Here is a 55,018-nt window from a genome sequence, read left to right as displayed (position 1 = left end):
AGTACCCCTCCATCGCCCCGGCCTGGCGCCGCGCCTGGGCCGAGGTGATCCCGTTCTATGCCTTCACCGCCGCGATCCGGAAGATCATCTATACCACCAACGCCGTGGAGTCGCTGAACCGAGTGCTGCGGAAGACGCTGAAGACCAAGGGCTCCTTCCCGACCGAGGAGGCCGCAACCAAGCTGATCTTCCTCGCCATCCGCAACTTCGAAAAGGGTGGCCGCGCGGTCCGGGAATGGGTTGCGGCCCGCAATCAGCTGGCCATAATGTTCGCCGGGCGCTTCGACGCCTGAACGTATCTGAAAACCGCATGGGCCAGATCAGATACACAGAATTTCAGACACTCCCGTTCCTGGAGGTTTAGTACCGGTCGTTGATCCTCCGCCAACAGAAGAGCCTGCCGAGCCCGAAACCGATACCAGACCTCTGGATTCCCCATGAGCCGCATTGGCCCTTGCTGTGCATAGCGGAACGCCTCTGCGTTTTCGTACCACCCGACAAGGCAGAGAGCGTTATCCGCAGGGCGACGCGCGAGCCAATAGACCGTGACACCCTCGATACTTTCAGCGTCGGCATAGTCCTCACGGACATCGGCAAGACGTTCGATGCTCATGTTGACTGCCATGAAAGGGACATATCCATAGAAGAAACCATTCCTCGATCCGGACCTCAGGAAATTCTGAAAATCGTGAGAGATTCCCTCATAATTTTGTCGTGTGAAAAATGGCTCGTCAGCACTCTGATAGAACGGACGCCATGATATCAACGCTGCAATTGGGTAGGGCATGCAAATACTCCGCTTAGCCGATCAACGTCCCAACAGTGGATCAGGACAGAATTGCTGACTTCACCTCGACGTTATCCCCCCACCTCGCCAGATACCAAGCCATTTCCTGCCGTCCTCCGGCGCGGAACCGCACGACCAGCGATCCGTCCGAAAGGCGCTCGGTTTCCTGCCGCGGATGGAACACATAACTCGCGGCCTCGTCCGCGACTTCGGGCAGAAAGCGCCATTCGACGTCCTGCGGCTCTTCGCGCCAGATGCCAAAGCTTTCGGCCAGCCAGTCCTGCAGATCGAAGTCCTCGGGGCGCTCGAACACCTCGTCCTCGAGGTCGATCCGCTCGAACCCGGCCAGCGCGAACAGGCGCAGGTCGTCCTGGTATTCGCTCCAGGCCAGCAGATATTGCCGCCCTTCACCGAACAGCATGGCAATGGGGCCAAGGCGTGTGTTGCGCGAGAGCTTGCCGGAACCACGGGCACGATGGTCGGCCGAGATCATCACCCCGGCAAGGATGGCATTGCGCAGCTTGCGCAGGATTTCGGGATCGATGCGTTCGCGCGGGCCGGGGCGGAAGGCGACGCCATCCGCCATCAGTTGCGCTTCGAGATCGGCAGCGATGCGACGGCGGCGGTCCTCTCGAAACATCGCCTGCACCTTGGACAGCAGGCCTGCCAGCGTTTCTGCGGTGTCGAGGTCGCCCTCGCGCCGCGCGATGCTGGCGGCGCGGTGCCCGGCTGTCAGTTCGTCGACGGTGGGTTCCACCATCTTTCCCAGCGTGCCGGTTGGAAAGCGCCAGTATTTCTGGCCGTTCAGGCCCGGACGCTCCTCAAGTTGGGGAAAGGCGCGCAGCACGGCGTCGCGCATCCGCTCGGCCGTGCGCCGGGAGACGCCGAAGGTCTGTTCGATGTCGGCGATCGACACGCCTTCGGCCGAGCCCTGCATCATCACGGCCAGCCGCAGCAGATCCTCCTGACGGGAATAGCGCATGATGCCTCCTTTGCCCCTCGCTGCGACTTTGGCCGCTGCGAACGCGCTCGGTCAACGGCCAAAGCCGATGGGCCGGGCAGCGCCTTCCTTCGCCGCGGACTCGCGCCGCAGTTCGGTCAGGATCGTCGCGGTGTCGTCCTGACCAAGGGCACGGATCCGGCGGGCGACATTGGCGAAGTCGCCCGGGGCCAGACGCTCCAGCGCCGCGACGCCTGTCGGAACCGGCGCCGCGAAATGCGCGGCCCAGGCAAGCGGCAGCTGATCCGGGCGCAGCCAGTCGAACCGGATGCGGAAGGTGAAGCGCCGCTGCGTGGCCGGGTCGAGGTGTTCCGCCAGGTTGGTGGTGCAGACGAAGGGGAGCGGATGGCTCTCCATCCAGGTCAGCATCTCGTTGACCTGGCTCACCTCCCACTGACGGAAAGCGTTGCGCCGGTCGGCAAGCAGGCTGTCGGCCTCGTCGAAGATCAGTAGCGCCCCCTCGGCCCGAGCATCCGCAAAGGCGCGGGCAATCGCCTTTTCGGTGCCGCCGACCCACATCGACAGCAAGTCCGAGGCCCGCTTCTCGATGACCGGTAGGCCCAGTTGCCGCGCGAGGTGACGCGCCCATGCGCTCTTGCCCGTCCCGGCCGGGCCGTCGAGGCAGAAGGACAGCCGCAGCGGTTTGGGTGTCGTGGCCAGCCGCGCTTCCAGCAGGGTCAGGCTGGTATCGGTGTTGGCCAGTGCCGGAACCCACGGGGCCTTGGAGTGGTGGCGGGGCGGCGGCGCGACACCGCCATTGGTCACCTTGGCCGACGCCCCGAGAACCTGCTCGAAGGTGTCGATCCCGCCGCCGCAGGCCCGCGCGACCCGCATCGCGTCTGCCACCAGCGCCGGTGGCTGATCGTGGGATTCCGCGAGCGACGTGATCGCCGCGGCATCTTCGATTGCCACATGCCGATCCGCCAGGCGCTGCCAGATCCGTTTGCGGATTGGCCCTGCGGGCGGGCGCATCTCGGCCGAGAAGGCCATCCTGCGCAGAAAGGCCGGATCGCAGGTCTCGATCGAATTGGTCGTCCAGAGGGTCGGGACCGGATTGGTTTCCAGGAGCCGGTTGGCAAAGACTTTCGACGTCCGCTCCGGCCGGAAGAAGGGAAGAACGGGCCGACCTCCAAACAAATCTTCCATTTCATCCAGCAGCAGGACGGTGTCACGCCTCGACGCCAGCATCCGACCCGCGATGCCCAGTTCGGCCAGTCGCTCGCCCCGCGACGGTTCTTCGCCGCTGTCGTCCGCCTCGCCGACCGCGCGCAGGCTGGCGCCAAGTTCACGGGCCAGAACCTTGCAGAATTCGGTCTTGCCCGTCCCCGGCGGCCCGTAGAGCAGGATGTTCACCCCGCGCGTACCCTCGGCGAGGGCCTTCTGCAGGAGCTTGCGCATGATGGCTGCACTGTCGCCCAGCCCCGTGAAGTCGCCCCATTCCGCTTCGGGCGGCGGTGCGGGCGGGAACAGGAGCGCGACGAGTTCTTCGATGTTGCCGAAGTCGGCCATCAGCGCACCGGCGAGGCGATCCGATACCGTGTAGGGGATCGACTGGCGCGACCAGTTGCGCCCGTCGTTCTGCAAGAGCCCCGAAGTCCGCAGCCGACCATCTGGCCGAAGCGCCGCACGGACGGCAGTGTGATCGGCACCGGCGAACTGGGCGATCAGGAACGGCAGCGTCACGTCCTGCGTCTGGAGTGCCCGGTCGACCACATGCTCGAACATGTCGAAGCTGCGATAGCTGGCGAAGAACTCGAGGATCCGCGCCTCCACGTCGGTCAGGCCGAAGTGCTGCCCGAGGCGCGCCGCGTTGATCCGGACGAGGTTTTCCTCGCGTGGATCATCACCGCCACGCAGCTCCTCCAGAAGACCGCGTACTCTCCCCCACCAGGCCGCCCCTGGCCGGGTTCGCGGCCGTTCCGGGCATTCGACGTCGGTCAGGTATTCGATCCAGCCCGGCACCTCCTTGGCCACCTTGCTGCCGGGGCCGAAGCGATCGGCGAGGACCGCGACGAGTTCGAGTGCGAGATGTTTTTCCGTGGTCATCTTCTCTCTCCGTTGATGAAGAGAGGATGCAGTACGCGCACGTCAGAAACGGACGTATCGAACGGCGAAGCCCGGTGATGCCTGCCAATGCGGGCTTATGCGCGCCGTTGCGGTTTTTCTGGTGTCGTGTTGATGTAGCGTTGATGTAAACAGCAAACGACAAAAGCCGAGCGTTATGCTCGGCTATGAAGTCTTTGATCTTACGTGATTTTTTGGTTGCGGGGGCAGGATTTGAACACTATTTCGCGATGGCCCGGACAACCATTCCATCCCGCTCCACACGAACCCGTTGAGCCGCAATAGCACCACGAAAATCAGCTACGCGCACTGCTCCGCCGGATCCAGTCCGGGATTGCGCGGCAGCAACCCTCTGCCCTCCCATCAGGCTCCAAGCAGTTCCACACCCGGAAGCCGGGCTGCCTTCTGATCGAAAGTCACCAGATGCCGCGCTCCTATGCGCCGTGCCGCCGCTGCAATCATCAGATCGGCGAAACCGAAGCCCTGGTCGCGATAGGCATATAACGCCGTGCCGATATCATCGCTCGCTTCCAGTTCCAGTTCGGCCGCAGACAGAAGCCCCTCCAGCGCAGCAGCAATCTCGGCGCGGCTATAGCGATAGGCGCGCTCCAGCACCCAAACCAGTTCAACCACGACCTCCCGGCAGATAAAGCCAGGGCTTTCGATGGTCAGCTCAGCAAACAGGCGGGATGCTGCGGCACCTTGCTTCGGATCGTCCTGTGTCAGGAACCGGACCAGCACATTGGTGTCAATGGCGATCACACCCCACGCCCCTCGTCCGCTCCTGCTTCGGCAGTGACCTCCTCCATCGTCGCGAGCGTGACAGGATCAGACCCCCGCCGACGCAGCAGGCCCTCCAGATCGTTGACCGGTCGCGATTTCAACAGCCGCACCTCACCGTTCAGGATCACATACCGCACCCGATCACCCGGATGCAGCCCCAGGACCGCCCGTATATCGCGTGGCAGTGTTGTCTGACCTTTCGAGGTCACTGTCGATTCGTGCATGTCGAATCCTTACGTTTCAGAACATTTCCTTACTATAGTCGAGCCACGCACCTCCCGCAATGAACCAAACCCACACGACGCGCCCTCACCCATCACTGCGACATCGTCAAAACCGGCAACGAGAGTTGGCGCTTCAAGACCCGTGAATGACCGAGAACCCGCTGGCCCGATACGGCTGCGCTGTGTGAGGGCTACACCGCATCGGGCCAGCTACCCGGGCGCTCCAAGGGGGTCATTTTTGGATGCCGATAGGGGGTCACGATTGGCTGCCGATTGACACAACGGACAACTCAATGAGGTTTCGGATGTCTGTCACGCATCTCAACCAGGCCGAGCTGGCAGCTCGATGGAAGATAAGCCCGCGCACGCTGGAGCGCTGGCGTTGGACCGGTGAGGGCCCCGCCTTCATCAAGATCGGCGGCCGTGTCGTGTACCGGCTCGAGGATGTCGAGGCCTACGAGGCCAACCGGCACTGCTCGAGCACGGCCGACAAGCCCACCGTGAAGCTGGCGTGAGGGGGTGGCCATGACGATCCCCAACCGCATCCCCCTCGACGATCTGTCCTCCATGTCGATCGACGAGATCATTGCCCTTTCCGGTGAGCAACTGGCGCTCGCTGAAGACGAAGCCTGTGAGCGGCTGCGCGCCGCCAAGACCCTTTACGACTGGATCGTCGGGGCCATCGCGCTGAAGTACGGCGACGACGCGCTGGAGGCGCGCCGCGCGGAGGGCAAGGACACCGGTACGGTCAGGCTGCAGGACGGCCCGGTCACGGTGGTCGCGGAGCTGCCCAAGCGCGTCGACTGGGACCAGGCGATGCTCGCCGGTCTGGTCGAGCGCATCCGGGCCGATGGCGCCGATCCCACCGAGTACGTCGACATCGCGTTCAGCGTCCCCGAGCGGAAGTACACCGCCTGGCCCACGGACATCCGCCAGGAGTTCGAGCCCGCGCGCACGGTCCGGACGGCCAAGCCCAAGTTCCGGCTGCTGCTCGGCGAGGAGGTGCGCTGATGGCCATCTCGCTCGCATCCCTGCGCACCTCGACGGTGCTGAGCCCGCCGCGCGTGCTGATCCACGGCGTCGCCGGCATCGGCAAATCCACCTTCGCCGCGTCCGCCGACGCGCCGGTGTTCGTCCTCACCGAGGACGGTCTCGGCAAGCTCCAGGTGCCGCATTTCCCGCTGGCGACGAGCTACGCGGAGGTCGCCGAGGCGCTCGACGCCCTGCTCGACGAGGACCACCCCTATTCGACGGTGGTCGTCGACAGCGTGGACTGGCTGGAGCCGCTGATCTGGGCCGAGGCCTGCCGGCGCAACGGCTGGCAGTCGATCGAAAGCCCCGGCTTCGGCAAGGGCTACGCCGAGGCGCTGAACATCTGGCGCGAATACATCGACAGGCTGAACGCGCTCCGCGACCGCAAGGGCATGGCGGTCATCCAGATCGCCCACACCGACATCAAGCGCTTCGACAGCCCCGAGCACGAACCCTACGACCGGTACGTGATCAAGCTGCAGGCCCGCGCCTCCGCGCTGCTGCAGGAGCACTCGGACGTGGTGCTCTTCGCCAACTACCGGATCTCGGTCAGCAAGTCCGACGTCGGCTTCAACAAGAAGGTGACCCGGGCGCTCGGGTCCGGCGCGCGCGTGATGCACACCGAGGAGCGCCCCGCCTTCCTCGCCAAGAACCGCTACGGCCTGCCGGAAACGCTCCCGCTCGAGTGGTCGGAGTTCCTGGCCGCCATGCCCCAATCCGCCTGATTACGACTGAAAGGACAGCACGATGGCACGTTTCGACACCGCCTTTGACGCCGCCGGCATCGAGCCCACCACCGCCTACGAGATCCTGCCCGCGGGCAAGTACCGCGCCCAGATCGTCGAGAGCGAGATGCGCGTCACGAAGAACGGCATGGGGAAGTATCTCTGGCTGATGCTCGACATCCTCGAGGGGCCGCAGCAGGGCCGCAAGGTCTTCGACCAGCTGAACCTGGTGAACGCCAACCCGACCACGGTCGAGATCGCGCAGCGCACGCTGTCGGCGATCTGCCACGCCACGGGCAAACTGCAGGTGAACGACAGCGAGGAGCTGCACCTGATCCCGATGACGATCCAGGTCGGCGTGAAGCCCCCGAAGGACGGCTACGGCGAGCGTAACACGATCCGCTACCTGGTGCCGGAGGCCCCGGCGCAGGCGACCCCGCCGAAGCCCGCCGCCGCGCAGCCGGCTAGCGCGCCCGCGCAGTCGGCGCCCGCCCGCCCGGCCACCGCACCCTGGAACCGCAAGAGCTGACGCCCTCGGCCGCCGCAGGCTGAGACTCGGCTTGCGGCCAGGACATCGCCAGACCCGAGAGACCGACCATGACCAACATCACCGACGCGGCCTGCGTGGCCGCGAACGCCCCCGGCTTGCCCGACGACACCCGGCGCCTGATCGAGATCGAGGACGCCATCGCGAAGATCCGCACGCAGATCGCGACCGCGGATCTGGCGCGGCAGCGGACGGCCAAGCCGATCGACCCCGACTGGTTTCACCGCGCGCGCACGGCGCTGCGCCATCTCAATCGCGAGCGCGCCGAGATCGTCGCCCGTCAGGGCGGCCGCCGCCGGCGCGAACGGCTGAAGGACATGATCGTCGCCGTTCTGCGCGAACGCCATGACAGCGCCGCCTGGACCGCGGTGCTGGCGGAGGCGCGGGCGCGGCTCGAGCGGGATGAGGCATGCTGATGGCCGAGCTCCCCGAACCCCCGACGCCGACCCTGTCCGCGATCTACGCCTCGTTCGAGGCGCAGCAGGGCGACGGCTTTCGCGACCACCTCGGCGCCTCGCTGATCGGCAAGTCCTGCGCCCGCGCGCTCTGGTATGATTTCCGTTGGGCGACGCCCGCGCGGCACACCGGCCGCATCCTGCGGCTGTTCGAGACCGGCCAGCTGGAGGAGTCCCGGCTCGTCCGCGATCTGCGCGCCACCGGCGCCACGGTGCTGGAGGTCGATCCCGAGACCGGGCGGCAGTTCCGCGTCGAGGCCCATGGCGGTCACTTCGGCGGCTCGCTCGACGCCGTTGCACTCGGCCTGCTGGAAGCGCCGAAGACCTGGCACGTCGTCGAGTTCAAGACGCATTCCGCGAAGAGCTTCGCCGAGCTGATCGCCAAGGGCGTCGTGCTCGCCAAGCCCCAGCACGCCGCGCAGATGCAGGTGTACATGCACCTGACCGGCATCACGCGGGCGCTGTACGTCGCGGTCTGCAAGGACACCGACGCGCTGCACATCGAGCGCGTCCCGGCCGACCCCGAGATGGGCGAGCGCCTGCTGGAAAAGGCGCGGCGGATCATCTTCGCCCAGCATCCGCCCGAGCGGATCAGCGCGGATCCCGCCTGGTTCGAGTGCCGGTTCTGCGACCACCACGGGCTCTGCCACGGCGAGGACGCCGCGACCGTCACCTGCCGGACCTGCCTGCATTCCACGCCCATCGAAGGCGGCTGGCACTGCGCGCGCCACGACCGGTTGCTCGACCCTGCCGACCAGCGCCGCGCGTGCCCCCGGCACCTGTTCATCCCCGATCTCGTCCCCGGCGAGGTGAGCGACTCAGGCGAGGACTTCGTCTCCTACCGCATGCGCGACGGCTCGGCCTGGACCAACGACGCCCGCGAAGAGGAGGCCGCCGCATGCTGACCTTGCGCCCCTACCAGCAGGCCGCGATCACCTCGATCTACGGCTATTTCGAGAAGGAGAGCGGCAACCCGCTCGTCGTGATCCCCACGGCCGGCGGCAAGAGCCTCGTCATGGCCGCCTTCATCGACGGCGTGCTCAAGGCCTGGCCCGACCAGCGCGTGCTTGTCCTCACCCATGTCCGCGAGCTGATCGCGCAGAACCATGCCGAGATGCTGGGGCTCTGGCCCGAGGCGCCGGCGGGCATCTACTCGGCCGGGCTCGGCCGCCGCGACGCGCGGGCCCGGATCCTCTTCGCCGGCATCCAGTCGATCCATGACAAGGCGACGCGCATCGGCCATGCCGATCTGGTGCTGATCGACGAGGCCCATCTGATCCCCGGGCGGTCGAACACCATGTATCGCCGCTTTCTCAATGACCTGCAGGCGATCAACCCCGCGCTCAAGGTGATCGGTCTGACGGCGACGCCCTTCCGGCTCGACAGCGGCATGCTGCACGAGGGCGAGAACGCGCTCTTCACCGACATCGCCTACGAGGTGTCCGTCCGCGACCTGATCGATCAGGGTTATCTCTCCCCGCTCATCTCCAAGCAGACGAAGACCCGGCTCGACGTGACGGGCGTGGGATCGCGCGGCGGCGAGTTCATCGCGCGCGACCTCGAGGACGCGGTCGACCACGACGCCATCACGCGCGCGGCCGTGGCCGAGGTGTTCGCCCATGGCGAGACGCGCCGGTCCTGGCTCGCCTTCTGTTCCGGCGTGCGCCACGCCACCCATGTCGCCGAGGAGTTCCGCCGCCGCGAGGTGAGCTGCGCCACCATCTTCGGCAAGACCCCGAAGGACGAGCGCGACCGGATCATCGCCGCCTTCAAGCGCGGCGAGATCAGGGCGCTGGCCTCGATGGGCGTGCTGACGACGGGCTTCAACGCGCCGGCCGTGGACCTGATCGCCATGCTGCGGCCCACCAAGTCGGCCGGGCTCTACGTCCAGATGGCCGGTCGGGGCACACGGCTCGCCGAGGGCAAGGAGAACTGCCTCGTTCTCGATTTCGCGGGGAATGTCCGTCGGCATGGCCCCATCGATCTGGTGCGGCCGAAGCGGCCGGGCGGTCCGGGCGACGGGCCGCCGCCCACCAAGATCTGCCCCGAATGCGGGACCATCGTGGCCATCGCCGCGCTCGAATGCCCCGGCTGCGGCTTCGAGTTCCCGGGTCGCGAGGTGAAGCTCGAGCCGACCGCCTCGACGCTGGAGGTGCTGTCGACCGGCAAGCCGCAATGGGTCGGCGTCACCGACGTCACCTACAGCCGCCATGAGAAGCGCGGCGGGCGGGTCTCGCTCAAGGTCACCTACCGCTGCGGTCTCGCCTTCCACACGGAATGGGTCTGCTTCGAGCACGACGGCTATCCGCGCCGGAAGGCCGCGAGCTGGTGGCGCGAGCGGGCGCCCGAGCTGGACGTGCCCGCGTCCGTCGATGAGGCCCTCATCCTGGCGGACCGGCTGCGCCGCCCCACCGAGATCGCCGTCCGCCCCGCGGGCCGCTTCACCGAAATCACCGCCTACAGGTTCGCCCCATGCCTTACAGCCGTGCCGGGCTCTGCGCCGTCTGCCATCGAGAGCCCCGCGGCTGGGGCTGGTTCGACGCCCGCTTCCGCGTCTCCGACCCGCGGCGCGATACGAGCCGCAGAGACCTCTGCAGCCGGGTTTGCCAGGACATCTGCCACCGGAGGTCGGGCATGATCGATCCGACCCCCAATGAGACGGCGGCCATGGTCGAGGGCGGAAAGGCCGGCGGCGCCTATCTCGACAGCCTCGGCCGGACTGATCTCGCCCAACTCAGCGAGGAGGAGTGGGACACCTTCGTCGAGGTGATCGTCACCGGCTACTGCGACCACCTGCGTGACCTGGCGGCGAAGGACCGTGCACGACTCGACGGCATGATCCCGGAGGTGCCCTTCTGATGGCGGACACCTCGTGGATGGCGCGCGTCGGCGCGCGCCTCGTGACCAACGGCTACGCCATCCTGCCGATCGCGCCCGGCACCAAGAAACCCGGCCAATTCGCCCGCGCGGGCTGGCACGACTACCCGCAGTGGAATCGGCATGCGAGCCGCGCCACGACCGAGCTCGAGGTCGCGACCTGGTCCAGCTGGCCCGACTGCGGCGTCGGGATCGTCGGCGGTGCGGTCGCAGCACTCGACATCGACATCGCCGAGGATGGCGACCTGGCGCTCCGCATCGAGCGTCTCGCCCGCGAACAGCTGGGCGATACGCCGGCGCTCAGGATCGGAAAGCCGCCGAAGCGGCTGCTGGTCTATCGCACGCGAGAGCCCTTCGCCGGGATCCGGCGCGCGCCGCTCGAGATGCTCTGCCTCGGACAGCAGTTCGTGGCCTATGCCGAGCACCCCGACACCGGCCAGCCCTATGCCTGGCCGGACGAGGGGCTCGCTGATCTCGACATCGAGAGCCTGCCCGAAATCGACGCCGACCGGGCTGCGGCTTTTCTCGACGAGGCGCTGGCGCTGATCCCGCCCCAGATGCGCCCGAAGAACCTCGGCGCGAAGGGCGCAAACGGGGCCGGGCATCCGTGTCTGCCGGCCCACGCACAGGCCGGCACGCTGGCCGCGATCCGGAGCGCGCTCGCGTGGTTGCCGAACGCCGAGCTCGACTACGACAGCTGGATGCGCATCGGCATGGCGCTGAAGGGCGCGCTGGGCGAGGAGGGCGCGACGCTCTTCGCCGACTGGTCGGCGCAGGCGGCCAAGAACGAGCCGGCCGCGACGGCGAAGGCTTGGGCGAGCTTCAAGCCCGCGCGGATCGGCGCCGGCACGATCTATCACCTCGCCATGGAAAGGGGCTGGCGTCCCGACCCCGACCTCCTGCTTGACGGCAGTCAGAAGGTTTGCGCGGGCGACGAGCATCCCGCAGCCGGCCTCCTCGCGCGGCTCGCCCAGCCCGAAGCCCCGATGCCGATCCTCGCGCCTGTGCCGTCCTTCACGCTGACGATCCCAGGCGGGCTCGTGGGCGATCTCGCGCGCTACATGATCGACACGGCGCGCAGACCGCAGCCGCTTCTCGCGGTGGGCGCGAGCCTCTGCGCCCTCGGCGCGCTGATGGGGCGTCGCTACCGCACGACGACCGACCTGCGCACGAACCTCTACATCGTCGGCATCGCGGACAGCGGGTCGGGCAAGAACCACGCCCGCGAGGTCGTCAACGAGCTGTTCTTCGCGGCGGGGCTGGCGCACCACCTGGGCGGCAACAAGATCGCCTCGGGCGCGGGGCTCCTGACCGCGCTCCACCGTCAGCCGGCGATCCTGTTCCAGATCGACGAGTTCGGGATGTTCCTCTCGGCGGCTGCCGACCGCAAGCGCAGCCCGCGCCACATCACTGAGATCCTCGACAACATGACCGAGCTCTACACTGCGGCCAGCGGGATCTTCCTCGGCGCGGAATACGCCAACCGGGACGGCTCAAACGAGCGGCGCGACATCGTGCAGCCCTGCCTCTGCGTCTACGGCACGACGACGCCACTGCATTTTTGGGGGGCGCTGCAGGGCGCCAACGTGGTGGACGGCTCGCTTGCCCGGCTCATCATCCTGCCGAGTGAGGAGGACTATCCGGACGAGAACCGTAGCGCCGGGCTCCGAAGATCGCCCCGGCCGCTGATCGAGGGGCTGCAGCGCCTCGCTGAAGGCGGGGGCCGGGCCAGCGGCAACCTCGCCGGCCGGACCTCCGGCCCCGAGACCGCTGTCGATCCGATGACCGTGCCGATGGACGACGAGGCGCAGCGTCGCTTCGACGCGCTCCGCGACGAGATCACCGCCGAGCTCAGGGCCGCGGCCGGCACATTTCAGACGCCAATCCTCGCCCGGATCGCAGAAAACGCGGCCAAGGTCGCGCTCGTCCTGGCCGTGGGGCGGGATGCGGTCCATCCCGTCATCCGGCTCGAGGATGCTGTCTGGGCGATCAATTTCGTGCGCCATTTCGCCCGGCGCACCATCGACGCCGTCGAGCGCCATGTCGCCGACACCGAGACCGAGGCGCATCTGAAGCGGGTGCGCGAGATCATCCGCAAGGCCGGGTCGGCAGGCGTCACCAAGTCCGAGCTGACCCGCGCCTCGCAATGGCTCCGGGCGCGCGACCGCGATGACATCCTGCTCACGCTGGTCGAGAGCGGTGACATCGTCACGGTGGAGCAGGAGACCGGGGGTCGGAAGGCCATGCGCTTCCGGGCGCTGCGGTGAGGGCCGGGACGATGCTTCCTTCAACGGCCTCCATCCTTCATTTGAAGGAAGTACCCGCCCAAGCCTACGTCCTGGAACGGAAATCCGGCGCGGCGGACTTCTTTCAATATTTCACGCAGAGACCGTCGCGCGCGTGGATGGGGAGCGACGCCACACACATACCCCATGAAGTAACTGAAATATTGAAAGAAGAGATTTATCCTCATTCTGCCAATGGCTTGCGTCCCCACTTCCTTCAAGCGGACGGGGTGAAGCCATTGAAGGAAGCGCCGGGCGCTCCCGGCAACGACAACCTGACCCTGACCAGACCTCGCGATCCCGGCCCGGGCGCGCGTGCTGCCCTCACCAGGCAGCCGTGCCGCCCCGGCCTCTCACTCGAAGAGGAAGTCGTCATGGACCGCTCCCCACACATCGCCCCGGTGCCTCTCACGGCTGCCGGCAGTCTCAACCGCTGCATTCTCGCGCTGGATCTCGGCACCAGCACCGGCTGGGCATTGCGCGCGCCGGACGGGCTGCTCACCAGCGGAACTGCGAGCTTCAGGCCCGGCCGCTATGACGGCGGCGGCATGCGCTACCTGCGCTTCACCAACTGGCTCACCGAGATCGATCGCCTCTCGGGGCCGGTCGCCGCGATCTGGTTCGAAGAGGTGCGCCGCCACGCCGGAACCGATGCGGCCCATGTCTATGGCGGGCTGATGGCCACGCTCACGTCATGGGCGGAACTGCGGGGCGTGCCCTATGCCGGCGTCCCTGTCGGCACGATCAAGCGCCACGCCACGGGCAAGGGCAACGCGCCGAAGGAGGCGATGATCGCGTCCGCGCGGGCGCGCGGCTTCAGCCCCGCCGACGACAACGAGGCCGACGCCATCGGGCTCCTGCTCTGGGCGATCGACACGAACGGGGGTGTCGCATGAGGTGGCACCCCAAGGGCTACGGCGGCCATCGCCGGGATCCGGACCAGGTGAAACGCGAAGGCTGGCGCGAGCAGGGCCTGCTCGCCGTCTCGCTCGAGGACGCGCGTCTGACCTGGCCGGAGCGGGAACTCGTCCGACAGCTGGGCGAAAAGCTCTACGGGCCGCGCCCCTCCGACGAGGGAGGGCGCCATGGATAAGTGGACCCCGTCCCTCGTCGAGGCCCGTCTCGCTGAGGCGGCCTTCGTGCTCAAGCGCCTGCCCGAGCCGCGACGGCAGGGCTACTTCAGCACATGGCCCGAGATCGTCCACAGCTTCGCCGACAAGGTGGGCCAGGAGCCGAAGCCCATGCGGGTGCTGCCCTCGCCGCAGGCGATCAGCCGGATGGAGGAGACGCTGACCTGGACCGCCTGCCTCGACCCCGTTGATGGCAAGATCGTCTGGATGCGCGCCCATGGCGAGCGGTGGAAGACCATCTGCTGGACGGTCGGACTGCAACGCTCGGCCGCCAACCAGCACTGGCTTTACGGGCTCTGCGTCATCTCGCTGAAGCTCAACCGGCGTCGGTTCAATCGCAACCTGTCGAGGCGGAAGGTAATCGAGCTGGCCGGTGGCGCGTAACTCTGCGCCACAGAGGGGAAGGTGTGCGGCGGACAGTTTTCGACGGGACAGAAAACCGGTTCAGGGGCTAGGTTCGGGATAAGCTCGGGAGAGGCGCGCGCGGCGCGGTCCCGAACGAAACCATCCTTTCGTTGGCAGGTCTGTTGGAAAAGGAAAGGCGCTGATCCTTTCCTTGCGGGCCGCTGTCCGTCCCCGCCAAACCCCTCAGCCGACTTCGCGGTTCCTTCTGCGCGACATTCGTATGCTGGCGGGCGAAGCGCGGGATATCGCCAGCGACAGGGCCGGATTTTTGGGAAGCCACCCGAAAGCCGGAGCCACCCGCGCGCCGCGCAAACACCAATGAACGCTGGCCTTCCGAGCGGACACCGCTGGTAGCCGCTGGACCCCGTGTGGAGTCCGGCCCGGCATCCGGAGTCCGGAAAGCACCGGCATCCACCCGACCGAGGGACCTTGCCTGCCATGACGCTGAGCTTTGCCCCGGAGGCGATCGAGATGTGGCCGCTGTCGCGCCTCCAGCCCTACGCGAAGAACGCGAAGGCGCATGGCGCCGACCAGGTCGCGAAGATCGCCGCCAGCATGGCCGAGTTCGGCTGGACAGTGCCCTGTCTCGTCGCAGAAGACGGCGAACTGATCGCGGGCCACGGCCGGGTCCTGGCCGCGACGCAGCTGGGATTGACCGAGGCGCCGGTGATCGTGCTGGGTCACCTCGCCGAGGCGCAACGGCGGGCGTACCGCATCGCGGACAACAAGCTGACCGAACTCGGCACCTGGGACGAGGCGCTGCTGTCGGCGGAACTGAACGACCTGCTGGCCGAGGATTTCGATCTGTCGCTGGTCGGCTTTTCTGACGGCGAGTTGGACAAGCTCTTGGCCTTCGTGCCGGAGGGGGACGGTGAAGAAGGTGGCGCCGGAGGCTCCGTGCCGCCGGTGACCATCCCCGAACCGCCGCGTAACCCGGCCTCGCGGACCGGCGATCTCTGGATCCTCGGCGACCACCGGCTGCTCTGCGGCGACAGCACCAGCGCTGCCGATGTGCGCCGCCTGATGAACGGCGAGCGGGCGATCCTGTTCGCGACCGACCCGCCATACCTCGTCGACTACGACGGCTCGAACCACCCGACGCGCAACAAGGATTGGTCTGCGTCCTACGGCACGACCTGGGACGACAGTTCTCAGGGTGCGGAGCTCTACGACGGTTTCATCGCCGCCGCCGTGGCCGAGGCCATCACCGAGGACGCCGCCTGGTACTGCTGGCACGCCTCGCGCCGCCAGGCGATGCTGGAGGCCTGCTGGGAAAAGGCGGGCGCCTTCGTTCATCAGCAGATCATCTGGGTGAAGGACCGGGGCGTGCTGACCCGGTCGCATTACCTCTGGAAGCACGAGCCCTGCTTCATGGGCTGGCGCCGCCCAAACCGCCCGCCGAAGGTGGCCGAGCAGACGCTGCCTTCCACCTGGGAGATGCCGTCCTTCGCCAAGGACGACCGACCCGACCACCCGACGCCGAAACCGCTTGACGCCTTCGGCATCCCGATGCGTCAGCACGTCGCGCGCGGTGGGCTTTGCTACGAGCCGTTCTCGGGGTCCGGCTCGCAGATCATGGCGGGCGAAGCCAACGGCCGCCGCGTCTTCGCGATGGAGATCAGCCCGGCCTACGTCGATGTCGCCGTGGAACGTTGGCAGGCCGAGACCGGGATCGCTGCGATCCTCGATGGTGACGGACGGACCTTCGCCGAGGTGAAGGCCGAGCGGTTAGGAACAGCGCGAGCAGACGGCTAGACGTCTACCGGCGCTGCCAGATGAATAGTCAGCTCCGCGCAAGCCGGCGCGCCTGGGCCCGCATGTTCATGCGCCAGCGATAATCGCTCGGCGTACTAGGAAAGATCAGAAGACCCTTCGTGGTGTGCATGGCGAGGTGGCGGCTGCGGTGTTCGACGCACGCAACGTCAAGCCCGGCCTGTTCGCAAAGACGAAGGCATTCACGCTTGTACTTAGACATCGCCGTCCTCCTCGTCCTCTACGATATCACCAGCCTTCTTGGTCGGTTCGATCGACAGGAGATCGTCCAGGTCCAGGTTCTTGGTCGCTTCCTTGCGCTCGCGCTCGAGTTCAAGAAGCTTGTCGTGAGCGAAGGTGCGAGCGCGTTCCAAGCCGATCTCATCCTTAAGCTCCTGAATCCACGCACTGTCCTCCGGATCCATGGATTCGAGCTCATGATCGATCAGATGCTCGGTTTCACCCAAGAGTTCCCAGGCGCGAATACCGCCAGCAAACACCAAGGCTGCCTTCTTCGTCGGGATATCCCGAGCCAGAACCTCGCCAATGGTCACGCCGGCTTCATCAACCTTGAACCGCACGATCGAGTAGCGGTCGCCATCCTTGACCACCTTGGGACGAGTAGCGTCGCGCTTGGCGTCCTTGAGCTGCCGAAAATACTTGTTGGAGTAGTAGGCAGCCAACGTGGCGCGCTTGGCATAGTCCGGAAATGAACCGCTCTTCATCCAGCCGGCGACGGTGGACTCGCCAACACCCAGAAACTCGCCGAAAGCCTTCTGGCTGAGAAAGCCCTCCCGAACGAACTGGATCATCTCCTGCCCTCCAAGGGCCTCATCGGCGATCTTTGCGATTGCGCGGTATGAGCTGCCGGGCGCTTCGTCATCCGAACCCGCCATAAGCTCCTTGTGCTCTTCAAACCACTTCACAGGCCGATCCTCCAAGATTTTCGAAGTTTGATGCCACATGACTTCGTCTGGCGAACCCTATATGCGCCCGGGCTTCGATGTTGTCAAGGCCCGGCCTTCCGATTTCCGAAGTGCGGCGGGGAAGCGCTTCGTTTTCTGTCTGCTGATGGCGCAATCCATCAGAAAATGCCGTCACGCTGCGCTATGGGGTGCGAAAAGTGAACATGAGGGCAGGCCTTGGGCCTATTTCCGAACCCGCTGCCCGCTCGGCGTCACGTCAATCTCGAGCCATGTCGCTAGTGGAGGCCATCGCCAACGTCGCCGTGGGCTACGGCGTCGCGGTCGTGACACAGATCCTGATCTTCCCGGTCTTCGGGCTGCACACGACGCTGGCGCAGAACTTGAAGATGGGCGCGGTGTTCACCGTGGTGAGCATCGCGCGCTCCTTCGCCCTGCGGCGGCTGTTCGAGGCGATCCGGGCGCGCGGGGCACGATGAGATACCGCCGCCCCCTGCGGGACGGCGGCATCGGGACCGTCGTGTAGTGCAGCGTCAGTCGTCGGCGATCACGTAAACCCTGCCGCGCCCCTCGATCTTCTCGGAGGTGATCGTCAGGCCCAGCTTCTTCTTGAGCGCGCCGGACATGGCGCCTCTCACTGTGTGAGCTTGCCATCCCGTGGCTTCGACGATCTCGTCGATGGTCGCGCCGCCCTCGGCGCGGAGCATCTCGATCAGGGTCTCCTGCTTGGTGCCCTTCCGGCGCTGGACCGAGGCGGTCGGCGTTTCTGCCGGCGGCGTCTCATCCTGCTCGTCCGTGATGCCGAGGGTGCTGTAGGCCAGCGGGGTGGCGCGCAGCGTGATCGGGCCGCGCTCTTCGTCGTGCCGCCAGACCGTGTTGAGATCCGTCGGGGCGATTTCCTCGATCAGGCCCTGCTTCAGGAGGCTCTTGCAGACGTTGCCGACGGCGCCGCCCTTGAGGCTGGCGGTGACGGGGAAGACTGCCCCGTCCTCGCGCGCGCAGGCGGTGGACAGGATGACGGCTTGGGCGTCGGAAAGCTGAATCTGGGTCATCTGGGGTCTCCGTATTCGGGCCCGCGACATGCGGCGCCTTCTACGACCCCGAGCCGCGCAGGGCGCGCGGCGGGAGTTCCGGCGGTGCCGGAGATCAGCGGGCGTGTTCGCCTTCGCCGAAGGCGCTGTCGGTGATGCGCTTCAGGAGGCTGGCGTAGTGTTCGAGAGTGCCAACCATGGCCCAGCCCGCCTCGTCGGGGGCGCAGTTGAAATGGTCGTCGCTGAGCGCCTGCAGGCGGGCGAGCATCTGGTCGATCTCGGCCTTCTTGCCGATGAAGGCGTTCAGCGCGGCTTCCTTGTTCCGGCGCGCCTTCTCGGCGCGGAGTTCGTGGCGCGGGGTGGTGATCGGGTTCAGGCGGGTGGTCATCGTGGTGGCTCCGTAGTGAGTTGCATCGTCCTTCTGGAGACACGTTCCCTCTGTCCGCGAGGCTTATCAACTCTATAAGCGCTTGATTCTGAATGATAATCGGAGCTTTCGATGCAGGGCATGAGCGAGCGCCAGTACGCCGCGCATGTCGGGCTGTCGCGGGGCGCGATCCAGAAAGCGAAGACCGCCGAACGGCTGGTTCTCTATCCCGACGGCAGCATCAACGCGGCTGCCAGCGATGCCCGGCGTGCCGAGACGACGGACCCGTCGAAAACCCGCAAGCCGCCAGCGCCGAAGCTGAAGCCAGTCCCCGAGGCGGCGGTGGCCGCTGTCGGCGACACGCTGCGCGAACAGGGACTGGCGGTCCCCGCCGTCGGGGGCGGCACGACCTTCCTGCAGGCCAAGACGGCGAACGAGGTGCTGAAGGCACAGGAACGGCGCATCCGGCTCCAGAAGCTGAAGGGGGAGTTGATCGAGCGGGCCCGCGCGCTGGCGCTGGTGTTCCGGCTGGCGCGGGAGGAACGGGACGCATGGGTGAACTGGCCCGCGCGCGCGGCGGCGCTGATGGCGGCTGAGCTGTCGGCCTCGTGCAGCGACGCGACAGGTCAGCAGATCACCGTGGAGCCAGCCGCGATGCAGAAGGTCCTGGAGAAACATGTACGCGCCCACCTCGACGAACTCGCCGAGGTCCGGCCCGACTTCCGGTGAGAGCGGCGATGGCCTGACGGACTTCGACGGCGCGGGCGAGATCCTGCGGTCGTGGGGCAACGGGCTGCGGCCCGACCCGGACCTAACCGTTTCGGAATGGGCGGACCGGCACCGGATGCTCTCGGGCCGCGCCTCGGCTGAACCGGGGCGGTATCGGACGGTGCGCACGCCCTACATGCGCGAGATCATGGACCGGCTGTCGCCCGGGGATCCCACCCAGCGGGTCGTGTTCATGAAGGCTGCTCAGGTCGGCGCGACGGAAGCCGGTAATAACTGGATCGGGTTCGCCATCCACCAGGCGCCGGGGCCGATGCTGGCGGTCCAGCCGACGGTGGAGCTGGCCAAGCGCAACTCGCGACAGCGGATCGATCCGCTGATCGACGAGAGCCCGGAGCTGCGGGACCGCGTCAAACCGGCCCGGTCGCGCGATGCGGGCAACACGATGTTGTCGAAGGAATTCGCGGGCGGCATCCTGATCATGACCGGCGCGAACTCGGCGGTCGGGCTGCGGTCCACCCCGGCGCGGTACATCTTCCTCGACGAGGTCGACGCCTATCCGGCGTCCGCCGACGAGGAAGGCGATCCGGTCACGCTGGCCGAGGCCCGGTCGCTGACATTCGCCCACCGGCGCAAGGTGCTGCTGGTCTCGACGCCCACGATCCGGGGGCTAAGCCGGATCGAACGGGAATACGAGGCCAGCGACCAGCGGCGGTTCTTCGTGCCGTGCCCGCATTGCGGCGCGATGCAGTGGCTGAAGTTCGACCGGCTGCGCTGGCAGAAGGGCCGCCCCGAGACGGCGGAATATCACTGCGAAGGCTGCGAGCAGCCCATCGCGGAGCACCACAAGACGGCGATGCTGGAGGGCGGCGAATGGCGGGCGACCGCCACGGCCGCCGATCCGAGCACGGTCGGGTATCACCTCTCCGCACTCTATTCGCCGATCGGCTGGCTGAGCTGGGAGCGGATCGTGCGGGCTTGGGACGCGGCACAGGGGTCGGACGAGGCGATCAAGGCGTTCCGCAACACGATCCTCGGCGAGACATGGGTCGAGACCGGGGAAGCCCCGGACTGGCAGCGGCTCTACGACCGGCGCGAGCGCTGGACGTCCGGCACGGTGCCAGCGGGCGGGCTGTTCCTGACCGCCGGGGCCGATGTGCAGAAGGATCGCATCGAGGTCGACGTCTGGGCCTGGGGACGCGGGCTCGAAAGCTGGCTCGTCGATCACGTCGTGATCGAGGGCGGACCGGACCGGCACGACGCCTGGTCGGAGCTGACCGCGCTGCTGGACCAAAGCTGGCCCCACGAGCGCGGCGCGCATCTCAGGATCGCGCGGCTCGCCATCGACACCGGCTACGAGGCCCCGGCCGTCTATTCCTGGTCGCGGGCGCAGGGGTTTGGGCAGGTATCGCCAGTCAAGGGCGTTGAGGGGTTCAACCGCTCGAGCCCGGTGTCGGGTCCGACCTTCGTCGATGCGACCGAGGGCGGCAAACGCCTGCGGCGCGGCGCGCGGCTCTGGACCGTGGCGGTGTCGACCTTCAAGGCCGAGACCTACCGCTTCCTGCGGTTGGCGCGGCCGACCGAGGAGGAGATGGCCGACGGGGCGGCATTCCCGCCCGGCTCGGTCCACCTGCCGCACTGGGTCGAGAACGAATGGCTGAAGCAGTTCGTGGCCGAACAGCTGGTGACGGTGCGCACGAAGCGCGGTTTCGCCCGGCTGGAATGGCAGAAGCTGCGCGAGCGCAACGAGGCGCTGGACTGCCGGGTATATGCCCGCGCCGCCGCCTGGATCGCGGGTGCGGACCGCTGGCCCGACGAGAAATGGCGTGACCTCGAGGATCAGCTCGGGGCCGCCCCCACCGACACCGATCCCGCCGGGCAGATCAACCGGCCGGGACAGGCCCCGCAGGGCAAGCGCCGCTCCGACTGGCTCGGGCGGCGGGAGGGATGGTTCTGAACATGACCGACTGGACGGAAACCGAGCTCTCGGCGCTGCGCCGGGCCTATGCCAGCGGCACGACCCGGGTCAGCTATGACGGCAAATCCGTCGATTACGGCTCGGCCGAAGACCTGCTCGCCCGCATCCGCACCATCGAGCGCGCCATAGCGGGCGTCAGCCGACCGTTGCCGGTGGCCGGGCTGGCGGGCTTCTCGCGCGGGGACCGGTGATGTCGGCGACCTGGTTCGATCACGCCATCGCGTTCGCTGCCCCGCGCATGGCGGCGCGCCGCGTGCTGGCGCGACAGGCGTTCGAGACCCTGACGCGGGGGTATGACGGCGCCGCACGTGGACGGCGGACGGACGGGTGGCGCGCGCCGGGATCCTCGGCCGATACCGAGATCGGCGTGGCCGGGGCGCTGCTGCGCGACCGGATGCGCGATCTGGTGCGCAACAACCCGCATGCGGCCAAGGCCGTGGCGGTGCTGGTCAACAACATCATCGGCGCAGGGATCATGCCGCGCGCCGCCAGCGGCGACGACACGCTAGACCGAAAGGTCGATGCGCTCTTCGAACGCTGGACGGCGGAGTGCGACGCCGACGGACAGCTCGACTTCTACGGTCTGCAGACGCTGATCTGCCGGGAGATGGTCGAGGCGGGCGAGGTCCTGGTGCGCCGCAGGCTCCGGCGTGTGAGCGACGGCCTTGCGGTGCCGCTGCAATTGCAAGTGCTCGAGGCCGACTTCCTCGACGCCACCAAATCCGGCGCCCTCGGCGCAGGTCGCCTCGTGCAGGGGATCGAGTTCGACCCGGTCGGCAAGCGCCGGGCCTACTGGCTCCATGCCGCTCACCCGGGCGACGCCTACGGGGCCTTGCAGAACGGCCTGCAGAGCCGCCCGGTCCCGGCGACCGAGATCGCCCACGTCTACGAGAAGCAGCGCACGCAGGCGCGCGGCGTTCCCTGGGGCGCGCCGGTGATCCGCAGCTTGCGCGATCTCGACGACTACGAAGTGGCCGAACTGGTCCGCAAGAAGACCGAGGCCTGCGTCACCGCCATCGTCTTCGGCGACGACGAAGCGCAGCAGGGCATCGCGCCCTCGGTGGTCGACGCCGACGGCAACCGGGTCGAGCAGTTCGAGCCGGGACTGATCGCCTATGCACGCGGCGGCAAGGACATCCGGTTCAACCAGCCGTCGGCCACCGGCGGCTACGGCGAATACAAGCGGGCCAGCCTGCACACGATCTCGGCCGGGTTCCGGGTGCCCTATGAACTGCTGACCGGGGACCTATCTCAGGTGAACTATTCCTCGATCCGGGCGGGGCTGGTGGAATTCCGCCGCCAGATCGACGCCGTCCAATGGCAACTGTTCATCCCGATGTTCTGCGCACCCGTCTGGCGGTGGTTCACGGAAGCCGCATGGGCGGCGGGCCAGATCCCGTCGCCCAATGTGCCGGTCGAATGGTCGCCGCCGAAGTTCGAGGCGGTCGATCCGCAGAAGGACGCCATGGCGAACCTGCTGTCGATCCGGTCGGGCACCATGACGCTCGCCGAGGTGATCGCGAAACAGGGCCGCAACCCCGACGCCGTGCTGGCCGAGATCGCCGCGACCAATGCCAAGCTCGACGCGCTGGGGCTGGTGCTCGACAGCGATCCGCGGCGCGTCACCAAGACCGGCAGCGCGCAGACCAGCGATCCGGCCGCCGATCCGGATGCCGATGACCCGTCCGCCGAAGCGGATGAAACCGACCCGGCGCAGGCCGACCAACAGGACTGACCTTCATGGACACGATGATCGAACTGCCGGCCATGCGCCGGTCGGCGGAGCTTGCGCCGAACACGGCCGATGCCGACAGCCGCACCGTCGAGGTGGTCTGGTCGGCCGGGGCCCGCGTCCGCCGCGCCACTTTCTTCGGCGAGCCCTATGACGAGGAACTGAGCCTCGATCCCGCCCATGTCCGGCTCGACCGGCTGAACGCGGGCGCGCCCTTCCTGAAGGTGCATGAGCTCGACACGCTCGACGCGGTGATCGGCTCGGTCGTACCGGGCTCGGCGCGGATCGAGAACGGACGCGGCATCGCGCTGGTGCGGATCAGCGAGCGCGCCGATGTCGAGCCGATCTGGCGCGACATCCAGGCCGGGCACATCCGCGCGGTCTCGATCGGCTACCAGGTCCACCGCTTCGAGGTCTCGAAGCCCGAGGCCGCCCGCGAACTCTGGCGCGCGGTGGACTGGACGCCGTTCGAGGTCTCCGCGGTCGCCGTCGGCGCCGACCCCGCCGCCGGTTTCCGGGCCCAGCATCCCCTTCACGACTGCGTCCTTCACCGCCGGGACGCCCCTTCCACCACGAAAGGACCGATCCCGATGATGGATAAGACCGAAACCCCGGCGCTCGACGCCGCGACCCCCGCCACCACCCAGCCGACCGAGCCGAATGATACCGAGGACACCCCCATGACCGAGCCGAAACCGGCTGCGCCCGACCCGAAGGTCGCCGCCAGCGAGACGCGCAGCCAGCCTAAGACGCAGGCCACTCCCGCGCCCGACACCGAGGCGGTCGCCACCCGCGCCCGCGAGGCGGAGCGCGACCGCGTCTCCACGATCTACGATCTCGCGGGCCGCCTGAACCTCGAGCGCGGCTTCGCCGAGGACCTGGTCAAGCGCGGCGTCAGCGTGGACGAGTCCCGCCGCCTGATCCTCGACCAGGTCGCCGCGAAGTCCGACGAGACCCGCACCTTCAGCCATGTCTCCGTCCCGCTCGGCGGCCGGGACGAGCGCATCACCCGTCGCGATGCCGTGGCGAATGCGCTGCTGCACCGCTACAGCCCGACGCTGTTCCCGCTGGAGGATGCCGCGCGCCAGTATCGCGGCATGACGCTGCTGGAACTGGCCCGCGAAAGCCTTGGGCTTTCCGGGGTGAACACGCGCGGCCTGTCGCGCGACGAGGTGGCGACGCGGGCGCTGCACTCGACCTCGGACTTCCCCGAGATCCTCTCGGCCGTCACCAACAAGACGCTGCGGCAGGCCTACGAGGCCTATCCCCGTACCTTCATGCTGTTCTGCCGCCAGGTGCTCGCCACCGACTTCAAGGCCATGCATCGCGTCCAGCTCGGCGAAGCGCCGCAGCTGCTGGAGGTGGGCGAGAGCGGCGAGTTCAAGCGCGGCACGCTGGGCGAGAGCAAGGAGAGCTACAAGGTCAAGACCTATGGCCGGGTGGTCGCGATCCCCCGCCAGACGCTGATCAACGACGATCTCGACGCCTTCACCCGCATCCCGGCGATGTACGGCAACTCCATCGCGCAGCTGGAGTCGGACGTCGTCTGGGGGATCATCACCGCCAACCCGGCCATGGCCGACGGCAACGCGCTCTTCCACACCACGCACAAGAACCTCGCGGGCACCGGCGCGGCGCTCGACGTGAGCAGCGTGGGTGCGGCGCGGGCGGCCATGGCCAAGCAGACGGGCCTCGACAAGAAGACGGTGCTGAACGTCCGCCCCGCCTTCCTGATCGTGCCGGCCTCGCTGGAACTGAAAGCCGAGCAGCTGGTCGCGCAGAACCTGGTGCCCGCCGCGACGTCCAGCGTGGTGCCGCAATCGATCCGCACCCTCGCGCCGATCAGCGAGCCCCGGCTCGACGCCGCCAGCGAGACCGCTTGGTATCTGGCGGCCAGCCCGAACCAGATCGATACCATCGAGTACGCCTATCTCGAAGGGCAACAGGGCGCCTACATCGAGACCCGCAACGGCTTCGATGTCGATGGCGTCGAGATCAAGTGCCGCCTCGACTTCGGCGCCAAGGCCATCGACTGGCGCGGCCTCTACAAGAACCCGGGCGCATAACCAGCAACCCATGCTGAACCCTGACACACGGGCGGTCCTGACGGGCCGCCCTTCGTCTTTCCACGAGGATCCCCATCATGAAAACCTACGTCCAGCCCGGCAATACCATCACCCTGACTGCGCCCTATGCCGTCGCCTCCGGCGATGGCCTGCTCGTCGGCTCGATCTTCGGCATCGCCGCAGGCGCCGCCGCCCTCGGCGAGCCCGTCGAGACCTCGCTCGTCGGCATCTTCGACATCACCAAGGTCGGCTCGCAGGCGTGGACCGTCGGCGCCAAGGTCTATTGGGACGACACCAACAAGCGCTGCACCACGGTCGCGACCGACAACACCCTCGTCGGCGTGGCCGTCGAGGCGGTGGCGAGCGGCGCGGGCGACACCATCGGCCGCGTGCGCCTGAACGCGACGTTCTGATGAGCGCCTTCACCGCCGCCGTGGGCGCGCTCTTCGCCGATCCGAACATTGGCCGGGATGCGGTCTACACGCCCGAGGGCGGCGCGCCTCTTCTGGTGCGCGTCGTCGCCCGGCGTGCGGACGCGGTCACGGATTTCGGCGATGCCCGGCTCTGGTCCGAGACCACCCGGATCGACCTGCGCGTTGCCGAGGTTGCGAACCCGCGTCCCGGCGACCGGATCGAAATCGACGGCGAAGCCTTCCTTGTTCAGGGCGAGCCCGTCCGCGACCGTGAACGGCTGGTCTGGACCGTCGATCTGAGGCTCGCGTGAAACTGAAGCTCGACATCGATCCCGACATCGTCGCGATGATGGCGGCAGAGGTCGCGGCGGGCGAACGCGCAGTGACGGCCGCCATGCGCGAGGCCGGGACCGGGCTGAAGGCCGCGTGGCGCCTCCAGGTCACTGGCGCAGGGCTTGGCGCACGGCTCGCCAACACGATCCGCAGCCAGACGTTTCCGAAGTCTGGCGAGAGCCTCGACGCCGCGGCGTTGGTCTGGTCCAAGGCTCCGGTCATCGTGGGCGCGCATGACACGGGGCCGCTGATCCGCTCGAAAAACGGGTTCTGGCTGGCGATCCCGCTGCCCGCCGCAGGCAAGTCCCTGCGCGGCGGCCGGATCACCCCCGGCGAATGGGAACGGCGACGTGGGCTGCGCCTGCGCTTCGTCTATCGCCGCACAGGTCCGAGCCTGCTGGTGGCGGAGGGACGGCTGAACACGAAGGGTCAGGCGGTGGTGTCGCGCTCGAAGACCGGGCGCGGCAAGGTCACCGCGCCGATCTTCCTGCTGGTGCCGCAGGTCAAGCTGCCGAAGCGGCTGGACCTCGCGCGGGATGCAGACCGGGCATTGGACAGCGTGCCGGGGCTTATCGTGGCGAATTGGGTGGAGGGGCGTTGAAGTTCGTCCGGCGCATGAGCGTCGACGCCGCTGACATCATGTAAGCAGTAGATTGGTTTGCTCTGGAACGTCACCAAGGTGCCTCCGCAGAAGCGGCTGCAATGCGGCGCGGGACGGAATAAACGACTCGTTGTAGTCGAAGTCGTGCCAATCAATGTCAGCCCGTGCGCCAAGCCGATCTTGGTGCATCTTGTCCCGCACCTCTTTGACCCGGCGGACATTTGCATCAAGTTGCGCCGCACCGGTCGGGTCGAACTCATGGCAAAGTGCCGCAATCCAGTCGTTCGTGTTGACACGAGCGCCTGTGGCACCGTTGTCCCCAATTCCTGCAAGGTGATGGACCGATCCAAGGCCTTCGCAGACCGAAAACACCCCAACGCTGAACTCGAAGTTCATGATTTGGAAGTAGGGCTCGAAAAGCACTGATCTGCCGGATACCCGCTCCCCATGCGGAACGATAAGGCCAGCCTTCATCTCAAGGCCGACCATGATGTGTTTCAGGTTAGACTTCAGACTTCTCCTGACATCTGGGTGAATGCCGGCCGGGACTGCCCTGATCAGCCAAGGAAGCCAATCGGCGGATGTCGAAAGTGCATGAAAGCCAGGCGGATTGGCTGGATAAAGATCAAGGTAGAACACTTTGAGGCTCCTCACTGATCCAGTGGATCACAATCCCGACGAATACACGACGATGATTGATGCTCACTAGCCCCCGGCAGAGTAGAAAATGCCCACACCCCGCGAAACCATCCTCACCGCGCTGCACGCGCGGCTTTCGGCGCTGCCCGCCACGGCCCTGCGCGGCGAGGTGCTGCCCGAGCGCGTGCCGGCCAATGGCCTGCTGATCCTGCGCGACGGCGAGCCGGGTGAGCCCGAGGTGACGTTGTCGTCGCTGGCTTACCACTACCAGCACAGCGCCGAGATCGAGGCGGTGGTCCAAGGTGCCGACCGTGACGCCGCCTTCGACACGCTGGCCGCCAGCATCGGCACGGCGCTCGCCGCCGACCGCACGTTGGGCGGGCTCTGCGACTGGGTCGAGGCTGAAGCGCCGCGCCCGGTCGACCTGCCGGTCGAGGGCGCGGCGAGCCTGAAGGCCGCTGTGATCCCGGTGGTGCTGCACTATTCCACGGCCGACCAGCTGGCCTGACCCAACCGACCACAGGAGACGAACATGGCACGAGCCCAAGGGGCGCGGGCGCTGATGGCGCTTGCGTTCGAGACGACCTATGGAACGCCACCCGTGAGCGGCTTCACCCGCATGCCTTTCGCCAGCACCTCGCTCGGCGCAGAGCAGCCGCTGCTGAACTCGGAGCTTCTGGGCTACGGCCGCGATCCGCTGGCGCCGATCAAGGACGCGGTCACGGCCGACGGCGATGTCGTTGTGCCGCTCGACGCCGAGGCACTTGGCTTCTGGCTGAAAGCAGCCTTCGGCGCGCCCACGACCACAGGCGTAGACGCCCCGTACAGCCACGAGTTCCAGTCGGGGTCTTGGACGCTGCCCAGCATGTCGATCGAGACCGGCATGCCGGAAGTGCCGCGCTATGCGATGTATTCCGGCTGTGTGCTCGACCAGATCACCTGGCAGATGCAGCGCTCGGGCCTGCTGACCGCCACGGCGCGGCTGGTAGCGCAGGGCGAGACGGTCGGCACCACGACGAGTGCGGGCACACCGGCGGCGCTGGAGCTGAAGCGTTTCGGCCATTTCAACGGGGCGATCACCCGCAATGGCACCGCCCTCGGCAACGTGGTCTCGGCCGAGATCACCTATGCCAACAACCTCGACCGCATCGAGACCATCCGCTCGGACGGGCGTATCGATGGCGCGGACCCAAGCATTGCGGCGCTCACGGGTCGGATCGAGGTGCGCTTCGCCGACCAGACGCTGGTAACGCAGGCCATCAACGGCGAGGCCTGCGAGATGGAGTTCGCCTACGTCCTGCCCTCGGGCGAGAGCTTCACCTTCACCGTGCACGCCCTCTACCTGCCGCGCCCGCGCATCGAGATTTCCGGGCCGCAGGGCGTGCAGGCGACCTTCGACTGGCAGGCCGCCCGCGACAGCGTCGTCGGCCGGATGTGCACCGCAACCCTCGTGAACGATGTGGAGACCTACTGATGCTCACGCTCGACCTGACCAACGCCCCGCGCTGGCATGACCTCGCTCCCGGCGTCCGGGTGCAGCTGCACCCGCTGACCACCGCGCTGATGGTGGCGACGCGCAGCGATCCGGCCGTCGAGGCGGTACCCGAGGAGGCCTCCGACGAGGAGCGCGCCGTGGCCTTCGCCAAGGCGCTGGCGCGTCGGGCCGTGCTGGCCTGGGACGGTATCGGGAACGCAGACGGCAACCCCATCGAGCCGAGCCCCGAGGCCATCGACGCGCTGCTCGACGTCTGGCCGATCTTCGAGGCCTTCCAGCTGACCTACGTCTCCAAGGGTCTGCTGCTGGAGCAGGAAAAAAACGCCTCCGCGCTCTCGCCGAATGGTCCTTCGGCGGGGGCGAGCGATACTGCCAAGCCTGCCCTCCCTATGAGGGCCGCGAACAAACCTGCCCGGACTGCCCGGCGCGGCTGAACCGTCCGGAAACTCCGGAGGGTTGGCAGGTCTGGGACCTGGTCGGCCGCCTTGGTGGACAGCTGCGCGTGCTGCCCGGCGCGGTGATCGGCTGGGACCTGTCGGCGGCGCTGGCGCTCGGTGAAGCGCTCGGCGTGCCGCCGCTCGCCATGGCCGAACTGCTGCCCGTCATCGAAGCGGTGATGGTCGCCAAACTCAACGAACAGATGGATCACTCCCATGGCTGAGAAGAGGGTCAGCGTCCGCCTCGCGGCCGTGGGCGGACGCCAGGTGCGCGCCGAGCTGGAGGGCGTGGGCGAAGCCGGGTCGCGCGGCTTTGGACGGCTGAGCCGGGAGATGGAAGCGGCCAACGCCCGGCTGGCGGCGTTTTCTCGCCGTGTAGCTGTGGCTGCCGCCGCCGCCGTGGCAGCCGCTGCCGCCGCTGGTGTGGCAATGGTCCGGTCCGGGCTGCAGACGGTCGATGCACAGGCCAAGCTCGCGCAGTCCCTCGGCACCACCGTCGCCTCGATTCAGACGCTGGAGCGCGCGGGCGAGCTGGCGGGCGTGTCGATGTCCGGCATCGAGCAGGCGACAAAGGACCTGACGCGTCGTCTCAGCCAGGCGGCCGCCGGCACCGGTCCCGCCGCCGACGCGCTCGACCGGCTGGGCCTTTCCGCCACCGAGTTGATCGCTCTGCCGCTGGACCAGCGTGTGGGCGCCATCAACGCGGCCATCGAGAGCTTCGTGCCTGCGGCCGAGCGCGCGGCTGTCGCGGGCCAGCTGTTCGGCGAGGAAGGCTCCATCGCCATGTCGCGGATCGATACGGCGACGCTGCGGCAGGCAACCGAGGACGTCCTCGCCTTCGGGGTGGTCGTCTCGGAGCAGGATGCCGACCAAATCGAACGCACGAACGACGCAATCTCACGGCTTGGCCTGATCTGGCGCGGGCTGTCGAACCAGCTGGCGGTCGCCGCGGCTCCGGCGCTGGAAGCCGTCGCCAACGCCATGGCGGCGGTCGCCAGCCGCACCGGGCCGCTCGGGATCGCGATCCGCGGCCTCTTCGACAACATCGGTCGCCTGACCACCTACGCCGCGACCTTCGCGGCCTTCTTCGCGGGCCGATGGGTCGCCGGCATGGCCGCCGCCGCGCTCTCCGTCCGTGGCCTCGCCACCGCTCTCGTCGTGCTGAGGGGCGCGCTGATCCGGACCGGCATCGGGGCGCTGATCGTCGGCGCGGGCGAGCTCGTCTACCAGTTCACCCGGCTCGTCTCCGGCGCCGGCGGTTTCGGCGAGGCCATGTCGCTCCTGAAGGACCTCGCGGTCGAGGTCTGGGAGAGGATCAGGATGGGCGCGGCTGCGGCGGGCGCGGCCGCCACGGCGATGTTCTTCGACCTGAAGGCCGACGCCGCCTCGGGCATGCAGAGCGCCATCGAGAGCGTCGTCGGATTCGGCAACACGGCGGCGAACACGTTCGAGGGCGCCTACGAGGCGATCAAGGCGATCTGGGGCCTGCTGCCCGCCGCCATCGGCGATCTGGCGTTTCAGGCGGCCAACAGCCTGGTCGACGGCGTCGAGGCGATGCTGAACGGCGTGGTCTCCCGCATCAACGGCTTCATCGGCGGGATTAACCTGGGGCTGGAAGCGCTCGGGTCCGAGCGACGCATCTCGCTGGTGCCGGACCTCGACCTCGGCGAGATCGAGAACCGCTTCGAGGGCGCGGCGACCGCCGCGACCACCGCAGCGCAGTCGGCGTTCGACCGGGCCTTCGAGGACAACCCGCTCACCGCGCCCGATCTCGGACTGACCGAGGCGGCGAACCGCGCGCTCGAATCCGCGAATCTCTACCGTGGCGCGGCGCGCGATCTGGCGGAAGGGGCCCGCGCGCCGCTCGAAAGCTGGCAGGCTCTGCGCGACGCGGTGCGCGGGACCGACGAGGCCAGTGCCGATGCGCTGACCGAGGCCACCGGCGCGGCCGAGCGGCTGGAGACGGCTCTTGGTGAAGCCGGCCGCGCCGCGACGGGTGCAGGCGCGGCGGCCGGAGCTGCCGTCGCTGCGGCGGAGCCCGCGACCGAGGCCGCCGTCACCGGCTGGCAGGCGGTCACGGCGGCGCTGTCGGACTACGCCACCAAGGCGCGCGAGATCGGCGGCGACATCGGCCAGAGCCTCGTCAGCGCCTTCCAGTCGGCCGAGAACGCCGTCGGCGATTTTGTCCGGACCGGGAAGCTGAACTTCCGCGATCTCGTCACCTCGCTGCTGGCCGATCTCGCCCAGCTGGCGGCGCGGCGGTTCATCCTCGGGCCGATCGCCAATGCGCTCTCGGGCGTGTTCTCCGGTGCTGGCGGCATCTTCGCCAACGTCCTCCACGCGGGCGGGATGGTCGGCTCTGCCGGGCCCTCGCGCATGGTCCCGGCCATGGCCTTCGCCGCCGCACCCAGGATGCATTCCGGCGGCATGGCCGGACTTCGTCACGACGAGGTGCCCGCGATCCTGCAACGCGGTGAGCGGGTGCTGTCGCGGCGGGAGGCGCAAGCCTACGGCGCGGGCGGGGTCAACGTCACCATCATGGCCCGCGACGCCGAGAGCTTCCGTCAATCGCGGACGCAGGTCGCGGCCGACATCGCGCGCGCCGTGTCGCTCGGGCGGAGGGGCATGTGATGGCGTTCCACGAGGTCCGGTTTCCCGACAACATCAGCCGGGGCGCACGCGGTGGTCCGGAACGGCGCACCCAGATCGTCGAGCTCGCCTCCGGCGATGAGGAGAGGAACGCCAGCTGGGCCAACTCGCGCCGCCGCTACGACGTCGCCTACGGCATCCGCCGCGCCGACGATCTGGCGGCGGTGATCGCCTTCTTCGAGGCGCGCAACGGGCGCCTACATGGCTTCCGGTTCAAGGATTGGGCGGATCACAAGTCCTGCTTGCCGTCGGGCACGGCGTCGCCGACCGACCAAGAGATCGGCACCGGCGACGGCACGACGACCGCCTTCAAGCTGGTGAAGCGCTACGCCTCCGGTGCGCAATCCTGGACGCGGGCCATTGCCAAGCCGGTGACCGGAACCGTGCGCATAGCGCTCGCCGGGGTCGAGCAGCCCTCCGGCTGGTCCGTCGACACCGCCACTGGCGTCGTCACCTTCGGCACCGCGCCGGTCGCTGGCGTCGCCATCACCGCGGGGTTCGAGTTCGACGTGCCGGTCCGCTTCGACACCGACGCGCTCGACGTGACGCTCGACCTTGAGCGGCTCGGCTCGATCACATCCATCCCGCTTCTGGAGATCCGGCGATGAACGACACCGGCAGCTTCGTCGCGGCCGTGCTGCGCGAACTCGCGGCCTCGACCGCCGTGATCCTCGCCGCCTGGGGGGCGCTCGGCGGCGCGACGAATGCGCTGACCACGAAGATGCGGCTGCGCGACGCGCTCCGACACATCCTGCTTGGCGGGCTGATCGCGGCCGGGATGGGCAGCCTCTCCATGGCCGTCATCACGAGCTGGATGGGCCTGCCGCCCGAGGCGATCCCGGCAGGCGGTGCTGCAGGGTCCGCCGCCTATCTCGTGGGCGTCTTCGGTCCGGCCTTCATTGAAATGCTGCTGGCCCGCCTCCGCCGCGCCAAGCAGGGCGGCGGCGATGAATGACCTTCTCCGCCTCGCGCGCTCTCTCCGCTGCGACCCCGCCGACCCTCGGCAGGCCTTCGCTCACCGCCTGCGTATCGGTCTCGTCGTCGCGGCACTGATCCTGATCCTCTCGCTTCTCCGGTAATCCCATGCACATGACCGACCGGGGCCTTCTGGCCCTCGTCCGGCACGAAGGACTCGTGCCCGGACCCTATCTCGATGTGAAACAGGTCTGGACCTTCGGCATCGGCCACACGGCCGCGGCCGGACCGCCAGATCCCGCCACCATGCCGCGCGGCATGCCCGCCGATCTCGATGGCGGGATCCGCGAAGCGTTCCGGGTATTCCGCGCCGACCTCGCGCGCTACGAGGCGGCCGTCCTGCGCGCCGTGAAGGTACCGCTGACGCCGCACGAGTTCGATGCGCTGGTCAGCTTCCACTACAACACCGGCGGCATCGCCAAGGCTGCGCTGACCCGCCACCTCAATGCCGGCAATCGCGTTGCAGCCGCCGACGCGTTTCTGAACTGGCGGCGACCGGCCTCCGTCATCCCCCGCCGGGAGGGGGAGCGCGACCTGTTCCGCCATGGCCGCTATCCCGGCGGCACGATCCCGGTCTGGTCCGTGGACCGCACGGGCCGGGTGGACTTCTCGCGGCCGATCCGCCGACTGACCGAGGATGAGGCGCTGGAGCTGCTACGGCGGTCGCCGCTGCCGAGGCCACCGGTCCTCGATCCTGCGCCCGACGCGCCGTCCGGCTGGCTCGTTCGGCTGGCCACCTTCTTCTCCACGCTGATCCGGAGGGCCTGACTCATGCGCTACGTCCGCCCCAACTCGCTCACCTGGTGGGCGGGACTGCTCGCCATGCTCACCGGCATCGCCTCCCTCACACTGCCCGCCACCGGGCCGCTCGGCGAACTGTCCCGCCTGGTCGCGCTCCTTGCCGGCAGCGGCGACGCGTCGCCCGCGGGTCTCATGTTCCTCGGTCTCGGCCTGATCGGCCTGCGCGACCGGATCGAGCGCGGGTTCCGCGGCGATGATTGAGTTCTTCGCAGGAATGATCGTGGGCGGCTGCCTCGGCGTCTTCGTTGTCGCCCTCTGCGTGACCGCAGCCCGCGGGGAGCGGGACGATGGCTGAGCTCCTGATCTGGCTGGTCGCGGCTCTGGGCGCGGTTGGAGGTGTCGTCCTCGGTCGGGTCTGGGGGCGCACGGAAGGGGAGCGCGTGGGCAAACGGGAGGCGGAACGCGATGCCATGCAAGACAAGAACGAGCGCGTCGAGCGCGGGCGCGATGCGGTTCGCGACGGCCGCCGCGCTGGCGATCCTGTTGAGCGGCTGCGCCACAACGATGGGCGCTGGTGACGCCGGCTGCGCCTCCTATGCCGAGGCGCGGCTCGCCCGACCGCCGGTCGACACGGTCGCCGCCATTCCGTCCGAATGGGCAATCTGGATCGCCGATCTCGATGATCGCATGACGGGAACCTGCCGATGAAGACCCTTGATCCCGCTCTGCAGGCCCATCTCGACGAGGGCACGACGACGCTCGCCTGGTGCTGGCGGATCGGCCGCACCGATGGCGTCACCTTCGGCTTCACCGACCACGACCGGACGCTGAGCTTCGACGGGACCCACTTCGAGCCCGAGAGCGGGCTGACAGCATCCGAGGTGCGGTCGGGATCGGACCTGTCGGTCGATGCGCAGGACGCCGAGGGCGCGCTGACCTCCGACCGGATCACCGAGACCGACATTCTCGACGGCCGCTGGGACAACGCAGAGGTCGAGATCTGGCGGGTGAACTGGGCCGACACCGGGCAGCGCGTACTGATGCGGCGCGGGGCCATCGGTCAGATCCGGCGCGGGCGGCTCGCTTTCGTCGCCGAGGTCCGCTCGCTCGCCCATGTGCTGGGCCAGACGGTCGGGCGGACGTTCCAGGCGACCTGCGATGCCGCGCTCGGCGACGGGCGCTGCGGCGTCGATCTCGATGATCCGGCGTTCAAGGGCGCGGGCGCCGTCATCGATCTGCTGCGCGACCGGGCCTTCACCGCCTCGGGGCTCGGCGGGTTCGCCTCCGGCTGGTTCACCTTCGGCACGCTGGACTGGACGAACGGTGCGAACGCGGGGCGGCGCACCGAGGTGCTGGGCCATGAGGTGACCGACGGCGTGGCGATCCTGACCCTGCTGGAGGCGCCGGTGCGGTCCATCGCCGAGGACGACGGATTCACCATCCGTGCGGGCTGCGACAAGCGGATGGAAACCTGCGGGGCGAAGTTCGCCAACACCGCCAACTTCCGGGGTTTCCCGCATATCCCCGGCCAGGACGCCGTGCTCCGCTACGCCACGAAGGACGGCGGCCACGACGGGGGCGTGTTGTGATCCCCGCCGATCCGGATCGGGTGGTCTCAGCGGCGCGCGCGTGGCTCGGGACGCCGTACCACGACCAGGCGAGCCTCAAGGGCGTCGGCTGCGACTGCCTCGGGCTCGCGCGGGGCGTCTGGCGCGCGGTCGTCGGCCCCGAGCCGTTCCCGATCCCGGCCTACAGCCGGGACTGGGGCGAGACCGGACCGCGCGAAGTTCTGGCCGAGGGCGCGCGGCGGATGATGATCGAGGTGTCGCCCGCCGAGGCAGGCCCCGGCGCGCTGGTGCTGTTCCGCATGAAGCCGCGCGCCATCGCCAAGCATGTCGGGATCCTGACCGCGCCCGACAGCTTCCTCCATGCCTACGAGCGGCTCGGCGTGATCGAGGAGCCGCTCACCCCATCCTGGCGGCGGCGCATCGCCTTCGCCTTCCTGTTCCCGCAACGCTGAGACCTCGACATGGCCACCCTCGTTCTCGGTGCCGCTGGCGCCGCCATTGGCGGCAGCATCGGCGGCGCGATCCTCGGCGTCAGCGCCGCGACCATCGGCGGTTTCATCGGCTCGACCATCGGCTCGGTCGTCGACAGCTGGATCATCTCGTCGCTCGCGCCCACGCAGCGCATCGAGGGCGCCCGGCTCGACACGCTGCGCATCACCTCGGCCACGGAGGGCGCGGTCATCCTGCGGCTCTACGGGCGCATGCGGATCGGCGGAAACATCATCTGGGCGACGGATTTCCGCGAGGAGACCAAGACCACCACGCAGGGCGGCGGCAAGGGTGGCGGGGGCGGCAAGGTCAAAACGACGGAGTACCTGTACTACGCCAGCTTCGCGGTCGCATTGTGCGAGGGGCCGATCACCGGCATCGGTCGCATCTGGGCCGACGGTAAGCCGATGGACCTCTCCGGCGTCACCTGGCGCTGGTATCCGGGCGACGAGGCGCAGACGATAGACCCGTTCATCGCGGCGAAGATGGGCGCGGCGAACACTCCCGCGTATCGCGGCACCGCCTATGTCGTCTTCGAGGAACTGGCGCTCTCGACCTACGGCAACCGCCTGCCGCAACTCTCCCTCGAGGTGTTCCGGCCGCTGGCCGATCCCGACACCGCCGAGGGGCTGACCCGCGCCGTCACCATGATCCCGGCCTCCGGCGAGTTCACCTATGCGACGCAGGCCATCCGCAAGACCGATGGCGGCGCGACGGTGCCGGAGAACCTGAACGCGCTGGCCGACTCCACGGATATGGTCGAAGCGCTGGACCGGCTGCAGGCGATGGCCCCTGCGGTCGAGAGCGTCAGCCTCGTCGTCGCCTGGTTCGGCGACGATCTGCGCGCGGGATCCTGCAAGGTGCGGCCTGGCGTCGAGGTGTCGGCCAAATCCACCACGCCCGCCAGCTGGTCGGTCAACGGCGTCAGCCGCGCCAATGCCTTCCTGGTCAGCCGCGATGACGAGGACCGCCCCGTTTATGGGGGCACGCCGTCCGACTTTGCGGTGGTGCAGGCGATCCAGGAGATGAAGGCGCGCGGGCTGCGCGTGACCTTCTATCCCTTCATCCTGATGGACGTGCCGCCCGGCAACAGCCTGCCGAACCCGTATTCCGACAACGCCGCGGAGACGGGGCAGCCCGCATTCCCCTGGCGTGGGCGGATCACCTGCTCGCCCGCTGCTGGTTTCGCAGGGACCGTGGACAAGACCGCCACGGCCGCAAGCCAGGTCGCGGCGCTGTTCGGCGCGGCCACGCCCGCCAGTTTCAGCGTCTCGGGTCAGTCGGTCTCCTGGACCGGGCCATCCGGTGACTGGGGCCTGCGCCGCATGGTGCTGCACTACGCCCATCTCTGCGCAGCGGCGGGCGGGGTCGATGCCTTCCTGATCGGCACCGAGATGCCGGGGCTGACCACCATCCGTTCGGGCGCCAGCACCTACCCGGCGGTGCAGGCCTATCGGGACCTGTCCGCGGATGTGCGGTCGATTCTCGGGTCCGGCACCAGGATCGGCTATGCGGCCGACTGGTCGGAATACTTCGGGCACCAGCCGGGCGACGGCTCGGGCGACGTGTTCTTCCACCTCGATCCGCTCTGGGCCGATCCCGAGATCGATTTCGTTGGCATCGACAACTACATGCCGCTGTCGGACTGGCGCGATGGGTTCGAGCATACCGACGCGGCCGAGGGCTGGCCCGCGATCTACGACCGGGCCTACCTGCAGGCGAACATCGCGGGCGGGGAAGGCTTCGACTGGTTCTATGCCAGCGCGGCCGATCGCACCGCCCAGGTGCGCACGCCCATCACCGACGGTGCTGCAGGGAAGCCATGGGTCTTCCGCTACAAGGATCTGCGCGCCTGGTGGTCGAACCCGCATTACGACCGTCCGGGCGGGGTGGAGAGCGGGACGGCGACAGAGTGGACGCCGCAGTCGAAGCCGATCTGGTTCACCGAGTTGGGTTGTCCCGCCATCGACCGCGGAACGAACCAGCCGAACGTCTTCTTCGACCCGAAGTCGTCGGAAAGCTTCACGCCGCATTTCTCGCGGGGCTGGCGGGATGACGCGATCCAGCGGGCGTATCTCGAGGCGACCTATCTCTGGTGGGGCACCGCGGCGAACAACCCGGTGTCCTCGGTCTATGGCGGCCGGATGGTGCATGTCCCCGAATGCGCCGCCTGGACCTGGGACGCGCGGCCCTATCCGTTCTTTCCGGCGCTGACCGACGTCTGGACGGACGGGGCGAACTGGCGACTGGGGCACTGGCTGACCGGACGGCTCGGCGCAGTGTCGCTGGCGGCCCTCGTCCGGCATCTCTGCCTGCGCGCCGGGCTGCCCGAGGATCGCATCGATGTCACCGGCCTCTGGGGCGCTGTCGAAGGCTATGCCATCACGGCGCTGGAAAGCCCGCGCGCCTCGATCACCACGCTGTCGCGCCACTTCGGCTTCGACGCCGTCGAGACCGAGGGTGTGATCCGCTTCGTGATGCGCGGGCGGGCCTCCGTCGCCACGCTTGCGCCCGACGATCTTGTGGCCCCTCGCGAGGGCGACCTGCTGGAACTGACGCGCGGCCAGGAGACCGAACTGCCGCAGGCGCTGAAATGGCAGGTCGCCCGTGCCGACGAGGATTACGATGCGGCCCTCGTCGAGGCGCGGCGCATCGCGGTGGACACGACCCGCATCGCCTCCGAGTCCTTCCCGATGGCGGTGCCGCCCGAGGAGGCTGAGCGGCGCTGCCGCCGCGCGTTGATGGAGGCATGGGTCGGGCGCGAGACGGCGGCGTTCCGTCTGCCGCCCTCGCGCCTCGCGCTCGATCCGGCCGACGCGATCCGGCTCGCTAATGACGGGCGGCTGGTCGATCTGCGGCTCGTCTCCATCGCCGACGCCGAGGCGCGCGGTATCGAGGCGGTCCGCCAGGATCGCGCGACCTACGATCTGCCGCCCGGCGATCCCCGCGCGGCGTCGCTGACGCGGGCCGTCGTGTTCGGCGCGCCGGACGCGGTGCTGATGGACCTGCCGCAGCTGACCGAGGACCAGCCGGCGCATAGGCCGCTGGTCGCCGCGCACGCGGTTCCGTGGCCGGGCGAGATGGCGGTGTTCCGCAGCCCCTCGACCGATGGCTTCGAGCTGCTGACCACCTTCGGCAGCCGCGCCCGGATCGGGGTGCTGGTCTCCGACTTCTTCGCGGGGCCGACATCCCGCTTTGATCTCGGCAATGCGCTGGTGGTCGATCTGCTCACCGGCACGCTGGAAAGCGTCACCGACCTGACGCTGTTCGGCGGGGCCAACGCGCTGGCCATCGAGAGCGCGCCCGGCGTGTGGGAGATCGCTCAGGCGGGCGCGGCGGAACTGCTGGCGCCCGGCCGGTATCGGCTGACCCGGCTGTTGCGCGGCCAGCGCGGCACCGAGGGCGCCATGGGCAATCCGGCGCCCGCCGACGCGCGGGTCGTGGTGCTCGACGACAGCCTCGCCACGCTGCCCATCGCCGAGGCTGATCTCGGATTGCCGTGGAACTGGCGCATTGGCCCTGCCAGCCGGCCGGTCAGCGACGAGACCTATGTGGCGCAGACTTTCACGCCCGAAGGCGTCGGGCTACGGCCATTCTCCGTCGCCCATGTAGAGCAGCCATGGCGCACGCCGCGCTCGCCCGGGGATTTGACCATCCGCTGGATGCGCCGGTCGCGTGCCTTGGCCGCCGAAAACTGGGGCGGGATCGAGGTGCCGCTGGCCGAGGAACTGGAAGCCTATGAGGTCGAGATCCTCGACGGCGCCACCGTGAAACGGAATCTGTCCGCGACCACCACCAGCACGACCTACACGGCCGCCCAGCAGACCGCCGACTGGGGCGCGCCGCTCGGCCCCGGCGACAACCTCACCGTCCGCATCTACCAGCTCTCCGCCCTCGTCGGGCGGGGCGCGCCCAAGACCGTCACGCTCTTGTTCTGAAGGCCATCCCATGTCCGACGCCACGACCCATCTCCTGCTGCCCTACATCCTGGCGGCGCAGGCCCAGAAGCACGTCACCCACAACGAGGCGCTGCGGATCCTCGACGGGCTGGTGCAGCTCTCCGTCCTCGACCGTGATCTGACGGAGCCGCCAGCAAGTCCGGCGGACGGGGCCCGCTACATCGTCGGTTCCGGCGCGGTGGGCGACTGGGCGGGCTGGGATCTGAGCGTCGCGCTCTGGACGGACGGCGCCTGGCTCCGCCTGCCACCGAGGACCGGTTGGCGGGCATGGGTAGAGGATGAGGGCCTGCTGCTGGTCTATGATGACGCGAACTGGATCGGCACCACGCCGGCGGCGCTGCAGAACATGGCGCTGCTGGGCGTCGGCACGACGGCGGATGCGTCGAACCCGTTCTCGGCCAAGCTGAACGCCGCGCTCTGGACGGCGAAGACCGTGGCCGAGGGCGGCACCGGCGATCTGTTCTACACCATGAACAAGGAGGTTGCGGGTGACGATCTCGGCCTGACCCTGCAGACCGGCTTCGTGACCAAGGCGCTTGTAGGGCTCTTCGGATCGGACAGGTTCAGGCTGGCGGTCTCCGCCGACGGCAGCACCTTCTTCGACGGACTCAGCGTCGACAACGCCACCGGCATCGTCGATCAGCCCCGGCTGCCGCGCTTCAAGGCATACACGAACTACGACAACTACGTGGGCGTCGGAACCTGGACGAAGATCGGCCTCAACAACACCGACTACAACGATCAGGGCGCCTTCGACGCCGCGAACAACCACTTCGTGGCGCCGGTTGACGGCACCTACCTCTTCGGCGCGACGCTGCTCTACAAGATCAACGCCAGCGCCACGGCCCGCATGCGCGGGCGGCTCGTCCTGAACGGCACCACCGAAATCCGCGGCTCCCTCGGCGAAATCTCCGCCACCCACGTCTCGCTCGCCACCGCGATCTGGCTGCAGACGATGGTCCCGCTGACTGCCGGCGATACCGTCGAGCTGCAGGGGTATTTCCGGGTCGCGGACGGCTATTTCGCCGCCGATCACACGTCCTTCTGGGGCTGCAAGATCGGCTAAATTCACGCCATGCTGACGGTACCGTTCCCCGGGCCGTCGCAACCTTCAGAATTGGCCTGACGTATCGCCCGCCGCATCCTGGTTTGCCTCCCAATCCGCGTAATTGCGTCCGTCTGGGAGCTTCCAGAGGATCCGGCCATTGGCGCTCGCACCAATGACGGCCGCAGCTGCGGCAGAGGCAGACGTGAAGCTGTAGGCGCTTGTGAAGACGAGAAAATCACCTTCCTCGCGGAGGACGCCCTTCTCGACAAGGGTGTTCCGGAGCGCGACCGTCCCTCTCGGTATTGTTCGCGTCGTCCGGACCCTTGCCCTCGAACCTGCTGTGACGACGAAATCCCCGGAGGGCCCGATCTCCATCTCTGCCGCGAAGCCGTCGCCCCGGAAGAAGAACCGAGGGCTTTCATGGAGTTCAGCCTTTGGCAGTTCTTGCTCCGCGATCTGCTCCGGCGCACGACCGCGGACTTCTCGGAAGAGATCCCAGCCGAGGGCCCCAACCAGAGTTTTCGTCTGATCCACGAACTCGTCCATGGCTGCGCGGTCGGGGAGCGGCAGCTTGCCCGCGTCGTCGGACGGCGTGCGCGTGTTGGGCAGGGTCCAACGGGGATTGCTGACGACCCCCCGGATCAGACAAGCTTCGACATAGCGCGCGTGGCTCTTGGTCAGGTTCTCGTCCTTGCTGATCAGCACGACCGTGTCGGTCCAGAAGCCTTTGGCATCGCGACCGGCCTCATTCGAGTTGTGATACGACAATCTAGCGCCGACGCCTTCGGACTCGCCGATGTATGCAAGCTGCCGGTCCTGCGCGTCTTCGTCGGCCCCGATCAGGATGTAGACGCCTGGCCGTTCGATCTCGGGGAAAGCCTCCCGAACCCGACGAAGCTGGTTGCGCCGGAAGGCAATCGCCTGGATCGTCGACATCGAAATTTGCGCCACCCGGATGCCATTCGGGTCGCCGTCGAGCAGGAAGATATTGATCGACCTCGGTTTCAGTACGGACGCTCCTAAAGCAGCACTCGATAATTTCGAGCATCAGCATCGGTTGATTTAATAATCTGATATTCCATGCCGCTGGCCACTGCGATTTGCTCTGCAAATTCCTTCTTGGCCTGAACCACCGCATTGTCGACCTGATGATCGCCTTTGACCTCTACCACGACGTACTTTTCACTGCCGTCCGGCTCCTCGCGGAGAAAAACAAAATCGGGATAGTAGCTGCGAACCGTGTGTGAGTCAGGGTCGATATACTGAATGAAAAAGTCCGACTGACCGTGCGTAAGCATGCCGGTAAAGTAGATCTTTTTCACTCGTTTCTCTCTAAGGAGATCCCAGAACAGCGTTCGCTCCGAATTGGAATCGAAGCAGTAGGTGTCGAGATGGAAGCTCTTGTCGCGCTCATGATCCTTCACCACTGCGTCCGTGCTGCGGACAATCTTGTCCTTGGCAGCCGTGATCTCGTAATAACCGTTCGCCGGGAGCTTGATGAGTTCGACTTCGTGCTCTTCCGTTTTTTCCGACTCATCCAGCTCAAAGATCATTCGGAACAAGCGTGGAATGATCTCATCGTAGAGCAGCTCGTTGAATTCGTTAGTGATTTCAATGAGCTTATTGACGCCTTCCGTTGTGGCATCCAGAAGCGACTCGATTTCCAATGGCGATTGGTTGAGATACCGAGCGACTTCTCCCACAAGGCTGAGGCGTGAGAACACCTGCTTCTCGCGGCGCTCGGTAAGGTCGAACGTCCTGCTGGATGACGCACGGGCGGCCTCACTTGGGGTGAGCCCTTCCTGCTGCGTCTCCACGAGCCGATATTTCTCGACAAGCTCACTCCATTTGTCCCGAGCAGACAGCTCGGGGAAGAGCGTCTGTCCAGGCGTGACAGTTTTTTCGCGGACATTGTATTCCTTGCGCACCCGCACCAGCTTGATCTTCACGGGGGGCTCGATGACCTTGACCTGGACGCGCTCCTTGTCGCTGGCGACGTTCTGCAGCTCGGCGGCGCTGATCCTGAAGTTCTGCTGCAGCTCGTCGTTGAGAATTTCCATGTTGTCGTCGGAGAGAAACACATGCCCGGTGTGCTGGGCTTGGCCGATGGCGCGAAGGCAGCGCATGGTGGCCTGAAGCACGAAAACCTTGGATTTGGGCTCGCGGAAGAGGCCTACGCCGAATAGGGACCGGCAGTTCCAGCCCTCGCGCCCCTTGTTTACGAGCAGAATGAACTGCTTCTCCGAGTCCGGGGTGTCCAGACGGTTGAACTCCCGAATGTCGTCGTTCGAGGTCAACTTCTCGTCGCCGACGTTGACGAGGATGCGGGACGTTGGAACGCCTCTCTTGGCAAGGGCGCGTTCGACCGCGGGGCGGAGTTCCTTGGTTAGTTCCTCGATCGTGGCTGCGAAGAAGGCCAATTTGGGCAGCATGCCCTCAGGCTTCAGATCGTCAGTTTCATCAAGGAATTGCTCGACGGCTATGTCGACGAACTCGTCCGTACGGGTGTTTCGGTATCCGTGAAGGACGACCTTCTTTAGGAAGCCCTTGTCGATGGCCTCCTTCAGCCCGTACGCGTAGACCACCTCGGGCAGCACTTCTTTCCCGACGTACGGCGTGCCGGTGTAGTTGTAGCAGGCGACAACGCGCGTCCCGGCGCGGTTCAGATTGGCGGCAAGCTGGTCGATGGTGGTGCGGAGGCTCGTGTCAGTCTCCTTGGCGCCGATCCCCATGTCCTTGGCGAGCGTTTTGCCGAAGGCGTGGTGTGCCTCGTCCACGTAGATGCCCAGCTGCTCGAGGCGGCACAGTTTTTCGAACCGCTGGTTCGTGGTGAGCTCGGCCTCTTCTTCGGGCTGGTCCCAGGCATAGAGGTCGGCCGCGTCACCATAGACCCCGGACGCTGTCACCGTGTCCGGGGTCGCGCCGAACAGCGCGTCCAGGGGGGTCTTCTCCTTGTGGCGGCGCTTCAGGATGATCTTCTGTGTGTTCGAGACCACGATGTTGAAGCGCGACCGGTCCAGCGTACTGAGCGAGGTGCCAGCCTCCTCGAGGTAGTGGAAGCGCAGGTGGGTGGTCAGGAAGTTCACGTATTCGGGGGGAACGACCAGAGCGAGGTCGAAGGACTCGATCTCTTTCAGTGACTGGAGGACGGTCTTGTCCGGGGCGAAGACCAGCGCGTTGTGGCAGTACCGCTTGTCCTTCTCGAACTTGTTGCCCAGCAGGAACTCGTAGAAGATGCATGTCGCCATAAGGATCGTCTTGCCGGTCCCCATGGTCAGGGCGAAGATGTAGTTCGGGTAGATGCGGGAGTTTTTCCGCATGGCCGCGAAGACGGCCTTGTACTGGTCCTGCGTCACGGCATCGAACATCGAGCCCTGGCGCGCGTCGCCGCCGATGATGCCGCCTTCCTGGCGGCCGGCGAAGCGGCCGGTCTTCTCGAACCACGCCTTGAAGATCTCCTCGACCTTCGCGTTGTCCATAAACTCCTTCAAGAAGACATAGATCTCCAGTGCCTCGTACTGCGGCTGGCGCAGGAAGGCCTTGGGGTTCTTGTCCGGGTTGTTGAAGTCCAGGAACTTGCGGGTCAGCTCCTTGTAATGCGTCCGGATCGTGCCGCGGTTGCCGCGGTAGAACTCCCACAGGAACTGGAAAAAGGCGAAGTCCAGCGACGCGCTGACCGCCTTGGTGCGCCTAGCCATTGGTCACGCTCCCTTCCCAGGATTCGGAGAGGAGGTCGGTGATCTTCACGCGGATCGTTCCGGCGTCGGCCGGCACCTTGTAGCGGCCGGCGACGAGCTCGGTCTTGCCGGGGATGTCGACGACGGCGGGCTGAAGGACGGCGCCGTCGTAGTTCCAGTCGATGAGGATGCTCTCGACCAGCTCGCGCCAGTCCTCGACCGTCTCCTTCTGCATCGACAGCTTCTGCAGCAGGTTCATGGGGTAGAAGCGCTCCACCACCAGCTCGCCGTCTTTGATGACAACGCTTGCCTCGGAGTCGCGGCGGAACTCGAGGTTGGCCTTGTCGCGCAGGATGTCGACCACCTCGACATCGATCTTGTAGGGCGTCGCGGCCATCTTGAGCCGGGCGGCGAGGTCGGGCTCGTGCCCCATGCAGACGAGCATGAGCTTCTCCACCGGCCGGTTCGGGTGCTCAGACTGGCGGCGTTCCCAGGCCTTGTAGTCGAAGCCAGCGATCAGCTCGTTCAGGTCTGCACGGGTGGCGATGCGGTTGACCGGCATGATCTTGACCATCCGACCATCCTTTTCCCCATCAAAGACTGTGCTCAACTCGAGCGGCTGTACCTCGAGCGCCCCAAGTAGAAGCTCTTTGGCTTGAATAGGATTTCGGAAGATGTCGTACTGATTGACGTTATAGACTTCGAAGCCACTGTAAATTTTAATATCTGAGTCAGGAAGCTGCCCATTTAACTCATCCGCAACATTGCTGAGCCGTTTTGTTGTTGTTTGAACCGCGCCGAGATTGATGTCCGCGCCAATGAAGCGACGCCCTAGTTTCATCGCTACCGCTTGAGTTGTGCCGGAACCCATGAAGAAGTCAAAAACAAGACCCCCTTCCGGTGCCGATGCAGAAACGATTCTTTCAATTAACGCTTCTGGCTTCTGTGTGGGATATCCAGTTCTCTCATGAGCGCTGCTGCTAATGACAGGAATTTCCCACACATCATCGATCGCTTTTCCGCGGGCAAGAATCTCGTCCAACGGAACCATCCGGCTTTTAGAATTGCCCTTTTGTCCGGGCATCCAGATCATTTCCCGGCCATCGTCTCCAACAATGATTTCCTGTTTGCGCGACTTGATGAGGTCTTCGCGCGTCCATTCCTCTTTTGGCATTTTGATCTGGGTCGCAGCCGTCTTGGCGTAGAAAAATATGTTATCATGCTTTTTGTTGAACTGCTCAGTGCTGTCCATCATTCTAAACTTATAGTGCCAGATTATCTCGTTGCGGAAATTTCCAGCTCCGAATACTTCATCTAGTATCAGGCGAAGAAACGGCCCCTTGCGCGGATCGCAGTGCAAATAGATTGCCCCTGTCTCGGACAAAAGTTCCCGCGCCATGACGATCCGCTCATACATGAACTGCAGATACTCGTCATTTGACCAAATGTCTGTGTACTGTTTTTCCTCGAAAGAGGTAGAATCGGTTGATGCATTATTCCCTCTGAGCGATATTGACTTCTTGTAATCTGCCTTCGAGTCAAAGGGCGGGTCAATGTAGACCAAGTCAATCTTGCCGCGAAACTTCTTGAGCAAATGGCTCATCACCTGGAGATTGTCCCCCCAGAATATCTTGTTCCGCCACCCATCGACTTCCGGTCCGTGGACCTCCTTCAGCTGCGCCGGGAAGAACTGGGTGGAGGTGAACGGCCGCTTCCCGCGCCAGTTCAGCATCGGGTAGCCCTTGATCGGCGCGAACTGGAACTTCTCCACGCTCTCCATGCTGGCGGCCTCGGCGCCAAGGTCCATCGCGGTCTGATCGGTTCTCACATCACTCATCGGTCATCTTCCCTGAAATTCCAGTTCTTCGCGTCGCAATAGGCGCGCATGTCACAGTTCTCGCACAGCCGGTCGGGCCGCGCGGCGATCCGGTAGTCCGCGCTTTCGATGCGGTGGACGATCTCGTCGAAGCGGGCGACCGTCTTGCCGATCGCCCGGTCGTCCTTGGCGAAGCTGACATACGGATTCCCGTCCTGTTCGCCGGTGTAGTAGAGGTGCATCCGGCTGACCTTCTGGCCGGTCCGCTCCTCGATGAGGTGGGCGTAGACCTCGAGCTGGCTTTGATACTGGCGCAGGCGCTCGCGGTCCTTCTCCATGTCGGGCTTCTTCTCGGACTTGAAGTCGACCACCTCGACCGTGCCGCCTTCGCCGCGGATCAGGTCGACATTGCCCTTGAGGATGTAGTCGTCCTTGACGAGCGAGATCTCGACCTCGGTCTCCTTGACCCTGTCCCAGTTGCCGTTCTCGCGCTCGTAGTAGCGCATGACGTGACGGCGCGCGGCCTCCAGGGTGATGGGCGCCAGGTACACGCGTTCCTTCTTCGACAGCATCGCGTAGTTGGTGGAGAACCATGCGTCGATGGCGTCCGGCGTGACCGTGTGTTCCTCGCCCCGCAGGACGGCCTTGTGGATGTCCTCGATGGTCTGGTGGACGAGGGTGCCGAACAGCATCGGGCTGACGCGGATGGCGGCGAACTCGAGCTCCTTGAAGAAGCGGTATTGCTCGGCGCAGTTCTCGAAGAGCGTGATGTGCGAGGTGAAGGAGTATTCGCGCTTGAGGTTGATTTCCTTCACCTTCTCGAAGGTGAACCGGGTCAGGTCGACCGTCCGCCAGTCCGGAAGGGCGTGGAAGACGTCCTCGAAATACTTCGAGGGTGACTTGCCGAGCCCCTTTCCGTGCCGCTCCTGTGCGGCCAGGACCAGCAGGTTCTGCGCCCGCGAGAACGCAGTGTAGTAGAGGCGCCAGAAATCGAAATGCTTGATGCGGTCCAAGGGCTCGAACCGCGCTTTCGAGAGGTATCCGCCGTCCTCGAGGATCTCGTCCAGATCGGTGTGCTGCTTGCGTGGCACGGCCTCCAGCGAGCCGCACACGACCACCGGGAACTCTAGCCCCTTCGACTGGTGGATGGTCAGGAACGAGACGCAGCCCTTCGGAGCGTATTCGGCCTCGTCCTCGTACTCCCCGATGCCGCCATCCTTTAGGAAGCGGAAGAACTGATTGAACAGGTTCCGCAGGTCGCGCTCGAGATACTCGGGGTTCAAGACCGTGACGTAGTGAAGGTACTCGAACTTGGTGATCAGCTTCGAGAACGTGGCAAGGTTGCGGGCGGCGCGGCCCTTGTCCACGCCTTGCATCGCATCCTCGTCGAGGAAGCGGGAGAACAAAGGGAACTGGAGGAGCTGATAGAACAGTCCAGAGAAGGCGTAGTCGGCGGTTTGGGTCAGGACGGCATGGCGCTTTGCGAGCGGCCGGGCCCACTCAAGCATACGGCTATTCTCCGGCTTCCGAAGCTCGTCCGTGAACGCCTTGAAACACTGGTGGTCGTAGTAATCCCAGATCGCCAGCTGGGCGCCTTCGGCCCACTGACGCACCTTTGGAAACTGCGGGAACAGGAAGATCAGCGCTCCGATCATCAAGCGGATTTCTTCGCGCTCGAAGAACATGTTGGAGCGAGGCGAATAGACAGGGATGCCGTTGCCTTCAAGGAAGCGTGCTAGATCAAGAACGCGGTCGTTCTTCACGGAACGAAAGAGGAAGGCGACCTGGTTCCAGTCTGTCAGTCGGCCGGAGTCGCGTAGTCCTGTCAGGAACGTGAGAACCTCGGCGTGCCAGTTCTCGTTCTCGCCTTTCTCGTCCGATGCGCTCAGACGTACCGCGGTCGGCACGTCGGGGAAGCTGTCCTCACGCGGAAGAATTTGCTTCGGGAAGCGGAATGCCGTTCCTTGCTCCTCCCAATCCAGCCGCTTCATCCACTCGTTGTAGAAGTCGATGATCCCTGGATGGGAACGATAGTTCACCGTCAGCCGCACCTGCTTACAGCTTTCTGGCGGGAAGAGCTGCGGGAACTCGAGGATGTTGCGAATTGTGGCCCCTCGAAAGCGGTAGAGGCCTTGGTCATCATCCCCGACGACGCAGAGGTTACTCCTGTCGCCGGCGAGAAGGAGCAGGATCTGTTCCTGGATCGTATTGGTGTCCTGATACTCATCGACCATCAGATACGTTATCTTGTCGCGTAGCTGAGCAAGCACGTCCGGGTTCCGGCGTAGGAGCTGCAGAGCCTCGTACTGGATTCCGGAGAAGTCCAAGCAGTTATTCTCTTCGAGAAGCTCTTGATACTTTAGAAAACAACGAGCGAGCGCACGCACATCCGGATCTGGTGCCATTTCAAGAACATGCGGTTCCAAGGCCTCTTCGCTGACCTTGTTCAACCACTTCATCAGCTGTTCCGACTGCGCCCACCGGCCGGTTTGGTCATCCCCCATTACTAGCTGTGCATCGGCAAGCTCGCGAAAATCCTTGATCTTCTGATAGAGGAAGTACTGCTGATCGAACTGGTCAAAAAGCGTGAAACTGCGCCTCAGGCGGGTGAAATCACGAAATTCTTCCAGTAGCCGCAAGCAGATCGAGTGAAATGTGCCGAGGTACATTTCATTCAGGTTGAAGCGTATATCGAGTTCAGCGAGGCGATTTGAAACTCGGGTGGTCAGTTCCCGGGCCGCCTTGTCAGTGAATGTAACGACCAGGAGGCTCTCTGGCGCAACCTGCTTCTCGGTGATCAGGTGAACAATTCGCTCGACGAGAGTGTAAGTCTTGCCGGAGCCAGGGCCGGCGATAATAAGAACAGGTCCTTCCGCCGCATTGATCGCAGTCAATTGCTGAGGATTGGCGCTGGAGCGAAGGTCTTTCATTGGCCCGTTGACCTCGCGCTATTTCCTCGTTCTCCGATTATGTCAGTCGCATTCAGAAGAACGATCTGCTGATCCTGCGGCTTCCGGGCTGCCGGATCGGTATCAAGTCCAAGTCGTCTCAACGCATAGTAGAGGAGCGCGCGCCTCACCTTGATCTTCGCCTTGCCGCCCCGCATCCCGTAGTCGAGCGCGATGACCTTGGCTTGCGACTCCGAGAGCTCAGGGTGGGGGCCGACCTCCAAGGTGACCTCGGAATGCCAGTCGCGATCTTCGTTGGCCGACGTTGCGCTCTCCCGCGATCCGCGGATGCCGAGGATCCGTGAGAGCAGGAAGTCCTTGAAGCATTCGTCGGTCAGGCAGAACGCCCGCGTATGCCAGCGAAACCCGTCGAACCCGATGGCGTGCGGGGCAATCCAGCGCCAGCGAGGCTCCGGGCTCGACAGGGACTGGTACTTCACCTCGATCGCCTCGGACCGGCGGATGGCACCGACGACCGAGCGCAGTGTCACTGGATCGACGCCCCGCACAGGCGTTGGTGCGGATGCGTAGGACGGCAGGTCAGGGATCCAGCACTCTTCGCGCTCCAGCACATCATCGGCAACCAGGCGGAGCTGGGCGAGGTAATGCGCTGCGTCTGGCGAGCGGAACTTGCAGTCGAAGTCTGGGCCGCGGACATAGGTGCGCGCGCTCTTGTCGTAGACCATGTTGTCCGGCGCCAGCGCGATGTAGCGGTTCAGGTCAGAGGATGCCTGGTTCACCGAGACGCCAAACTGCTGCATCACGTCGATGCGATTGACGTGCCCCTCCCAGAACAGGCGGAACTCGATGAACTCGAGCCGCTGCTCGATGCCCCAGCGAAGTTCAGCCTTGTCCCTGTCCACGTTGCGCCTCCGCCCAGCCCTGCGCGCACGCGAACTGTGTGCGCCCAATTTCTGGGCTTTCTCGGAGGGTAGCCGCGCGGAACTGCGCGATCAATCGAAAAGGGACGTGGCGGGGCGCGATTATCCCAAGGATTGCCTGAGGTTCTGCGCCACCGCGTCCGCCGCCGTCCGCACCGGCTCGGCCGCGAGATGGGCGTAGCGCGCCGTGGTCTGGACCTGCGTGTGCCCGAGCAGCTTGCCGATCATGGGCAGGCCCTGGCCCGAGGCGACGGCCGTGGACGCGAAGGTGTGGCGCAGGTCGTGGATGCGGACGTCCTTCACGCCGGCGCGGGCGCGGACGCGCTGCCAGAAGGGCTGGAGATCGCTCAGACGCTTGCCCGGCAGGGTGCCGGCGATGACCCACGGGTTTCCCTCGATGCGCTGGGCGTCGCGGAGCAGGTCGACGGCGGGCTGGCCGAGATGGACGACCTTGGCGCCGGACTTCGAATCCGGCAAGCGCAGGACGCGCTCGGCCAGATCGACATACGTCCACTTCAACGTCATGATCTCGTTCAGCCGACAGCCGGTCAGGATCAACAGACGCGCGGCGAGGATGGCCGACGGCAGTTCGATCCCCTCCGCCTCCATCTCGCGCAGCACCTCACCGATCCGGCGGAGTTCGGCGGCGCTGAGGAACCGCTCGCGCTTCTCCTCGGGGTACTTCCGGATGTGCTTTCTCGGGTTGGTGCCATCCGGACGCAGGCCCCACATCTCGGCGAGGCTGAACATCTTCGAGACCACTTCGAGGCAACGGTTTGCCTGATAGGGGATGTGGCGGAGGTCGTGGTGGAACTTCGCCACGTCCGCCCGGGTGATGCCCGTGACCGTCAGCTGCCCGAGCGCAGGCAGGATGAAGCGTTCGAGGTTCCGGCGATACTCCTTGGCCGTGCTCGCCTTCACGCGGATCGCGATGTGTTCCTTGTCGAACCGCTCCGCCAGCTCCTTCACCGTGATCGCCTTGCGGCCTGCATCGCGTTCGGCGGCGGGGTCCTCGCCATTGCGGGCGGCGGCGACGATGGAGATGGCGCGGTTGCGCGCCTGCTCGCAGGTCAGGACCGTGCTGGGCCCGAGGCTGATCCGCCGGGACCGGCGTCCGGCGCGATACTGGACTACGTAGCCCTTGCGCCCGCTTGGCAGCACGCGCAGCCCGAAGCCAGGGATCTCGCTGTCCCAGACGAAGTATTCGGCGGAGCGGGATTCTGCGGCGTCGACGAGGCGTTTGGTGATCTTGGGCATGGCGTTCTTCGGTGGTTCTTTCGCCGTTCCACAGTGCTGAAGCGCGGGCGACAGTCAACGAACACATTGAAATCGCGAATAAAAAGGAAATGCCTCGCGTTTCCGCGCAAGGCGTTTCGGCGCGCTGGCGCGGGAAATCGACGAGCCCAGCGAATCAGAACGCAGGTTCCGGCCCCCGCGGACCGCTGATAGGCTCGGCTAAAAGAAACTGGCGATCCGATGGCTTCCAAGACCACCCTCAATGCGAAGAACCTCGAAGCGCTGGGCGCCGAGCGCCTGGCGCAATTGCTGATCGAGGTCAGCACCGGCAATGCGGCGGCCAAGCGCAAGCTGCGGCTCGCGCTGGCGGGCGCCCAGAGCCCGAGGGAGGCGGCGAGGGAGATCACCAAACGGCTGACAAGCATCGCCCGGGCCCGCAGCTTCATCACCTGGAAGAACCGCAAGGCGCTGGTCACAGATCTCGAAACCCAGCGGCGCGCCATCGTCGAGCAGATCGAGCCGGCCGATCCGGACGAGGCGCTGGCGCTCATGTGGCGGTTCATGGCGCTCGCCACACCGGTGTTCGAGCGCTGCGACGACTCCAGCGGCACCGTCATCGGCATCTTCCACCAGGCGTGTGCCGATCTGGGTCAGCTCGCCGCGAAGGTCCGGCCGGATCCGCAGGCGCTCGCCGGCACTGTTCTCGATGCGCTTCAGGACAACGGCTATGGCCAGTATGACGGCCTAGTCGGGATCATGGCGCCGGCGCTCGGCGAAGAGGGGTTGGCAGCCATGAAATCGTTAGCCGAAGAACTGGGTCGCTCGCCTGTGCCGGTGCCGCCGAAGGACCAATGGAAGGCGGTGGGTTGGGGCACGGGCGGCACCACCTACGAGCACGAGATGCGGGCGCGTGAGCGCGCGAGCACGGTCGCCATGGCGCTCAAGGACATCGCCGACGCGCAGGGAGACGTCGACGGCTTCATCGCCCAGTACGATCCGAAGACCCGCAAGGTGCCGCAGATCGCGGCCGAGATCGCGCAGCGCCTGCTCGCGGCCGGCAGGGCGGGTGAGGCGCTGGAGTTCCTCGAGCGCGCGGAGCTTGGCGACGGGTTGCGGGTTCCGCTGGCATGGCAGGACATTCGCCTGCAGACGCTGGAGGCGCTGGGTCGCGGCGAGGAGGCGCAGGCATTCCGGTGGGACTGCTTCGAGCGCACGCTCTCCGACAGCTACCTGCGGGCCTATCTCAAGCGGCTGCCCGACTTCGACGACATCGAGGCCGAGGAGCGGGCGATGGCGCACGCCATGGCCTATCCGAGCCTTCTTCACGCCCTGCAATTCTTCCTCGACTGGCCAGCGCTGGATCGCGCCGCCGAACTCCTGGTGGCCCGGCACGACGAGATCGACGGCGACCACTACGAGTATCTTGCCCCCGCGGCGGAGGCCCTGTCAGAGCGTCAGCCGCTGGCCGCGACACTGGTGCTCCGCGCGATGATCGACTTCACGCTCACCAGAACGCGGGCGAAGCGGTATCGCTATGCCGCCGAGCACCTCGCCAGCTGCGCGCGGCTCGCGGGCGACATCCCGGACTTCGGTGCGTTCGAGACGCACGACGCCTATGTCGCCCGGTTGAAGGAGGAACACGGCAGGAAGATCGGCTTCTGGTCGCTCACCGCCGCCTGATGGTCGTGCTACCGGAAAATCAGGTCTCGGCCTGTTGGAAGCATTATGGAAGCACGAGGCCGAAAAACGCTGCGCAATCCCGACAGATCGTGCGCAGCGGGGCCTCAGTTCCGGGATCGGCAAGTGTCGGAAATTGCGCAAGAAATCGCGGTTCCGAGTAATTGTTCATGTTTCGTTCGGCACGACTCATAACCTGAAGGCCGCAGGTTCAAATCCTGCCCCCGCAACCAACATTGATTTGTCAACGATATCAACACCTTGTAGCTCCGCTCCCGCGGAGCTTTTGTCGTTTTGGGCCACAGAAGCCATGCTGGCGACCTGATGGACCGGAGCCCCCGTAGCCAACAGGAGCAGGCTCGCCAGCGCGCCGTGGAGCTCCACCGTCAGGCCGGGACCCTCCGCGCGCGGGGTCAGCACGATCTTCTCGATCAGCCCCCGGATCGCCTCGCGGGCTTCTTCCATCCCCTCCCTGTCGGCCAGTCCTTGGATCAGCGCTGCGACCCGCTCCCGGTAGGTCTCGGACATTTTGGGGTGCAGCCGAACCGGGGCAGGGGCCGCGTCGGCCTGAGCTATCTGGGCTTCCAGCTCCTTCCGCCGCGCGTCCAGCGCGATCATCTTGTCCTTCACCTGATCCGCGGGCACGCCTGCGATGATCGCGTCCACCAGCTTGGCGTGGTCGCGCTTGGTGGTGGCGAGTTCCTTCTCCATCGTTGTGCGGGATGACGTGGCCGCCGCTGCGAGCCGGTTGCGCTCTGCCGTGTAAGCCTCGCAGAAGGCCGCGACCGCCTCCGGGTCCATCAGGTGATGGGCCAGCGCGTCGAGGACCCGGGCTTCCAGATCCGTCTGTTTGATGGTCGTCATGTTCGTGCAGATCGCCTTGCCCTTGTTCCGGGCGGCCGAGCAGCCGAATGAATCCTTCTGCACCTTGGAAAACCCCGATCCGCAGCAGCCGCATTCCATAAGACCCGAAAACAGCGTCCGGGGACGGCGCCGGTCCCAGACCGGAACGCCTGTCTCCTTCGACTTCAGCGCACCCTGGCGCGTCCGGACCTTCTCCCAGAGGGCATCATCGATGATCCGAAGATCGGGGACCTCGGTGATCACCCAGTCGCTCTCCGGGTTGAGACGAGAAACACGTTTGCCGGTGGCCGGATCCTTCACATAGCGCAGGCGGTTCCAGATCTGACGGCCGACATACAGTTCGTTGTTCAGGATCCCGGTGCCGCGCTCGCGGTTGCCGTGAATGGTCGAGGCCCCCCATTCGCCGCCCTGCGGCCCGGGGATGCCTTCCACGTTCAGCGCTTCCGCGATCTTCTTTGGGGAAATCCCCTTCGCGTAGTCCTGAAAGATGCGGCGCACCACGGCCGCTTCCTCATTGTTAATAGTCCGGTCACCCCGGATCGGGTCGCCATTCGGGGCGATCTTGTGCACGGCGGAATATCCATAGGTCAGGCCTCCGGCGGACTTGCCCGCCAGCGCCCGGCCTGTGAGACCTCGGTGGGTTTTGACGGCCAGATCCTTCAGAAAAAGCGCGTTCATTGTGCCCTTGAGGCCGATGTGCATCTCCGAAATCTGGCCTTCGCTCACCGTCTCGATCATCACTTCCGCGAACAGGAGGCTCTGGTAGATCTGGGCGATGTCCGCCTGGTTGCGGCTCAGACAGTCCAGCCCCTCGCTGATCACCACATCGAAGGCACCGCTGCGCCCGTCCCGCAGAAGCTTCTGCATGCCGCTGCGCATCAGGCTCGCCCCCGAAACGGCCCGGTCCGAATAGGTCTCGACCACCTTCAGTCCCTGCCGCGACGCGTATTCCCGGCACGACCGGATCTGGTCCTCGATCGAGGCGTCGCGCTGCATGTCCGTCGAAAAACGCGCATAGATCGCCGCGCGCAGCTGGTCCGTCATCGCTCTTCCTCCTCAGTCCTTCTGCGGGATCGGCCGCCCGGTGGTCCGGGTGGCCGCGTCGTGATCGGCTTGCGCCGCTGCCCGGGCCAGTGCCCGGATCGCGTCAAGCCAGGCGGTGCGGGCGGCGACGGGATTGAATGCCCCGGCGCCCGGCGCCGCCGCCGCCGGTCCGGATCGGGGTTCCGCCCGGACCGGCTTCGGCATCTTTACCAGCGAGAGGGCCATTCGGGCCTCCCGCGATCCTTTGCCGAGGCGGTTCCGTGACCGCCGCGGCTGCTTCCATCTGTCTCAAGCGTCTCGCGGGCCTTGAACCGCGCCGGGTTCTCCGGAGGCTGATTTCGGTTAGTTACGCGGCCATGGGTTCTGTTTCCAGAGTTGCGTAGAAGTTTGCCTCGGCTTCTGCGGGCGGGATGTTCCCGATCGGCTCGAGCAGGCGGCGGTTGTTGAACCAGTCCACCCATTCGAGGGTTGCATATTCGACGGCTTCGAAGCTGCGCCACGGGCCACGGCGGTGAATGACTTCGGCTTTGAAGAGGCCGTTGATCGTCTCAGCAAGCGCATTGTCATAACTGTCGCCGACGCTGCCGACAGAGGGCTCGATGCCCGCTTCGGCCAGTCGCTCGGTGTATTTGATTGACA

56 protein-coding genes are annotated in these 55,018 nt (G+C 66.4%); 38 read left to right on the top strand and 18 right to left on the bottom strand.

The genetic code is table 11. From position 1 onward, the window contains the following. A partial coding sequence (locus tag G481_RS0115620; RefSeq protein WP_028030867.1) for a transposase occupies window positions 1–293 on the top strand: 293 nt, incomplete at its 5' end. Here G481_RS0115620 and G481_RS25995 read toward each other — a convergent pair. The 5 genes from G481_RS25995 to G481_RS0115600 form a co-directional block, all read right to left on the bottom strand. Further along, window positions 254–613 carry a hypothetical protein gene (locus G481_RS25995; protein WP_161630532.1) on the bottom strand — a complete coding sequence of 120 codons (360 nt, stop codon included), beginning with the start codon at window positions 611–613 and terminating at the stop codon, window positions 254–256. The two genes, G481_RS0115620 and G481_RS25995, sit on opposite strands and share 40 nt — an antisense overlap. 214 nt (window positions 614–827) lie before the next feature. Beyond that, window positions 828–1,769, bottom strand: coding sequence for a helix-turn-helix transcriptional regulator (locus G481_RS24065; RefSeq protein ID WP_051294574.1), 942 nt, complete (start codon window positions 1,767–1,769; stop codon window positions 828–830). Window positions 1,770–1,820: 51 nt separating this feature from the next. Further along, the gene (locus G481_RS24060) at window positions 1,821–3,833 is read right to left on the bottom strand and encodes an ATP-binding protein (RefSeq protein WP_051294573.1); all 2,013 of its coding nucleotides are present in this window, start codon (window positions 3,831–3,833) and stop codon (window positions 1,821–1,823) included. Window positions 3,834–4,214: 381 nt separating this feature from the next. Further along, on the bottom strand, window positions 4,215–4,613 hold the full coding sequence (locus tag G481_RS0115605; RefSeq protein ID WP_028030866.1) for a type II toxin-antitoxin system VapC family toxin: 399 nt from the start codon (window positions 4,611–4,613) through the stop codon (window positions 4,215–4,217). After that, window positions 4,610–4,858 carry an AbrB/MazE/SpoVT family DNA-binding domain-containing protein gene (locus G481_RS0115600; RefSeq protein ID WP_028030865.1) on the bottom strand — a complete coding sequence of 83 codons (249 nt, stop codon included), beginning with the start codon at window positions 4,856–4,858 and terminating at the stop codon, window positions 4,610–4,612. The genes G481_RS0115605 and G481_RS0115600 overlap by 4 nt, the downstream gene beginning before the upstream one ends. 305 nt (window positions 4,859–5,163) lie before the next feature. Here G481_RS0115600 and G481_RS0115595 point away from each other — a divergent pair, with 305 nt between their 5' ends. The 13 genes from G481_RS0115595 to G481_RS0115535 all read left to right on the top strand — a co-directional run bounded on the left by G481_RS0115595 (window position 5,164) and on the right by G481_RS0115535 (window position 16,069). Further along, window positions 5,164–5,373 (top strand): helix-turn-helix transcriptional regulator, encoded by a 210-nt coding sequence (locus G481_RS0115595; RefSeq protein ID WP_028030864.1) that lies wholly within the window; start codon window positions 5,164–5,166, stop codon window positions 5,371–5,373. 10 nt (window positions 5,374–5,383) lie between these two features. Beyond that, on the top strand, window positions 5,384–5,869 hold the full coding sequence (locus tag G481_RS0115590) for a hypothetical protein (protein ID WP_028030863.1): 486 nt from the start codon (window positions 5,384–5,386) through the stop codon (window positions 5,867–5,869). Further along, entirely contained in the window at window positions 5,869–6,615 is a 747-nt protein-coding gene (locus G481_RS0115585) for an ATP-binding protein (RefSeq protein WP_028030862.1), read from the top strand. Before G481_RS0115590 ends, G481_RS0115585 begins: the two co-directional genes overlap by 1 nt. A gap of 22 nt (window positions 6,616–6,637) precedes the next feature. Continuing rightward, a complete protein-coding gene (locus tag G481_RS0115580; protein ID WP_028030861.1) occupies window positions 6,638–7,144 on the top strand; it encodes a DUF669 domain-containing protein in 507 nt (168 codons plus the stop codon). A gap of 68 nt (window positions 7,145–7,212) precedes the next feature. Beyond that, window positions 7,213–7,578 (top strand): hypothetical protein, encoded by a 366-nt coding sequence (locus G481_RS0115575; RefSeq protein WP_028030860.1) that lies wholly within the window; start codon window positions 7,213–7,215, stop codon window positions 7,576–7,578. After that, a complete protein-coding gene (locus G481_RS0115570; protein WP_211235217.1) occupies window positions 7,572–8,522 on the top strand; it encodes a PD-(D/E)XK nuclease family protein in 951 nt (316 codons plus the stop codon). The genes G481_RS0115575 and G481_RS0115570 overlap by 7 nt, the downstream gene beginning before the upstream one ends. Then, a complete protein-coding gene (locus tag G481_RS24055; protein WP_084450975.1) occupies window positions 8,516–10,255 on the top strand; it encodes a DEAD/DEAH box helicase in 1,740 nt (579 codons plus the stop codon). Before G481_RS0115570 ends, G481_RS24055 begins: the two co-directional genes overlap by 7 nt. Then, window positions 10,252–10,476, top strand: coding sequence for a DUF6511 domain-containing protein (locus tag G481_RS0115560; RefSeq protein WP_028030858.1), 225 nt, complete (start codon window positions 10,252–10,254; stop codon window positions 10,474–10,476). Before G481_RS24055 ends, G481_RS0115560 begins: the two co-directional genes overlap by 4 nt. After that, window positions 10,476–12,761, top strand: coding sequence for a PriCT-2 domain-containing protein (locus G481_RS0115555; protein ID WP_028030857.1), 2,286 nt, complete (start codon window positions 10,476–10,478; stop codon window positions 12,759–12,761). Before G481_RS0115560 ends, G481_RS0115555 begins: the two co-directional genes overlap by 1 nt. Window positions 12,762–12,772: 11 nt before the next feature. Next, window positions 12,773–13,675, top strand: a complete 903-nt coding sequence (locus G481_RS26995) for a hypothetical protein (RefSeq protein WP_425402471.1) — start codon at window positions 12,773–12,775, stop codon at window positions 13,673–13,675. After that, a complete protein-coding gene (locus G481_RS0115545) occupies window positions 13,672–13,872 on the top strand; it encodes a hypothetical protein (RefSeq protein ID WP_028030855.1) in 201 nt (66 codons plus the stop codon). Before G481_RS26995 ends, G481_RS0115545 begins: the two co-directional genes overlap by 4 nt. Beyond that, window positions 13,865–14,293, top strand: a complete 429-nt coding sequence (locus tag G481_RS0115540) for a DUF6362 family protein (protein ID WP_028030854.1) — start codon at window positions 13,865–13,867, stop codon at window positions 14,291–14,293. The genes G481_RS0115545 and G481_RS0115540 overlap by 8 nt, the downstream gene beginning before the upstream one ends. A gap of 459 nt (window positions 14,294–14,752) precedes the next feature. Next, the gene (locus G481_RS0115535) at window positions 14,753–16,069 is read left to right on the top strand and encodes a site-specific DNA-methyltransferase (RefSeq protein ID WP_028030853.1); all 1,317 of its coding nucleotides are present in this window, start codon (window positions 14,753–14,755) and stop codon (window positions 16,067–16,069) included. 212 nt (window positions 16,070–16,281) lie between these two features. Here G481_RS0115535 and G481_RS0115525 read toward each other — a convergent pair whose 3' ends face one another. Then, on the bottom strand, window positions 16,282–16,992 hold the full coding sequence (locus G481_RS0115525; protein WP_154664637.1) for a hypothetical protein: 711 nt from the start codon (window positions 16,990–16,992) through the stop codon (window positions 16,282–16,284). Window positions 16,993–17,195: 203 nt separating this feature from the next. Between G481_RS0115525 and G481_RS0115520 the strand changes: the two genes are divergently transcribed. Further along, the gene (locus G481_RS0115520; protein WP_425402470.1) at window positions 17,196–17,468 is read left to right on the top strand and encodes a DUF7220 family protein; all 273 of its coding nucleotides are present in this window, start codon (window positions 17,196–17,198) and stop codon (window positions 17,466–17,468) included. A gap of 54 nt (window positions 17,469–17,522) precedes the next feature. Here the strand turns inward: G481_RS0115520 and G481_RS0115515 are convergent, their stop codons facing one another. Together G481_RS0115515 and G481_RS0115510 are read right to left on the bottom strand one after the other, a co-directional pair. Further along, entirely contained in the window at window positions 17,523–18,041 is a 519-nt protein-coding gene (locus G481_RS0115515; RefSeq protein WP_028030849.1) for a DUF3489 domain-containing protein, read from the bottom strand. Window positions 18,042–18,135: 94 nt separating this feature from the next. Further along, the gene (locus G481_RS0115510) at window positions 18,136–18,408 is read right to left on the bottom strand and encodes a hypothetical protein (RefSeq protein WP_028030848.1); all 273 of its coding nucleotides are present in this window, start codon (window positions 18,406–18,408) and stop codon (window positions 18,136–18,138) included. Window positions 18,409–18,519: 111 nt separating this feature from the next. Between G481_RS0115510 and G481_RS0115505 the strand changes: the two genes are divergently transcribed. The 8 genes from G481_RS0115505 to G481_RS0115470 all read left to right on the top strand — a co-directional run bounded on the left by G481_RS0115505 (window position 18,520) and on the right by G481_RS0115470 (window position 26,236). Then, window positions 18,520–19,116: a hypothetical protein gene (locus G481_RS0115505; RefSeq protein ID WP_028030847.1), complete on the top strand. Its 597-nt coding sequence runs from the start codon at window positions 18,520–18,522 to the stop codon at window positions 19,114–19,116. Beyond that, entirely contained in the window at window positions 19,064–21,070 is a 2,007-nt protein-coding gene (locus G481_RS0115500) for a phage terminase large subunit family protein (RefSeq protein ID WP_028030846.1), read from the top strand. Before G481_RS0115505 ends, G481_RS0115500 begins: the two co-directional genes overlap by 53 nt. A gap of 2 nt (window positions 21,071–21,072) precedes the next feature. Next, on the top strand, window positions 21,073–21,282 hold the full coding sequence (locus G481_RS0115495) for a phage head-tail joining protein (protein ID WP_023851464.1): 210 nt from the start codon (window positions 21,073–21,075) through the stop codon (window positions 21,280–21,282). Then, window positions 21,282–22,826: a phage portal protein gene (locus G481_RS0115490; protein WP_028030845.1), complete on the top strand. Its 1,545-nt coding sequence runs from the start codon at window positions 21,282–21,284 to the stop codon at window positions 22,824–22,826. Before G481_RS0115495 ends, G481_RS0115490 begins: the two co-directional genes overlap by 1 nt. A gap of 5 nt (window positions 22,827–22,831) precedes the next feature. Then, entirely contained in the window at window positions 22,832–24,889 is a 2,058-nt protein-coding gene (locus G481_RS0115485; RefSeq protein WP_028030844.1) for a prohead protease/major capsid protein fusion protein, read from the top strand. A gap of 77 nt (window positions 24,890–24,966) precedes the next feature. After that, a complete protein-coding gene (locus G481_RS0115480; RefSeq protein ID WP_028030843.1) occupies window positions 24,967–25,302 on the top strand; it encodes a DUF2190 family protein in 336 nt (111 codons plus the stop codon). Further along, on the top strand, window positions 25,302–25,613 hold the full coding sequence (locus tag G481_RS0115475) for a head-tail joining protein (RefSeq protein WP_028030842.1): 312 nt from the start codon (window positions 25,302–25,304) through the stop codon (window positions 25,611–25,613). The genes G481_RS0115480 and G481_RS0115475 overlap by 1 nt, the downstream gene beginning before the upstream one ends. Continuing rightward, window positions 25,610–26,236 (top strand): DUF6441 family protein, encoded by a 627-nt coding sequence (locus G481_RS0115470; protein ID WP_028030841.1) that lies wholly within the window; start codon window positions 25,610–25,612, stop codon window positions 26,234–26,236. Before G481_RS0115475 ends, G481_RS0115470 begins: the two co-directional genes overlap by 4 nt. Before the next feature lie 36 nt (window positions 26,237–26,272). On the opposite strand, the gene G481_RS0115465 is transcribed toward G481_RS0115470, so the two are convergent. Continuing rightward, a complete protein-coding gene (locus tag G481_RS0115465) occupies window positions 26,273–26,875 on the bottom strand; it encodes a hypothetical protein (protein WP_028030840.1) in 603 nt (200 codons plus the stop codon). Window positions 26,876–26,963: 88 nt separating this feature from the next. Between G481_RS0115465 and G481_RS0115460 the strand changes: the two genes are divergently transcribed. The 14 genes from G481_RS0115460 to G481_RS0115380 all read left to right on the top strand — a co-directional run bounded on the left by G481_RS0115460 (window position 26,964) and on the right by G481_RS0115380 (window position 40,254). Next, window positions 26,964–27,383, top strand: a complete 420-nt coding sequence (locus G481_RS0115460) for a hypothetical protein (RefSeq protein WP_028030839.1) — start codon at window positions 26,964–26,966, stop codon at window positions 27,381–27,383. Between the two features lie 24 nt (window positions 27,384–27,407). Continuing rightward, window positions 27,408–28,349 carry a phage tail tube protein gene (locus G481_RS0115455; RefSeq protein ID WP_028030838.1) on the top strand — a complete coding sequence of 314 codons (942 nt, stop codon included), beginning with the start codon at window positions 27,408–27,410 and terminating at the stop codon, window positions 28,347–28,349. Further along, window positions 28,349–28,804: a hypothetical protein gene (locus G481_RS0115450; protein WP_028030837.1), complete on the top strand. Its 456-nt coding sequence runs from the start codon at window positions 28,349–28,351 to the stop codon at window positions 28,802–28,804. The genes G481_RS0115455 and G481_RS0115450 overlap by 1 nt, the downstream gene beginning before the upstream one ends. Before the next feature lie 68 nt (window positions 28,805–28,872). Next, window positions 28,873–29,031, top strand: coding sequence for a DUF7697 family protein (locus G481_RS25990; protein WP_245594984.1), 159 nt, complete (start codon window positions 28,873–28,875; stop codon window positions 29,029–29,031). Continuing rightward, entirely contained in the window at window positions 29,024–31,438 is a 2,415-nt protein-coding gene (locus G481_RS0115440) for a phage tail tape measure C-terminal domain-containing protein (RefSeq protein ID WP_028030836.1), read from the top strand. Before G481_RS25990 ends, G481_RS0115440 begins: the two co-directional genes overlap by 8 nt. Further along, the gene (locus G481_RS0115435; RefSeq protein WP_028030835.1) at window positions 31,438–32,064 is read left to right on the top strand and encodes a DUF2460 domain-containing protein; all 627 of its coding nucleotides are present in this window, start codon (window positions 31,438–31,440) and stop codon (window positions 32,062–32,064) included. Before G481_RS0115440 ends, G481_RS0115435 begins: the two co-directional genes overlap by 1 nt. Next, a complete protein-coding gene (locus G481_RS0115430; RefSeq protein WP_028030834.1) occupies window positions 32,061–32,411 on the top strand; it encodes a hypothetical protein in 351 nt (116 codons plus the stop codon). Before G481_RS0115435 ends, G481_RS0115430 begins: the two co-directional genes overlap by 4 nt. 128 nt (window positions 32,412–32,539) lie before the next feature. Beyond that, complete coding sequence (locus G481_RS0115420; protein WP_028030833.1) at window positions 32,540–33,199, top strand: lysozyme; 660 nt, start codon at window positions 32,540–32,542, stop codon at window positions 33,197–33,199. A 3-nt stretch (window positions 33,200–33,202) separates the two neighbouring features. Beyond that, a complete protein-coding gene (locus G481_RS0115415; protein WP_028030832.1) occupies window positions 33,203–33,433 on the top strand; it encodes a hypothetical protein in 231 nt (76 codons plus the stop codon). An 86-nt stretch (window positions 33,434–33,519) separates the two neighbouring features. Continuing rightward, window positions 33,520–33,750 (top strand): hypothetical protein, encoded by a 231-nt coding sequence (locus tag G481_RS0115405; RefSeq protein ID WP_028030831.1) that lies wholly within the window; start codon window positions 33,520–33,522, stop codon window positions 33,748–33,750. Window positions 33,751–33,876: 126 nt separating this feature from the next. Further along, entirely contained in the window at window positions 33,877–34,761 is an 885-nt protein-coding gene (locus tag G481_RS0115395; RefSeq protein WP_028030830.1) for a DUF2163 domain-containing protein, read from the top strand. Continuing rightward, on the top strand, window positions 34,758–35,192 hold the full coding sequence (locus G481_RS0115390) for an NlpC/P60 family protein (RefSeq protein WP_154664634.1): 435 nt from the start codon (window positions 34,758–34,760) through the stop codon (window positions 35,190–35,192). Before G481_RS0115395 ends, G481_RS0115390 begins: the two co-directional genes overlap by 4 nt. Before the next feature lie 9 nt (window positions 35,193–35,201). Continuing rightward, window positions 35,202–39,167: a baseplate multidomain protein megatron gene (locus tag G481_RS0115385; RefSeq protein WP_028030828.1), complete on the top strand. Its 3,966-nt coding sequence runs from the start codon at window positions 35,202–35,204 to the stop codon at window positions 39,165–39,167. A gap of 10 nt (window positions 39,168–39,177) precedes the next feature. Continuing rightward, window positions 39,178–40,254 (top strand): DUF2793 domain-containing protein, encoded by a 1,077-nt coding sequence (locus G481_RS0115380; RefSeq protein WP_028030827.1) that lies wholly within the window; start codon window positions 39,178–39,180, stop codon window positions 40,252–40,254. A gap of 45 nt (window positions 40,255–40,299) precedes the next feature. Here G481_RS0115380 and G481_RS0115375 read toward each other — a convergent pair whose 3' ends face one another. From G481_RS0115375 to G481_RS0115350, 6 genes are all read right to left on the bottom strand, one after another. Next, complete coding sequence (locus G481_RS0115375) at window positions 40,300–41,172, bottom strand: GIY-YIG nuclease family protein (RefSeq protein ID WP_245594983.1); 873 nt, start codon at window positions 41,170–41,172, stop codon at window positions 40,300–40,302. A gap of 83 nt (window positions 41,173–41,255) precedes the next feature. Next, window positions 41,256–43,934 carry a TnsA endonuclease N-terminal domain-containing protein gene (locus G481_RS0115370; RefSeq protein ID WP_028030825.1) on the bottom strand — a complete coding sequence of 893 codons (2,679 nt, stop codon included), beginning with the start codon at window positions 43,932–43,934 and terminating at the stop codon, window positions 41,256–41,258. Next, entirely contained in the window at window positions 43,927–45,750 is a 1,824-nt protein-coding gene (locus G481_RS0115365; protein ID WP_051294572.1) for a site-specific DNA-methyltransferase, read from the bottom strand. Before G481_RS0115365 ends, G481_RS0115370 begins: the two co-directional genes overlap by 8 nt. Beyond that, window positions 45,747–48,659 (bottom strand): ATP-dependent helicase, encoded by a 2,913-nt coding sequence (locus G481_RS0115360; protein WP_028030823.1) that lies wholly within the window; start codon window positions 48,657–48,659, stop codon window positions 45,747–45,749. Before G481_RS0115360 ends, G481_RS0115365 begins: the two co-directional genes overlap by 4 nt. Further along, on the bottom strand, window positions 48,656–49,540 hold the full coding sequence (locus tag G481_RS24050) for a BrxR family helix-turn-helix transcriptional regulator (protein WP_035026328.1): 885 nt from the start codon (window positions 49,538–49,540) through the stop codon (window positions 48,656–48,658). The genes G481_RS0115360 and G481_RS24050 overlap by 4 nt, the downstream gene beginning before the upstream one ends. A 120-nt stretch (window positions 49,541–49,660) precedes the next feature. Then, the gene (locus G481_RS0115350; protein WP_028030822.1) at window positions 49,661–50,815 is read right to left on the bottom strand and encodes a tyrosine-type recombinase/integrase; all 1,155 of its coding nucleotides are present in this window, start codon (window positions 50,813–50,815) and stop codon (window positions 49,661–49,663) included. 219 nt (window positions 50,816–51,034) lie between these two features. On the opposite strand from G481_RS0115350, the gene G481_RS0115345 reads away from it, so the two are divergent. Then, a complete protein-coding gene (locus G481_RS0115345) occupies window positions 51,035–52,474 on the top strand; it encodes a DUF6880 family protein (protein WP_028030821.1) in 1,440 nt (479 codons plus the stop codon). 186 nt (window positions 52,475–52,660) lie between these two features. On the opposite strand, the gene G481_RS24045 is transcribed toward G481_RS0115345, so the two are convergent. The 3 genes from G481_RS24045 to G481_RS0115330 all read right to left on the bottom strand — a co-directional run. After that, a complete protein-coding gene (locus G481_RS24045) occupies window positions 52,661–54,379 on the bottom strand; it encodes a recombinase family protein (protein ID WP_035026326.1) in 1,719 nt (572 codons plus the stop codon). A gap of 12 nt (window positions 54,380–54,391) precedes the next feature. Further along, window positions 54,392–54,604 carry a hypothetical protein gene (locus G481_RS0115335; protein ID WP_028030820.1) on the bottom strand — a complete coding sequence of 71 codons (213 nt, stop codon included), beginning with the start codon at window positions 54,602–54,604 and terminating at the stop codon, window positions 54,392–54,394. 121 nt (window positions 54,605–54,725) lie between these two features. Beyond that, on the bottom strand, window positions 54,726–55,018 hold a 293-nt coding region (locus G481_RS0115330; protein ID WP_028030819.1), incomplete at its 5' end, for an integrase core domain-containing protein.

Source organism: Gemmobacter nectariphilus DSM 15620, assembly GCF_000429765.1.
Classification (GTDB): domain Bacteria; phylum Pseudomonadota; class Alphaproteobacteria; order Rhodobacterales; family Rhodobacteraceae; genus Wagnerdoeblera; species Wagnerdoeblera nectariphila.
The sequence above is the reverse complement of the archived record's forward strand: the minus strand, read 5'-3'. Positions and strand labels throughout refer to the sequence as shown.

Coding starts and splice junctions, on each gene's coding strand:
- G481_RS0115475 (WP_028030842.1), top strand. CDS start 25,302: ATGAGCGCCTTCACCGCCGCCGTGGGCGCGCTCTTCGCCGATCCGAAC.
- G481_RS0115560 (WP_028030858.1), top strand. CDS start 10,252: ATGATCGATCCGACCCCCAATGAGACGGCGGCCATGGTCGAGGGCGGA.
- G481_RS0115495 (WP_023851464.1), top strand. CDS start 21,073: ATGACCGACTGGACGGAAACCGAGCTCTCGGCGCTGCGCCGGGCCTAT.
- G481_RS0115520 (WP_425402470.1), top strand. CDS start 17,196: ATGAGGGCAGGCCTTGGGCCTATTTCCGAACCCGCTGCCCGCTCGGCG.
- G481_RS0115335 (WP_028030820.1), bottom strand. CDS start 54,604: ATGGCCCTCTCGCTGGTAAAGATGCCGAAGCCGGTCCGGGCGGAACCC.
- G481_RS0115485 (WP_028030844.1), top strand. CDS start 22,832: ATGGACACGATGATCGAACTGCCGGCCATGCGCCGGTCGGCGGAGCTT.
- G481_RS0115510 (WP_028030848.1), bottom strand. CDS start 18,408: ATGACCACCCGCCTGAACCCGATCACCACCCCGCGCCACGAACTCCGC.
- G481_RS0115420 (WP_028030833.1), top strand. CDS start 32,540: ATGCACATGACCGACCGGGGCCTTCTGGCCCTCGTCCGGCACGAAGGA.
- G481_RS24055 (WP_084450975.1), top strand. CDS start 8,516: ATGCTGACCTTGCGCCCCTACCAGCAGGCCGCGATCACCTCGATCTAC.
- G481_RS0115350 (WP_028030822.1), bottom strand. CDS start 50,815: ATGCCCAAGATCACCAAACGCCTCGTCGACGCCGCAGAATCCCGCTCC.
- G481_RS0115380 (WP_028030827.1), top strand. CDS start 39,178: ATGTCCGACGCCACGACCCATCTCCTGCTGCCCTACATCCTGGCGGCG.
- G481_RS24060 (WP_051294573.1), bottom strand. CDS start 3,833: ATGACCACGGAAAAACATCTCGCACTCGAACTCGTCGCGGTCCTCGCC.
- G481_RS0115405 (WP_028030831.1), top strand. CDS start 33,520: ATGGCTGAGCTCCTGATCTGGCTGGTCGCGGCTCTGGGCGCGGTTGGA.
- G481_RS0115360 (WP_028030823.1), bottom strand. CDS start 48,659: ATGAAAGACCTTCGCTCCAGCGCCAATCCTCAGCAATTGACTGCGATC.
- G481_RS0115370 (WP_028030825.1), bottom strand. CDS start 43,934: ATGGCTAGGCGCACCAAGGCGGTCAGCGCGTCGCTGGACTTCGCCTTT.
- G481_RS0115450 (WP_028030837.1), top strand. CDS start 28,349: ATGCTCACGCTCGACCTGACCAACGCCCCGCGCTGGCATGACCTCGCT.
- G481_RS0115490 (WP_028030845.1), top strand. CDS start 21,282: ATGTCGGCGACCTGGTTCGATCACGCCATCGCGTTCGCTGCCCCGCGC.
- G481_RS0115345 (WP_028030821.1), top strand. CDS start 51,035: ATGGCTTCCAAGACCACCCTCAATGCGAAGAACCTCGAAGCGCTGGGC.
- G481_RS0115570 (WP_211235217.1), top strand. CDS start 7,572: ATGCTGATGGCCGAGCTCCCCGAACCCCCGACGCCGACCCTGTCCGCG.
- G481_RS0115395 (WP_028030830.1), top strand. CDS start 33,877: ATGAAGACCCTTGATCCCGCTCTGCAGGCCCATCTCGACGAGGGCACG.
- G481_RS0115515 (WP_028030849.1), bottom strand. CDS start 18,041: ATGACCCAGATTCAGCTTTCCGACGCCCAAGCCGTCATCCTGTCCACC.
- G481_RS0115500 (WP_028030846.1), top strand. CDS start 19,064: ATGTACGCGCCCACCTCGACGAACTCGCCGAGGTCCGGCCCGACTTCC.
- G481_RS0115365 (WP_051294572.1), bottom strand. CDS start 45,750: ATGAGTGATGTGAGAACCGATCAGACCGCGATGGACCTTGGCGCCGAG.
- G481_RS0115460 (WP_028030839.1), top strand. CDS start 26,964: ATGCCCACACCCCGCGAAACCATCCTCACCGCGCTGCACGCGCGGCTT.
- G481_RS0115580 (WP_028030861.1), top strand. CDS start 6,638: ATGGCACGTTTCGACACCGCCTTTGACGCCGCCGGCATCGAGCCCACC.
- G481_RS0115595 (WP_028030864.1), top strand. CDS start 5,164: ATGTCTGTCACGCATCTCAACCAGGCCGAGCTGGCAGCTCGATGGAAG.
- G481_RS0115545 (WP_028030855.1), top strand. CDS start 13,672: ATGAGGTGGCACCCCAAGGGCTACGGCGGCCATCGCCGGGATCCGGAC.
- G481_RS0115585 (WP_028030862.1), top strand. CDS start 5,869: ATGGCCATCTCGCTCGCATCCCTGCGCACCTCGACGGTGCTGAGCCCG.
- G481_RS0115540 (WP_028030854.1), top strand. CDS start 13,865: ATGGATAAGTGGACCCCGTCCCTCGTCGAGGCCCGTCTCGCTGAGGCG.
- G481_RS26995 (WP_425402471.1), top strand. CDS start 12,773: ATGCTTCCTTCAACGGCCTCCATCCTTCATTTGAAGGAAGTACCCGCC.
- G481_RS24065 (WP_051294574.1), bottom strand. CDS start 1,769: ATGCGCTATTCCCGTCAGGAGGATCTGCTGCGGCTGGCCGTGATGATG.
- G481_RS0115575 (WP_028030860.1), top strand. CDS start 7,213: ATGACCAACATCACCGACGCGGCCTGCGTGGCCGCGAACGCCCCCGGC.
- G481_RS0115590 (WP_028030863.1), top strand. CDS start 5,384: ATGACGATCCCCAACCGCATCCCCCTCGACGATCTGTCCTCCATGTCG.
- G481_RS0115480 (WP_028030843.1), top strand. CDS start 24,967: ATGAAAACCTACGTCCAGCCCGGCAATACCATCACCCTGACTGCGCCC.
- G481_RS0115505 (WP_028030847.1), top strand. CDS start 18,520: ATGCAGGGCATGAGCGAGCGCCAGTACGCCGCGCATGTCGGGCTGTCG.
- G481_RS0115455 (WP_028030838.1), top strand. CDS start 27,408: ATGGCACGAGCCCAAGGGGCGCGGGCGCTGATGGCGCTTGCGTTCGAG.
- G481_RS0115555 (WP_028030857.1), top strand. CDS start 10,476: ATGGCGGACACCTCGTGGATGGCGCGCGTCGGCGCGCGCCTCGTGACC.
- G481_RS0115375 (WP_245594983.1), bottom strand. CDS start 41,172: ATGTCGACGATCCAGGCGATTGCCTTCCGGCGCAACCAGCTTCGTCGG.
- G481_RS0115415 (WP_028030832.1), top strand. CDS start 33,203: ATGCGCTACGTCCGCCCCAACTCGCTCACCTGGTGGGCGGGACTGCTC.
- G481_RS0115385 (WP_028030828.1), top strand. CDS start 35,202: ATGGCCACCCTCGTTCTCGGTGCCGCTGGCGCCGCCATTGGCGGCAGC.
- G481_RS0115435 (WP_028030835.1), top strand. CDS start 31,438: ATGGCGTTCCACGAGGTCCGGTTTCCCGACAACATCAGCCGGGGCGCA.
- G481_RS0115600 (WP_028030865.1), bottom strand. CDS start 4,858: ATGCACGAATCGACAGTGACCTCGAAAGGTCAGACAACACTGCCACGC.
- G481_RS24045 (WP_035026326.1), bottom strand. CDS start 54,379: ATGACGGACCAGCTGCGCGCGGCGATCTATGCGCGTTTTTCGACGGAC.
- G481_RS0115440 (WP_028030836.1), top strand. CDS start 29,024: ATGGCTGAGAAGAGGGTCAGCGTCCGCCTCGCGGCCGTGGGCGGACGC.
- G481_RS0115430 (WP_028030834.1), top strand. CDS start 32,061: ATGAACGACACCGGCAGCTTCGTCGCGGCCGTGCTGCGCGAACTCGCG.
- G481_RS25995 (WP_161630532.1), bottom strand. CDS start 613: ATGAGCATCGAACGTCTTGCCGATGTCCGTGAGGACTATGCCGACGCT.
- G481_RS0115535 (WP_028030853.1), top strand. CDS start 14,753: ATGACGCTGAGCTTTGCCCCGGAGGCGATCGAGATGTGGCCGCTGTCG.